Source organism: Marinomonas sp. THO17, from assembly GCF_040436405.1.
In the GTDB taxonomy this organism is placed as follows: Bacteria; Pseudomonadota; Gammaproteobacteria; order Pseudomonadales; family Marinomonadaceae; genus Marinomonas.
The window spans coordinates 2,775,172-2,830,919 of record NZ_AP031575.1; the positions used below are offsets into that span (position 1 = coordinate 2,775,172).

The 55,748-nt window shown below is 44.2% G+C and carries 63 protein-coding genes (2 of these 63 only partly in view); 37 read left to right on the forward strand and 26 right to left on the reverse strand.

Going from position 1 to position 55,748, the window contains the following annotated elements; all coding sequences use genetic code 11:
• The 3 genes in view from ABXS85_RS13160 to ABXS85_RS13170 are tightly spaced (at most 29 nt apart) and all read left to right on the forward strand, a layout consistent with a single transcriptional unit that may run on beyond the window.
• Positions 1-90 carry the end of an SDR family oxidoreductase gene (locus ABXS85_RS13160; RefSeq protein ID WP_353666976.1) on the forward strand. It extends 681 nt beyond the left edge of the window, so only the last 90 of its 771 coding nucleotides appear in the window; the start codon falls outside the window, past its left edge; the stop codon is at positions 88-90.
• Positions 87-1,832 carry an L-arabinonate dehydratase gene (araD, locus tag ABXS85_RS13165; protein ID WP_353666977.1) on the forward strand — a complete coding sequence of 582 codons (1,746 nt, stop codon included), beginning with the start codon at positions 87-89 and terminating at the stop codon, positions 1,830-1,832. Before ABXS85_RS13160 ends, araD begins: the two co-directional genes overlap by 4 nt.
• Positions 1,833-1,861: 29 nt before the next feature.
• On the forward strand, positions 1,862-3,373 hold the full coding sequence (locus tag ABXS85_RS13170) for an aldehyde dehydrogenase (NADP(+)) (protein WP_353666978.1): 1,512 nt from the start codon (positions 1,862-1,864) through the stop codon (positions 3,371-3,373).
• On the opposite strand, the gene ABXS85_RS13175 is transcribed toward ABXS85_RS13170, so the two are convergent.
• Entirely contained in the window at positions 3,370-4,308 is a 939-nt protein-coding gene (locus tag ABXS85_RS13175) for a LysR family transcriptional regulator (RefSeq protein WP_353666979.1), read from the reverse strand. The genes ABXS85_RS13170 and ABXS85_RS13175 overlap by 4 nt on opposite strands.
• A 135-nt stretch (positions 4,309-4,443) precedes the next feature.
• Between ABXS85_RS13175 and ABXS85_RS13180 the strand changes: the two genes are divergently transcribed.
• The 14 genes from ABXS85_RS13180 (at position 4,444) to ABXS85_RS13245 (ending at position 12,806) form a co-directional block, all read left to right on the forward strand.
• A complete protein-coding gene (locus ABXS85_RS13180; protein WP_353666980.1) occupies positions 4,444-5,682 on the forward strand; it encodes a multidrug effflux MFS transporter in 1,239 nt (412 codons plus the stop codon).
• 295 nt (positions 5,683-5,977) lie between these two features.
• Entirely contained in the window at positions 5,978-7,336 is a 1,359-nt protein-coding gene (locus ABXS85_RS13185; RefSeq protein WP_353666981.1) for an amidohydrolase family protein, read from the forward strand.
• Between the two features lie 119 nt (positions 7,337-7,455).
• Complete coding sequence (locus tag ABXS85_RS13190) at positions 7,456-8,802, forward strand: MATE family efflux transporter (RefSeq protein WP_353666982.1); 1,347 nt, start codon at positions 7,456-7,458, stop codon at positions 8,800-8,802.
• A gap of 360 nt (positions 8,803-9,162) precedes the next feature.
• Entirely contained in the window at positions 9,163-9,369 is a 207-nt protein-coding gene (locus tag ABXS85_RS13195) for a hypothetical protein (RefSeq protein WP_353666983.1), read from the forward strand.
• 237 nt (positions 9,370-9,606) lie between these two features.
• Positions 9,607-9,867 (forward strand): RebB family R body protein, encoded by a 261-nt coding sequence (locus tag ABXS85_RS13200; RefSeq protein ID WP_063333638.1) that lies wholly within the window; start codon positions 9,607-9,609, stop codon positions 9,865-9,867.
• Positions 9,868-9,914: 47 nt separating this feature from the next.
• Complete coding sequence (locus tag ABXS85_RS13205; protein WP_353666984.1) at positions 9,915-10,175, forward strand: RebB family R body protein; 261 nt, start codon at positions 9,915-9,917, stop codon at positions 10,173-10,175.
• Positions 10,176-10,212: 37 nt separating this feature from the next.
• Positions 10,213-10,473, forward strand: coding sequence for a RebB family R body protein (locus tag ABXS85_RS13210; protein WP_353666985.1), 261 nt, complete (start codon positions 10,213-10,215; stop codon positions 10,471-10,473).
• A gap of 82 nt (positions 10,474-10,555) precedes the next feature.
• Positions 10,556-10,840: a RebB family R body protein gene (locus ABXS85_RS13215; protein WP_353666986.1), complete on the forward strand. Its 285-nt coding sequence runs from the start codon at positions 10,556-10,558 to the stop codon at positions 10,838-10,840.
• Positions 10,841-10,921: 81 nt separating this feature from the next.
• Positions 10,922-11,215: a hypothetical protein gene (locus tag ABXS85_RS13220; RefSeq protein WP_353666987.1), complete on the forward strand. Its 294-nt coding sequence runs from the start codon at positions 10,922-10,924 to the stop codon at positions 11,213-11,215.
• A gap of 87 nt (positions 11,216-11,302) precedes the next feature.
• A complete protein-coding gene (locus ABXS85_RS13225) occupies positions 11,303-11,740 on the forward strand; it encodes a RebB family R body protein (RefSeq protein WP_353666988.1) in 438 nt (145 codons plus the stop codon).
• A complete protein-coding gene (locus ABXS85_RS13230) occupies positions 11,712-11,975 on the forward strand; it encodes a hypothetical protein (protein WP_353666989.1) in 264 nt (87 codons plus the stop codon). The genes ABXS85_RS13225 and ABXS85_RS13230 overlap by 29 nt, the downstream gene beginning before the upstream one ends.
• An 8-nt stretch (positions 11,976-11,983) precedes the next feature.
• Positions 11,984-12,253: a RebB family R body protein gene (locus ABXS85_RS13235; RefSeq protein WP_353666990.1), complete on the forward strand. Its 270-nt coding sequence runs from the start codon at positions 11,984-11,986 to the stop codon at positions 12,251-12,253.
• Positions 12,254-12,334: 81 nt separating this feature from the next.
• Entirely contained in the window at positions 12,335-12,523 is a 189-nt protein-coding gene (locus ABXS85_RS13240) for a RebB family R body protein (protein ID WP_353666991.1), read from the forward strand.
• 13 nt (positions 12,524-12,536) lie between these two features.
• Positions 12,537-12,806, forward strand: a complete 270-nt coding sequence (locus tag ABXS85_RS13245; RefSeq protein ID WP_353666992.1) for a hypothetical protein — start codon at positions 12,537-12,539, stop codon at positions 12,804-12,806.
• A gap of 77 nt (positions 12,807-12,883) precedes the next feature.
• On the opposite strand, the gene ABXS85_RS13250 is transcribed toward ABXS85_RS13245, so the two are convergent.
• The 6 genes from ABXS85_RS13250 to ABXS85_RS13275 form a co-directional block, all read right to left on the reverse strand.
• Complete coding sequence (locus ABXS85_RS13250; RefSeq protein WP_353666993.1) at positions 12,884-13,423, reverse strand: isochorismatase family protein; 540 nt, start codon at positions 13,421-13,423, stop codon at positions 12,884-12,886.
• Between the two features lie 265 nt (positions 13,424-13,688).
• Entirely contained in the window at positions 13,689-14,282 is a 594-nt protein-coding gene (locus ABXS85_RS13255; RefSeq protein WP_353666994.1) for a hypothetical protein, read from the reverse strand.
• A 90-nt stretch (positions 14,283-14,372) separates the two neighbouring features.
• Positions 14,373-15,092 (reverse strand): hypothetical protein, encoded by a 720-nt coding sequence (locus ABXS85_RS13260; protein WP_353666995.1) that lies wholly within the window; start codon positions 15,090-15,092, stop codon positions 14,373-14,375.
• 98 nt (positions 15,093-15,190) lie between these two features.
• Positions 15,191-15,835, reverse strand: coding sequence for a hypothetical protein (locus ABXS85_RS13265; protein ID WP_353666996.1), 645 nt, complete (start codon positions 15,833-15,835; stop codon positions 15,191-15,193).
• A gap of 65 nt (positions 15,836-15,900) precedes the next feature.
• Complete coding sequence (locus ABXS85_RS13270) at positions 15,901-16,200, reverse strand: hypothetical protein (protein WP_353666997.1); 300 nt, start codon at positions 16,198-16,200, stop codon at positions 15,901-15,903.
• Positions 16,201-16,221: 21 nt separating this feature from the next.
• A complete protein-coding gene (locus ABXS85_RS13275; protein ID WP_353666998.1) occupies positions 16,222-16,647 on the reverse strand; it encodes a hypothetical protein in 426 nt (141 codons plus the stop codon).
• A gap of 134 nt (positions 16,648-16,781) precedes the next feature.
• Between ABXS85_RS13275 and ABXS85_RS13280 the strand changes: the two genes are divergently transcribed.
• The gene (locus ABXS85_RS13280; protein WP_353666999.1) at positions 16,782-17,033 is read left to right on the forward strand and encodes a hypothetical protein; all 252 of its coding nucleotides are present in this window, start codon (positions 16,782-16,784) and stop codon (positions 17,031-17,033) included.
• Here the strand turns inward: ABXS85_RS13280 and ABXS85_RS13285 are convergent.
• The 3 genes from ABXS85_RS13285 to ABXS85_RS13295 all read right to left on the reverse strand — a co-directional run bounded on the left by ABXS85_RS13285 (position 17,011) and on the right by ABXS85_RS13295 (position 19,701).
• Positions 17,011-17,958 carry a hypothetical protein gene (locus ABXS85_RS13285; protein WP_353667000.1) on the reverse strand — a complete coding sequence of 316 codons (948 nt, stop codon included), beginning with the start codon at positions 17,956-17,958 and terminating at the stop codon, positions 17,011-17,013. The two genes, ABXS85_RS13280 and ABXS85_RS13285, sit on opposite strands and share 23 nt — an antisense overlap.
• Before the next feature lie 14 nt (positions 17,959-17,972).
• Complete coding sequence (locus tag ABXS85_RS13290) at positions 17,973-18,749, reverse strand: lamin tail domain-containing protein (protein ID WP_353667001.1); 777 nt, start codon at positions 18,747-18,749, stop codon at positions 17,973-17,975.
• Positions 18,750-18,810: 61 nt separating this feature from the next.
• Positions 18,811-19,701: an N-acetylmuramidase family protein gene (locus ABXS85_RS13295; protein ID WP_353667002.1), complete on the reverse strand. Its 891-nt coding sequence runs from the start codon at positions 19,699-19,701 to the stop codon at positions 18,811-18,813.
• 314 nt (positions 19,702-20,015) lie between these two features.
• Between ABXS85_RS13295 and ABXS85_RS13300 the strand changes: the two genes are divergently transcribed.
• The 5 genes from ABXS85_RS13300 to ABXS85_RS13320 all read left to right on the forward strand — a co-directional run bounded on the left by ABXS85_RS13300 (position 20,016) and on the right by ABXS85_RS13320 (position 22,790).
• Positions 20,016-20,237: a hypothetical protein gene (locus ABXS85_RS13300; RefSeq protein ID WP_353667003.1), complete on the forward strand. Its 222-nt coding sequence runs from the start codon at positions 20,016-20,018 to the stop codon at positions 20,235-20,237.
• A 97-nt stretch (positions 20,238-20,334) separates the two neighbouring features.
• A complete protein-coding gene (locus ABXS85_RS13305; protein WP_353667004.1) occupies positions 20,335-21,012 on the forward strand; it encodes a MotA/TolQ/ExbB proton channel family protein in 678 nt (225 codons plus the stop codon).
• Positions 21,002-21,433 (forward strand): biopolymer transporter ExbD, encoded by a 432-nt coding sequence (locus ABXS85_RS13310; RefSeq protein WP_353667005.1) that lies wholly within the window; start codon positions 21,002-21,004, stop codon positions 21,431-21,433. Before ABXS85_RS13305 ends, ABXS85_RS13310 begins: the two co-directional genes overlap by 11 nt.
• Positions 21,430-21,861, forward strand: a complete 432-nt coding sequence (locus ABXS85_RS13315; RefSeq protein ID WP_353667006.1) for a biopolymer transporter ExbD — start codon at positions 21,430-21,432, stop codon at positions 21,859-21,861. Before ABXS85_RS13310 ends, ABXS85_RS13315 begins: the two co-directional genes overlap by 4 nt.
• Complete coding sequence (locus tag ABXS85_RS13320; protein ID WP_353667007.1) at positions 21,858-22,790, forward strand: energy transducer TonB; 933 nt, start codon at positions 21,858-21,860, stop codon at positions 22,788-22,790. Before ABXS85_RS13315 ends, ABXS85_RS13320 begins: the two co-directional genes overlap by 4 nt.
• Before the next feature lie 87 nt (positions 22,791-22,877).
• Here ABXS85_RS13320 and mltA read toward each other — a convergent pair whose 3' ends face one another.
• Together mltA and ABXS85_RS13330 are read right to left on the reverse strand one after the other, a co-directional pair.
• Positions 22,878-24,020, reverse strand: coding sequence for a murein transglycosylase A (gene mltA, locus ABXS85_RS13325; RefSeq protein WP_353667008.1), 1,143 nt, complete (start codon positions 24,018-24,020; stop codon positions 22,878-22,880).
• A 122-nt stretch (positions 24,021-24,142) separates the two neighbouring features.
• Positions 24,143-24,733: a DNA-J related domain-containing protein gene (locus tag ABXS85_RS13330; RefSeq protein ID WP_353667009.1), complete on the reverse strand. Its 591-nt coding sequence runs from the start codon at positions 24,731-24,733 to the stop codon at positions 24,143-24,145.
• A 105-nt stretch (positions 24,734-24,838) separates the two neighbouring features.
• Here ABXS85_RS13330 and ABXS85_RS13335 point away from each other — a divergent pair, with 105 nt between their 5' ends.
• The 3 genes from ABXS85_RS13335 (at position 24,839) to ABXS85_RS13345 (ending at position 30,230) form a co-directional block, all read left to right on the forward strand.
• The gene (locus ABXS85_RS13335; RefSeq protein ID WP_353667010.1) at positions 24,839-25,516 is read left to right on the forward strand and encodes a zinc metallopeptidase; all 678 of its coding nucleotides are present in this window, start codon (positions 24,839-24,841) and stop codon (positions 25,514-25,516) included.
• A 197-nt stretch (positions 25,517-25,713) separates the two neighbouring features.
• Complete coding sequence (locus ABXS85_RS13340; RefSeq protein ID WP_353667011.1) at positions 25,714-27,648, forward strand: bifunctional 2',3'-cyclic-nucleotide 2'-phosphodiesterase/3'-nucleotidase; 1,935 nt, start codon at positions 25,714-25,716, stop codon at positions 27,646-27,648.
• 335 nt (positions 27,649-27,983) lie between these two features.
• Positions 27,984-30,230: a methyl-accepting chemotaxis protein gene (locus ABXS85_RS13345; protein ID WP_353667012.1), complete on the forward strand. Its 2,247-nt coding sequence runs from the start codon at positions 27,984-27,986 to the stop codon at positions 30,228-30,230.
• 59 nt (positions 30,231-30,289) lie between these two features.
• On the opposite strand, the gene betA is transcribed toward ABXS85_RS13345, so the two are convergent.
• The 8 genes from betA to ABXS85_RS13385 form a co-directional block, all read right to left on the reverse strand.
• The gene (gene betA, locus ABXS85_RS13350) at positions 30,290-31,957 is read right to left on the reverse strand and encodes a choline dehydrogenase (RefSeq protein ID WP_353667013.1); all 1,668 of its coding nucleotides are present in this window, start codon (positions 31,955-31,957) and stop codon (positions 30,290-30,292) included.
• A 26-nt stretch (positions 31,958-31,983) separates the two neighbouring features.
• Positions 31,984-33,441 (reverse strand): betaine-aldehyde dehydrogenase, encoded by a 1,458-nt coding sequence (gene betB / locus ABXS85_RS13355; protein ID WP_353667014.1) that lies wholly within the window; start codon positions 33,439-33,441, stop codon positions 31,984-31,986.
• Positions 33,442-33,728: 287 nt separating this feature from the next.
• Positions 33,729-34,034 (reverse strand): isoamylase early set domain-containing protein, encoded by a 306-nt coding sequence (locus ABXS85_RS13360; RefSeq protein ID WP_353667015.1) that lies wholly within the window; start codon positions 34,032-34,034, stop codon positions 33,729-33,731.
• A 532-nt stretch (positions 34,035-34,566) separates the two neighbouring features.
• A complete protein-coding gene (locus ABXS85_RS13365) occupies positions 34,567-36,279 on the reverse strand; it encodes a GNAT family N-acyltransferase (protein WP_353667016.1) in 1,713 nt (570 codons plus the stop codon).
• Between the two features lie 219 nt (positions 36,280-36,498).
• On the reverse strand, positions 36,499-36,699 hold the full coding sequence (locus ABXS85_RS13370) for a hypothetical protein (protein WP_353667017.1): 201 nt from the start codon (positions 36,697-36,699) through the stop codon (positions 36,499-36,501).
• A 158-nt stretch (positions 36,700-36,857) separates the two neighbouring features.
• Positions 36,858-37,040 (reverse strand): hypothetical protein, encoded by a 183-nt coding sequence (locus ABXS85_RS13375; protein WP_353667018.1) that lies wholly within the window; start codon positions 37,038-37,040, stop codon positions 36,858-36,860.
• A gap of 184 nt (positions 37,041-37,224) precedes the next feature.
• Entirely contained in the window at positions 37,225-37,917 is a 693-nt protein-coding gene (locus ABXS85_RS13380) for a ChrR family anti-sigma-E factor (protein WP_353667019.1), read from the reverse strand.
• Positions 37,918-37,923: 6 nt separating this feature from the next.
• A complete protein-coding gene (locus tag ABXS85_RS13385) occupies positions 37,924-38,499 on the reverse strand; it encodes a sigma-70 family RNA polymerase sigma factor (RefSeq protein ID WP_353667020.1) in 576 nt (191 codons plus the stop codon).
• A 210-nt stretch (positions 38,500-38,709) separates the two neighbouring features.
• Between ABXS85_RS13385 and ABXS85_RS13390 the strand changes: the two genes are divergently transcribed.
• From ABXS85_RS13390 to ABXS85_RS13430, 9 genes are all read left to right on the forward strand, one after another.
• Complete coding sequence (locus ABXS85_RS13390) at positions 38,710-39,150, forward strand: nuclear transport factor 2 family protein (RefSeq protein ID WP_353667021.1); 441 nt, start codon at positions 38,710-38,712, stop codon at positions 39,148-39,150.
• 19 nt (positions 39,151-39,169) lie between these two features.
• Positions 39,170-39,928, forward strand: coding sequence for an SDR family NAD(P)-dependent oxidoreductase (locus ABXS85_RS13395; RefSeq protein WP_353667022.1), 759 nt, complete (start codon positions 39,170-39,172; stop codon positions 39,926-39,928).
• Positions 39,929-39,991: 63 nt separating this feature from the next.
• Positions 39,992-41,242 carry an FAD-dependent oxidoreductase gene (locus ABXS85_RS13400; RefSeq protein ID WP_353667023.1) on the forward strand — a complete coding sequence of 417 codons (1,251 nt, stop codon included), beginning with the start codon at positions 39,992-39,994 and terminating at the stop codon, positions 41,240-41,242.
• Entirely contained in the window at positions 41,242-42,021 is a 780-nt protein-coding gene (locus tag ABXS85_RS13405) for a DUF1365 domain-containing protein (RefSeq protein WP_353667024.1), read from the forward strand. Before ABXS85_RS13400 ends, ABXS85_RS13405 begins: the two co-directional genes overlap by 1 nt.
• Before the next feature lie 31 nt (positions 42,022-42,052).
• Positions 42,053-43,324, forward strand: coding sequence for a cyclopropane-fatty-acyl-phospholipid synthase family protein (locus ABXS85_RS13410; RefSeq protein ID WP_353667025.1), 1,272 nt, complete (start codon positions 42,053-42,055; stop codon positions 43,322-43,324).
• Between the two features lie 4 nt (positions 43,325-43,328).
• On the forward strand, positions 43,329-43,850 hold the full coding sequence (locus tag ABXS85_RS13415; protein WP_353667026.1) for a DUF2878 domain-containing protein: 522 nt from the start codon (positions 43,329-43,331) through the stop codon (positions 43,848-43,850).
• 1 nt (position 43,851) lies between these two features.
• Positions 43,852-44,571, forward strand: coding sequence for a hypothetical protein (locus tag ABXS85_RS13420; RefSeq protein WP_353667027.1), 720 nt, complete (start codon positions 43,852-43,854; stop codon positions 44,569-44,571).
• A gap of 18 nt (positions 44,572-44,589) precedes the next feature.
• A complete protein-coding gene (locus tag ABXS85_RS13425) occupies positions 44,590-45,129 on the forward strand; it encodes a DUF3833 domain-containing protein (RefSeq protein ID WP_353667028.1) in 540 nt (179 codons plus the stop codon).
• 198 nt (positions 45,130-45,327) lie between these two features.
• A complete protein-coding gene (locus ABXS85_RS13430) occupies positions 45,328-47,298 on the forward strand; it encodes a methyl-accepting chemotaxis protein (RefSeq protein WP_353667029.1) in 1,971 nt (656 codons plus the stop codon).
• A 98-nt stretch (positions 47,299-47,396) separates the two neighbouring features.
• Here the strand turns inward: ABXS85_RS13430 and ABXS85_RS13435 are convergent, their stop codons facing one another.
• From ABXS85_RS13435 to ABXS85_RS13455, 5 genes are all read right to left on the reverse strand, one after another.
• The gene (locus ABXS85_RS13435; RefSeq protein ID WP_353667030.1) at positions 47,397-49,133 is read right to left on the reverse strand and encodes a PAS domain S-box protein; all 1,737 of its coding nucleotides are present in this window, start codon (positions 49,131-49,133) and stop codon (positions 47,397-47,399) included.
• Between the two features lie 516 nt (positions 49,134-49,649).
• Positions 49,650-50,921, reverse strand: coding sequence for a glycosyltransferase (locus ABXS85_RS13440; RefSeq protein ID WP_353667031.1), 1,272 nt, complete (start codon positions 50,919-50,921; stop codon positions 49,650-49,652).
• A 129-nt stretch (positions 50,922-51,050) separates the two neighbouring features.
• Positions 51,051-51,587, reverse strand: coding sequence for a DUF924 family protein (locus ABXS85_RS13445; protein ID WP_353667032.1), 537 nt, complete (start codon positions 51,585-51,587; stop codon positions 51,051-51,053).
• A 25-nt stretch (positions 51,588-51,612) separates the two neighbouring features.
• Positions 51,613-52,938 carry an aminotransferase class III-fold pyridoxal phosphate-dependent enzyme gene (locus ABXS85_RS13450; RefSeq protein ID WP_353667033.1) on the reverse strand — a complete coding sequence of 442 codons (1,326 nt, stop codon included), beginning with the start codon at positions 52,936-52,938 and terminating at the stop codon, positions 51,613-51,615.
• On the reverse strand, positions 52,935-53,957 hold the full coding sequence (locus ABXS85_RS13455) for a phosphotransferase (protein WP_353667034.1): 1,023 nt from the start codon (positions 53,955-53,957) through the stop codon (positions 52,935-52,937). Before ABXS85_RS13455 ends, ABXS85_RS13450 begins: the two co-directional genes overlap by 4 nt.
• 154 nt (positions 53,958-54,111) lie before the next feature.
• Here ABXS85_RS13455 and fabG point away from each other — a divergent pair, with 154 nt between their 5' ends.
• Entirely contained in the window at positions 54,112-54,894 is a 783-nt protein-coding gene (gene fabG, locus ABXS85_RS13460) for a 3-oxoacyl-ACP reductase FabG (RefSeq protein ID WP_353667035.1), read from the forward strand.
• Positions 54,895-54,930: 36 nt separating this feature from the next.
• On the opposite strand, the gene ABXS85_RS13465 is transcribed toward fabG, so the two are convergent.
• A complete protein-coding gene (locus ABXS85_RS13465; RefSeq protein ID WP_353667036.1) occupies positions 54,931-55,302 on the reverse strand; it encodes a VOC family protein in 372 nt (123 codons plus the stop codon).
• Positions 55,303-55,602: 300 nt separating this feature from the next.
• Between ABXS85_RS13465 and ABXS85_RS13470 the strand changes: the two genes are divergently transcribed.
• On the forward strand, positions 55,603-55,748 hold the 5' portion of the coding sequence (locus tag ABXS85_RS13470) for a hypothetical protein (RefSeq protein WP_353667037.1). It continues 439 nt past the right edge of the window; the window shows 146 of its 585 coding nt (coding positions 1-146); its start codon is at positions 55,603-55,605; its stop codon lies off the right edge, out of view.

Here is a 55,748-nt window from a genome sequence, read left to right on the forward strand (position 1 = left end):
CACATAGCCAATATGGCATTGTTTTTGGCTTCTGACAGCGCCGTGATGTGTTCAGCGCAAAACTTTATCGTCGATGGAGGTTGGGTATGAGTCAGTTTGTACCGAAAAAATGGCCTCGAAAATTACGTTCTACAGAATGGTTTGGCGGTACTTCTCGTGACCATATTTATCATCGTAGTTGGATGAAAAACCAAGGCTTACCTGCGGATTTATTCGACGGTCGTCCAGTCATTGGTATTTGCAATACTTGGTCACAACTCACCCCTTGTAATGCCCACCTCAGAGAATTAGCAGATCGAGTCAAACACGGTATTTATGAAGCAGGTGGATTGCCACTGGAGTTCCCTGTGTTTTCCGTGGGAGAAAGCTCGCTGAGGCCGACAGCCATGATGTACCGTAATATGGCGGCGATGGACGTGGAGGAAGCCCTGCGCGCCAATCCATTAGATGGGGTGGTCTTGTTGGCGGGTTGTGATAAAACGACGCCGGCCTTATTGATGGGCGCTTGCAGTGTTGATATTCCTGCCATAGTGGTATCGGGTGGGCCAATGTTGAATGGCTATTTTAGAGGTGAACGGGTTGGCTCAGGCACCGCATTATGGCAAATGTCGGAAGACATCAAAGCGGGCAATATGACTCAGCAAGATTTTTTAGATGCAGAACAATCCATGTCTCGTTCTGCGGGTACCTGTAATACCATGGGCACCGCCAGTAGTATGGCCTCCATGGTTGAAGCCTTGGGTATGGCTTTATCTGGAAATGCGGCCATTCCTGCGGTAGACAGCCGACGGCGTGTCATGGCGCATTTGACTGGGCGGCGCATCGTGGACATGGTGAAAGAGGATCTGAAACCATCCGATATTTTAACTCGTCAGGCATTTGAAAACGCCATTCGGGTGAATGGTGCGATTGGCGGCTCGACCAATGCTGTCATTCATTTATTGGCAATTGCGGGTCGTGTTGGCGTGAATCTCACCTTAGATGATTGGGACAAACTAGGGCAAGATATTCCAACCATTGTGAATTTGATGCCCTCAGGTAAATACCTAATGGAAGAGTTTTTTTATGCAGGTGGTTTGCCTGTGGTGATTAAACAATTGGCCGAGGCAGAACAATTACATAAAGACGCATTAACCGTATCAGGCGAAGCCCTATGGGAAGACGTCAAAGCGGTACAAAATTGGAATCCCGAGGTCATTTTGCCGTTTGAAAAAGCTTTAACCCAGCAAGGTGGCATTGTCGTTCTAAAAGGGAACTTAGCCCCACAGGGGGCAGTGCTTAAACCCTCAGCGGCATCACCACATTTGTTGCAGCATAAGGGACGTGCCGTGGTATTTGAAGACATTGATGATTACAAAGCTAAGATCAATGACGACACCTTAGATATAGATGAAAACTGCATTATGGTGCTGAAAAACTGTGGCCCAAAAGGTTATCCCGGTATGGCGGAGGTTGGCAATATGGGCTTGCCACCTAAAGTTTTACGCAAAGGCATTAAAGACATGGTACGCATTTCAGATGCCAGAATGTCGGGTACTGCCTATGGCACTGTGGTCTTGCATACTACGCCAGAAGCCGCAGCAGGTGGGCCTTTAGCCATAGTACAAGATGGCGACATAATTGACTTAGATGTAAAGAATCGTCGTTTGAATTTGATGCTATCAGAGCAGGAAATAGAGACTCGGTTAGCACAATGGCAGAGTCATTTAGTGCCCCCAGAAAGTGGCTACAGCAAACTTTTCCATGACCATGTTCAAGGGGCGGATACAGGCGCGGATTTTGACTTTTTACAAGGATGCAGAGGCGCCCCTGTACCAAAAGACAGCCATTAGCATGGGTTATTATGATGAAAGGAGTAAATATGATCACGGGACAACATTTTATCGCAGGTCAATGGGTCTCAAGCACGACAAGCTTTTTATCATCGCCTGCGGAAGGCGACCCCCAGAAGTTTTATTGTGCTCAGACAGAAGATATGGAGGTCGCCGTAGCGGCAGCGGAGAAAGCTTTTGAAGTGTATGGGTATAGTAGTAGAAGCGCTAGGGCGAACTTTCTGAAGACCATCGCAGAGGAAATGGAAGCACGAATCAAAGACATAGTGGCCATAGGTACAAAAGAAACCGGACTTCCTGAAGCAAGATTACAGGGTGAGTGTGGCCGCACCACATCACAATTGCGTTTATTTGCTGAGCATATTTTAGAAGGCGATTATCTGGATCGTCGCATTGATGAGGCGTTGCCAGAGCGGCAGCCATTACCCAGACCAGAATTGCGCATGCTGCAACGGCCGCTCGGCCCAGTTGCAGTATTTGGTGCATCCAATTTCCCTTTGGCTTTTTCGACAGCGGGAGGGGATACCGCGGCGGCGTTGGCGGCGGGTTGTACTGTGGTGGTAAAAGGTCATCCTGCGCACCCGGCAACGGGAGAAATTGTCACCCAAGCGATTGCGGCAGCTGTTCGGCGCTGTGAGTTACCGGATGGGGTATTTTCCTTATTACAAGGAGATGAGGTTAAAGTAGGGCAAGCCCTTGTACAACATCCGCTTATCAGAGCAGTCGGATTTACCGGTGGTTTGGCAGGAGGAAGAGCCTTATTTGATTTGTGTGCTGCTCGTCCAGAACCCATTCCCTTTTTTGGTGAGTTGGGGTCAATAAATCCCGTGTTTATGATGCCTCAAGCACTAAAGCAGCGAGCACAATCCCTCGGCGAAGGGTGGGCCGCTTCCCTGACAATGGGGGTGGGACAGTTTTGTACCAATCCCGGTGTGGTGGTGATGCTGGATAATGACGACGCTCGTGTAATGATCCAAGCGGCACAAAATGCACTCACTAAGGTGCCTCAACAAACCATGCTCACGGCCAACATAGCGGCTACTTATCACAGTGGCACAAAGGCAGTCAGCGAGTTAGCGACACCCTATTTAGAAGCGCATCCGCTGGAAAGGCGTCAAGCATGGCCCGCTTTATTTTCCGTATCGGGACATATTTGGTTAACCACCCCTGAACTGCATGAAGAAGTGTTTGGTCCTCTTGGTATCTTGGTGTTGGTAGAGGATTTGGCACAAATGGAAGCGGTGGCACGTCAATTAAAGGGGCAACTAACCTGCACATTGCAAATGGATGAAGGTGATCATCGCCAGTGTCAAACACTCTTGTCTCTGTTGGAACGCAAAGCGGGTCGATTGTTAGTCAACGGTTTTCCAACGGGGGTGGAAGTGTGTGACAGCATGGTGCATGGCGGGCCTTATCCTGCGTCGACTAACTTCGGTGCAACCTCGGTTGGCACCTTATCTATTCGGCGTTTCTTACGACCTGTGTGTTATCAAAATGTGCCGCGTCATTTGCTTCCTATAGATTGCCAGCAAGAAGCCTAATTCGGTTTATGTTCCAACTCGGCGATGACCAAACGTTTAAGCTGATTGGCTAAGGGGGAAAGTTGGCGATCATGGATTTGTAATAAGTAATATGGGCTCATGACGATTTGGCGATCTAATTTAAGGGTTTGTAAGTCGGCTTGCACTTTTTGACCCACTAATAAATCGCTGACTTCACTGGCCATAGGAGCGATGGCATTGGATGACACCAAAATGGCGATCAAGGCCAATAAAGAAGTGCTGTTGGTAATACTACTTGGTAACTCGGCTTGTTCTTCCATAAACATGGCTTCTACGGCCTCGCGAATAGGAGCACGATGAGACTGCATGACCCATTCAAAGTGAGTTAGGTCTCGAACTCCAACTTTTTCTACATTGGCGAGGGGGTGTTGTTTGCGAACGACCAATTGTACGGTTTCAGTTCTGGCTGGATAAATGTTGAACATCTTGGCTTCATACTGCTGTGGAATGCGGGCCAGTACAAAGTCATTGTGTCCAGCAATAAGGTCCCGTACCAGACTGTCACTGGTGTCAACATTAATGTCTATTTCGGCTCTTGGTGCAATGGCTCTTAGTTGTTGAATCGCTGGGATTACAAAACCCACGGCAGCGCCAGTAACAGAGCCTATCGCCGTAGTGCCTCCGCCGCCGTCTTTTAACTCATCCACTTCTCTTGCGAGATCACGCAGTTCGACCAAGAGATTGTGTGCTCGTCGCGCGATGGCTTGGCCAATTAAAGTGGGTTCCATGCCTTTAGCGTGGCGGGTGAAGAGACGAGTGCCTATAATTTGTTCAATGTCATGTAGCATGCGAGATGCTGCGGGTTGAGTGATGGCCAATTCATCGGCGGCAATACCCAGTTGGCCGTATTCGCAAATGACCGAAATCAAACGTAGCTGGTTCAGCTTTAAGTGTTTGGCCAGACCGATATCCATAATGACCTCTTTTGTTATTCTTGTATTTTTATCATAAAGCAAGTTTGTTGAAAGCGTTACTAATGGCATTGCAAGAAATGACTTAATTGCTTAGTGTTGGCCGCGAAATAAAATCAAGTATCGATAAGGACGCTTATGTCGAGTGATGGTTCTGCTAACAAGCAACCAATAATTAAACGCCTTCCAGAACGAGAATTCATTATCTTGTTTGCCCTCATGATGTCGTTAACGGCACTGACGACAGATGCGATGTTGCCCGCGTTTGCTTTCATTGCAAAAGATTTAGCCATTGAAAATTACCAACATACCCAGTGGATTATCTCGGCCATGATTTTGGGCATGGTGTTCGGTGAAATTACCTTTGGGCCATTGTCAGATGCAATTGGCCGGAAAAAGAGTATCGGCATAGGGATTGGCATTTATCTTATTGGTACCTTGGTGGCGTTGCTTTCATCTTCGTTGGAAGTTTTGTTGGTGGGGCGTTTAATACAAGGCTTTGGTGTATCGGCTCCGAAAATCGCCTCTCGAGCCATGATACGTGACCTGTATAAGGGGGCGGCCATGGCGCGCATCATGTCTTTTATTATGATGATTTTTTTATTGGTGCCATTGCTGGCTCCCGCAATTGGTCAGTTGGTCATGCAGTTGGGTAATTGGCGTTGGATTTTTGCCATGTTGTTGGTGCAATCTTTAATTGCGCTGACTTGGTTGTATTGGCGGCAACCAGAAACCTTATCGATAGAGGCCCGTATCCCTCTACATTGGCGTAATTTACTTAGAGATGCAGGTAACATAATGAGCCATACGGATGTCATGGCTTTTACCTTAATGCTAGGCTGTATCTTTGCGAGCTTGATGCTTTATATCAGTACGGCGCAGTCTATTTTTCAAGACATTTATGAAGTAGGAGCAGATTTCCCTTTGTACTTTGCCATGATGGCAATTGGCTCCAGTGTGATGAATTTCTTTAACGCCAAAATCGTGTTGCGTGTTGGCATGAAAGCCTGTGTATTTTTTGCCTTAACCTTAATGGTTTGTCTGTCTTTTGTGTTGACTCTGTTGGTTTTATCCTATGATGGCGTGCCACCTTTTGTGTATTTCATGGGCATTTGTATGGCAATGTTTTCTTGTTTTGGCATGGTGTTTGGTAATGTGAATGCCATGGCGATGGAACCCCTAGGACGAACAGCGGGTTTAGGAGCATCGATGATCTCGTCTATATCGAGCTTGGTCGCCATTTTGTTGTCTGTATCGATTGGACAGTTTTATCATAATACTCTCACGCCCTTTGCGACGGGCTTCTTTCTCTTATCGATGGCAAGTGCTGGCTTAATGTTTTTGGCGATACGTTTTTCAGCTTCGCAAAAACCATGACTTGTATCAGGGCTGGCTACAGAGGCGTGTACTGACCCTTGCTTAGCCCTAGATCTTAATGCGTGACGTTATGTTGTTTTAGCTTGATAGTAATACGTCCAAATGATGTCTTGGCACCTAAATGTTTTGGCACCTAAATAGTGCGATGAAAGAGCGACGAATTAGCTTTTGATTTGTTAGGAAAAAGAGTGATTATTCTTTTATTTTCAATGGATTAGAAACATGGTAAGCAAAAGAACAGAAGCGACTCATGCTTCATGGCCCAGACATTGCTCTTTCCCTTATGGAGGGATTTATGACGCAGTATTTTATTCACCAAGCAGAAGCCGTATTCGGTTTTGAGCGGCCGGTGTCCATTCGTCTTAGGGACGGCATCATTGCCGACCTTGGCGAAGACTTAGCAGCAACTGACCAAGACATGGTCATCGATGCCAGTCAATGTGTTGTCTACCCGGGCTTTGTAAACACTCATCATCATTTAGCGCAAGCCATTTTAAAAGGGATTCCTGCTGGACTCAATCAGGGTTTAGGAGAATGGCTGGTGAGTGTGCCTTATCAATTTTGGCCACATATTACCCCTGATCTTATGTATATTGCCGCGAAATTAGGCTTGTATGAGCAACTTCGGTCCGGTGTGACTAGCTGCGCCGACCATCATTATTTATATCATGCGGCGACCACCCCTGAGTTAGAAGAGGCGGTATGGCAGGCAGCACAAGATCTTGGTGTACGCTTTGTACTTTGTCGTGGTGGAGCAACGGCACAGGGCAGTCATAAAGGCATGAAAGGCAGCACCATTCAACCTGAGTCGTTATCACTGGCTTTGACCCGCATGGAAAAGTCCTATCAGCAACATCACGATGATAGTGCGTTGAGTATGAAGCGTTTGGTGGTGGCACCTACTAGCTTAGTACACACCTCGCCCGCGGAGGATTTGAAAGCCTTTGCGCAGTGGGCCAAAGTGCGTGGCTTAAAACGTCATTCGCATTTATTGGAAGTAGGCTTTGATGAGCAAATAGCCCAGCAAAAATTTGCCATGCGGGCGATTGATTACGCAGCACATTGTGATTGGTTAGGCGATGATGTGTGGTTTGCGCATCTGGTCAAAGCGGATGAATATGCCATTCAACGTTTGGCACAAACCGGCACTGGCATTGCACATTGTCCAACGTCAAATTGTCGGCTTGGCAGTGGCATTGCGCCAGCCATTGCCATGGAGCAAGCGGGGATGAAGATTACATTGGGAGTAGATGGTTCAGCATCCAGTGAAAATGCATCCATGTTGCAAGAACTGAACTTGGCTTGGTTGTTACATCGTTCTCAAGCTGGGCCTGAGGCCACTAAAATAGAGCAGGTGATTCGCTGGGGAAGTGAAAATGGTGCCGACTTACTTGGTTTAAAAACAGGTCAATTAGCGCAAGGATACGCTGCGGATCTGGTTATTTACTCATTAGATTCTTTGCGCTATGCCGGTGTTCATAGTCGATTACAAGGGCCAGTTTTGTGCGCAGAGCCTGCTAAGATTGCCTACAGTTTTATCAATGGCAAGCTGGTGGTTGAGCAGGGTAAGGTGCTTGGCGTTGATGAAGCCAAATTGCAGCAAGAAGTGAATGAGGCTTGTGATGACTTGATTAGCAGAGCCATGACTCACTAAGTGTATTGGCATAGGGTGGTGCTTGTGCAGCGGAATGATTCCTTGATTGGACAAAATAGCGGCGACAGTTCTGCCAAATTGTCACAGAAAAAGCGTTATAATATGGCGTTCATTATTGTTTGAGTGCCGTTTCTCTTATGTCTGTCTCTTCCACTTCTTCTCTTGGTCGTGAACTTTTTAAAATGACTTGGCCAATGCTGTTTGGTGTTTTGTCTTTGATGAGCTTTCAGTTGGTCGACAGTGCCTTTATTGGTCAATTGGGGGTCTTACCTTTGGCGGTACAGGGTTTTACCTTGCCGATTCAAATGTTGGTTATTGGTTTGCAAGTGGGGCTTGGTATTGCCACCACAGCGATTATTTCACGAGCTTTAGGGGCGCAAAAAACACAATACGCCAAGCAATTAGGTGGCTTGGTATTGATGATTGGCAGCTTAGGGATAGCTGTATTTGGTGTGCTGATTTGGTTGGTACGTGATGCTATTTTATTGCTGTTAAGTGCGCCTGATTCGGTTTATGCCATGATAGATGACTATTGGCCGCATTGGTTATTAAGTGCTTGGATTGGCGCCTTACTGTATTTCTTCTACAGCATTTGTCGAGCCAATGGCAATACTATTTTGCCGGGCATCATGATGATAGTGACCAGTGTGTTAAATGCCTTATTGGATCCGCTGTTTATTTTCACTTTAGACATGGGATTGAACGGGGCAGCCATTGCTACCAGTGTGTCTTTTGGTTTGGGAGTGCTAGTGGTTGCTCCTAACGTGGCCAGTAAAAGATGGTTTTCATTTGATTGGCAAAGCTTACAACTAAGCAAAAGTATGGCGGATATCGCTCATATCATGGGGCCTGCTATGGTAAGTCAACTGCTTCCGCCGGTCTCTTCCATGTTGGCGACTAAATTAATTGCCAGTTTTGGGACGGCTGCGGTGGCTTCTTGGGCATTGGGTTCACGCTTTGAGTTTTTTGCCATTGTCTCGGTATTGGCCTTGACCATGTCCATGCCACCTATGGTTGGACGTTTGCTTGGCGCATATCGGATAGAGGATATTCGCACTGTGGTATCGATTGCTTGTCGTTATATTCTACTGTTCCAGTTGTGTGTGGCAGGGGTGACTTTTTTACTGGCTAAGCCCCTAGCGGGTCTTATGACCAGTGAACAAGAAGTGACCAGTATTTTGACTTGGCATTTATTGATCGTGCCCGTCAGCTTGGGGGCTTTAGGTATCTGTATGCTGATGGTGTCTGTGTGTAATGCGCTCGGTAAATCCTATACGGCTCTGACTATTTCGGCCTTACGCTTGTTTGCTTTCTTCTTGCCTTGTTTGTGGATCGGCTCAGAGCTGGCTGGCATCAAGGGAATTTTTATCGGTGTCTTGGTTGGTAACCTTTTAGCTGGGTTGTGTGCGTGGCGCATGTATCAGAAAGCCTTGCGAGAAGTGGCTGCGGCACAGGCCGAAGCTTAAGCTTATGTGGCAAGAGAGTGTCACACTCTCTCCATACTTGTTTTAGAGAGTTCACTCTCATCATCTCAATCTTCCCTCTCTTTTATTTTCATATCTCTCTTTTATTTTCATATTTATTCCCACACTGGGTTTTTCAATGCTGCTGATTGATCGAAAACACCGCATGAAAAATGTCTTTTACGGGGAATAAAAGTGTTCCTCTTTTTAGTATCAAGCCTTCTCTAGTTAGCTTTTTTTAGCATTGAAAATTCCGGGAAATTACATGAGAAACAACGCATTGTCGGTGTATTCGCCCCAGTTTTTGAAAAATAGGCTAGCTAGACTGAATGAGTATTAGGTTTTGAAAAAGAGGACATCTCGATGCCAGTTGATATCGAAAAACTGTTAACCCAATGGTCACCTATTAGTTCACGTGACATGTATTTGAATATGGTGGCGGATTCATTAGCAAAAGCGTCACAAAATGCTGCCCATACCCAGCAACAAATACAAACCATAACAGTGACCAATACCGCATTGGGTTCTGGGTTGATTTATGCGATTGCAGCTCAAGGCTCGAAGTCATAATAGCCGAAAAGATGAGCGTCACTTTATGAAGGAGTCTTCTACCCAATAATGTGGCCCAAGGTGTCTATGCTGCTAGCGAACCGCTTTGATTATTGAGCGATTAATAAAGGTATGAGACATCAACTGACTCATGATGAGGGGTGCTGTGATTTAGGTATCAATCATCATATTGAGGAGAGCTAATCGCTAATTAGCTTGTAGTAATACTATTTAAACTAACGGAAAAGGAGTAATACCATGCCAGTAAATGAACAAGTCACAGATTCAGTCACTCAGGTCAACACCAAAGTGGTCGGTGAAACACCGGCTATGGCGATGGGTAACCTACTGATGTCTACCAGCCAAGCCTTGAGTAATGCGGCACATAATGCCACAGCGGCTCAACAACAAGCACAAATCACTATGCAAGCGGCCACAGTTCAAGGTGTGAATTCACTGATGGCGATCGGTTCTGCAGTGATTGGTCGTGGTGCTGAGGGCATTATCGAGAAAGGCTAAATCTCGCTAAGACTATAGAAGATTAGAAAGAAGAAAGGAGTGAAACCATGCCAGTAAATGAGCAAATAACCGACTCGGTCACTCAGGTGAATACCAAAGTAGTGGGTGAAACGCCAGCTATGGCAATGGGAAATTTATTGTTGTCTACCAGCCAAGCCTTAGGGACAGCAGCTCACAATGCAACAGCGGCTCAGCAACAAGCTCAGATCACTATGCAAGCGGCCACCGTCCAAGGAGTCAATTCGCTTACGGCCATTGGCTCAGCGGTATTGGGACGAGGTGCAGAAGGCATTATTGAAAAAGGCTAGTACTGAGATAACGTAATTCAATATAAGGAACAAAATCATGCCAGTAAATGAACAAGTCACGGACTCAGTTACACAGGTCAATACCAAAGTGGTCGGTGAAACACCGGCCATGGCGATGGGCAATATGTTGATGTCAACCAGTCAAGCGTTAGGGACATCGGCGCACAATAGTACGGGAGCACAACAACAGGCGCAAATTACTATGCAAGCGGCAACGGTGCAAGGCGTCAATTCTCTCATGTCGATAGGTTCATCGGTGATTGGCCGAAGTGCGGAAGGCATTATTGAACCCGGTTAACGGGTAAATCTGAAAGAGGATGTGACAGCGCATTTTCTTTCACCATTTGTAAGCAAGTAAACCTAAAAGAAGGAATAAAATTATGCCAGTAAATGAACAAATTACCGATTCAGTGACACAAGTAAATACCAAGGTAGTGGGTGAAACGCCGGCCATGGCGATGGGCAATATGTTGATGTCCACCAGTCAGGCATTAGGCACGGCAGCTCATAACGGCACCAGTGCACAACAACAGGCGCAAATCACCATGCAAGCGGCAACGGTACAAGGTGTGAACTCCTTGATGTCGATTGGTAGTTCCGTTATCGGCCGCAGTGCCGAAAGCATTATCGAGCCAGATGCTGCACCTGAAGCAGAAGCCTCCTAAGGTTTGTCTATATAACGCAACAAGACAACACCCTGGTCAGTGATTTACTGGACAGGGCGTTCTTTAATTAAGGAGAAGACGATGAAAAGTGTGAGTACCCCTCCAGATCCGGATACCTCCGCATTTCATGCGGCGACCCAATCGGTGGCTCAATCTACTGCCATGGCGTTGGCGGATGCGACGGATAACTTAAGGAACTTAAATACCTTGAGCACCACAGCCATTGGTACAGCATTAAGTCAGTTATTGGAAACCGGCGACAGCAAATACCTTGAGGTGATTGAACAGGCACAAAAGATCGTTGTGAATGGCACAGAAAACTTTGGCGCTGTGGGTGAAAAAATAGCGACGGTACTTTATGAAAGTTCGCCATAAGAGACCCTTTATCCCCAAGTAACAATAACAGCAAGATTAACCTTTTATCCATAAATACATAGTGGCTTAAATGGCTAAGGAGTGAAGATGGAACCTCAGGATATACGCTATGAAAATGAGTTTGAGCAAGAAGTTCCCGCAAAAGCGGTTCAGGAGTTCAACACATTACAGACTTTTTCCGTTCAGCCTACCAGTTTGTTGGAAACCACGCTAACAGATACATTGGGATTATCAATGCACAATGCGGTGACCAACCAGCAACAATCACAAATGACCACAGCGGCATCCATTACCAATGCGTGTGCACGCTTATTAAAGACGCATTCAGTGGTTGCTAAGCCAAAGCCAAAAGCAGAAGAGAAAGCATCAGCCAATGAAGATCATACTAAAGAGGCAAGTGCAGCAGCCCAGGATACTTCTCCCCCTGAGGATCCGCCAGCAAAGAAAAAAGCCTTGAATGTAAAAGGTTTTTTAAAGGCTAAGAAAGGAGCAGAAGATGAACAAACTCAGCCAAATGAACTTTGATTTGGATGCCCAGCTTAAACAAATTGATACCTTTACTAAGCAACAACATCTCGAAGTGGAGAATCTGATCTCCAGCACACAGGAAAAACTGTCTAAAGCCGAGTCAGAGAGCGCGGTAAACAAGGTGGAAAAAGAAGTCAGTCAAATACTCAGCACCATTGAGTCCAAACTGGATGAAGAAATGACTAATATCAATCAGCAGCTACAAACCTTGCTGCCAGCAGAGAAAAAATAGAGGTTATTATGGCCAAGAAAGTGAATGAACAAATTACCGATTCGTTGACGCAAACCAACACTCAAGTGTTAGCGTCGACTCCAGCAAGCGCCATGGGTAACCTATACACGGCAATGGGACTGGCTATGTCGAATCTGAGTAACAATGCTTCCAGTGCTCAGCAACAGGCGTCGATCGGCATGCAAGCGGCTACCGTACAAGGGGTGAACGCCATGACCGGCATTGGTGCTGCCGTACTGAGTCGTGCATCCGAAGGCGTTGTCGAAAAAGACAGTTGAGCTGTCTACATACAAAAAGTCCTTTAGAAACAAAGTAGGCTTTTTATGGATGCATAGCAGCCATCTAACAGGGGAAGAAGCATGAGTGACGCGAACTCACAAGATTTGCAGCAAGTGAATCAGGTCATTGGTCAACTTACTGAATCCGCCATGTCGGACACCATGGGATTGCAGATGCAAAATGCCGTGACCATTCAGCAAGGTATGCAAACCATTAGTAATGCAGCGACCTCTACCGCTTGTGCTCTTATTCTTAAAAAAGGCGGCTAATAAGTGACATATCATGGCCAACGACAGTGCAACGGACAAGGCCAAACAATCGGTGGCGCAATCTACGGCCATCGCAGTACAGGATGCTGCGGATAATCTGCGTAATTTAAATACCATCAGTACAACGGCCATTGGTGTGGCGTTATCTGAATTATTGGCCACGGGTGATCCGAAATACATTGATGTGATAGAGCAAGCGCAAAAAGTCATGTCCAAAGGGACAGAGAATTTTGCCGAGCTTGGGGCCAAAGCAGCGGAAGTGGCAAAGAAATTTAGTGAATGATTTTTACTATTCAGTAGCGCTTAACGCTTTAGGTTTGATTCTGTGCAATAAAGCCGATTGCTGATCGCATCTTTCTTTTACTTAGTTAATTTGAGAATGTCTTTAAATTCAGGTGCTGTACTGTCAGCGACTAATTCATACAAACACATCTCCAAACTGCTGGTGGACGCGCCGTTGGCGAGTAGCTTGGTAATGGCCAGTTCTTTATTAAATAAAGATCGAGAAGAAACACAGTCAACCACCACTTCCACCTTGTAACCTAATTCAAGTAGTTGCATGGCGGTTTGGTACACGCAAATGTGAGTCTCAATACCACATATTAGCCAATTTTCGACCCCTGTTTGTTCGAGAGCGGCCACAAATTCTGCCGCACCGACCGCACTAAAGGTGTGTTTTTTAATGGGGATTTGAGATGCCATTAAATTGGCAATTTGGGCTTGGGTAGAGCCGATTTTATCGGGAGTTTGTTCTAACCACAGAATGGGTAAATTCAACAGCTGAGCACCTTGAATTAACTTGGCAGTTTGATCCATGAGAGCATCACTGTCATAGACAATGTCTGCCAGCTTGCCTTGGATATCAACAAGGATTAACCCTGTGTTTTTTCTGCAGAGCATCTTCTTTCCTACTTATTATTCTGATGATGATTTATCAAGTATGCGATCATAAGTGCTTAGGTCAATCATTATCTTTTGAGGGGCGGAGATTAAGGTTTTACAACTTATGTTGTATTTATTGGCTGAAAGCCAAGCTTTTGCAAAAGAAAATTCAGTCTTATCTCTTTGCTTTTAGGTTAGTGCCCCACCATTCATGTAGGGCATAAAACCGTTTTGCTGATATTTTTACAGGGTCTGTTTTTGATTGATACATATGGCATGGGTATTAAAAAGCGGCCAATAAAAACCTTTCAGTTCCACCTTTTTTCATCTGACACAGACGTGATATTTGACCGCTACCAGTTAGGCCGCTGTCCAGTACGTAAGCGCATTGGTGATGGTTGTCCAAGGGTTGGAAATGTTGCATGTCTTCGCCACTAAAGCGTCCCCATAAACCAATGAAAAGCAAGATGTTGTCGTTAGGTAAAACGGAACGTAATGCCTTGATGCGCTTAACGTCTTCATAGAGTTTATTGCGTTCTTTCGTGCTCTCTAACTCCTCTTGGTGGAGGGTATGAAATTCAAACCAAGATGTTGTGTCAGAAGTGACGAGTTTTAAGTCGGCTTTCGATGCGGCTCTTTTTTCACAAGGAGCCACTTGTTGGCTCTTTAGGTTGTATTTGTAATACTCTTCTGCCTGCTGATAGGAGCAGGCGTATTGGCATTCCTGGCCGTTAAAAATGCGACTGAGTGGCAAACTCAGTTCGAGAGTCATCCAGTAACGGCTCAATGCTTTGCTTTGTGGTAAAGCCATGATTTGGTTAGCCTGATCAAAATTATACTGCGCCGCGATTTGGGCAAGTAAGCTGTGTTGTATCATTGCGTGTCTCCAGACTCATTACATTAGGCTAACAAACTAAGCTTTGACACGGCCGTGAGACCGCATCATTTTGTTGTGTCCTTGTTTTCATCATGATGGATCTGGCCCGGTCAACGCCAAGGTGTTGCTTGCAGTAGCGCTGCTTTGTTGAATGGTTTTGACAAACTGGTTAATGGCATTTTCAGCATGACTTTTGTCGACATTCTCTTGATTGATGTAGGGGTCGAGTTCGGTGCGAATGTGGCCACCGGTTAGGGCATCTTTTTCTCTTTGTACCACGATGGCATGGACCGCCTGACAAAAGGCGAAGGCATCGGTTTTACTGTAAATTCGATGTTGTTTTCCTGTATTGCCAGTATCTGGATAACGTGGCGCGGCATAAGATACTAGATAAGGCTGAGTTCTTGGGTCATTACCGACCATCTCTTCACATGAAAAAAGGACAAAATCGGTGGATTTGCATTTGTCCATGATGTTATTGCAGATGGGAGAGTTCGCTTCTATGCCCAGATTATAATCACAGAAGAACACATCAACACCCTTAATGAGAGAGGACATCATGGTATCGAAGGAAGATTGTACTTCAGCGGGCAAGTCATGGCTCTCGGCCAGTTTGTTAAACTCTGAAGATTTCACGATAAAAGAGTTACGCCAGCTTGCCAGTAATTCAGTGCCATTAGAATTATCACGGTTTTTGTAGGCAACTTTATAGCCACTGTCGAATACATCTTCGACATTTGGTTGATCTGAAAGGCAGGCAAAAATCCGCCCGTCGGACGCTTCGCATAATCGAAAAATGAGTTGACTCATGGTGATCTCCTGTTGAGTGGTGATATTTCATTGAGAGTTGAAGAATAAGTGGTTTTGTATTGATAGACTCGGTGGAACCTTTTAATCTCGCGGTGAGATTAATGCTTTGATGCCAGCATACATGAGGGAATATTGGATAAGTTTTGTAGGCTAGGACTCATGACCTGAGAAGATTCAGAAATGAGGGGAGAGGGGATTGTGCTAGGATCTTTTGGTAACCATTCCTCGTCGCTTAGCGAGTGTATTTCTTCTGAAATGGATTGCGTGGCGCTTTCGTCGTCATTATCATCATCTTCCGCATTATTGCCATCTTCTGCCTTGTCTTGCTCTTGCTGATCATCAGTTTGTTCATCTGCATCAGAAGATGGGCAATCTGCCGACGGTTGTTTTAGGGAGCTGCTTGCCGAGTCGATATGGCTCTGTACTCTCGTGTCGATAGGACTCCTAGTAAAAGCATCCTGTGGTAAGTCTGGGAGTTGCATGCATAAGTTATTGATAAATTGTTGATAAGGATTGCAGCTAAGATCGAAATGCGCCAAAGGTGTCGTGGTATTTGCTGTTTCCTTGTTTGTAGTGGGTTCTGGTGTTTCAATGTTTTGAGAAGGCGATGTGTTTGGCTGTAAACACGTCTGAGTCGACTTGGTTGGTTGGGCTTTTTTTACTCGCTTTTTGAGGGTATTTGGACGCCGAATGAATCGAAAACCATAGCGAATTCGGACCAGACGACGTTTTGCTTGTTTCATGTGAGTTTCCTTCGTAGAGGGAGACAAGTTGAGCACTTGTCTCATTGGCTTATTCGTACCTTCCTTTAAAGCAGACCTTTACTTAGAGATTGAATGGCATCGTTTACCAGCTTTTGAACTTCCGCTTTGGCGGTAATTTGTTTGGTCAGCATCTCAGCTTCCAATATGTCTTTCTCTCTTTCTAGCTCCATGTCCAGTTCTTGTTGGGAAATAATGCCTTCTTGTTTGGCTTGTAATAAGGCGCTTAGCGTGTCCTGTTGTTTTGTTAAACTACTGGCCAACGCTTCACAGAGCGTGTTTTTTAATGGCGAGTCTTCTACTTGATCCAGGGTTTGTTTAACAATTTGGTTAAAAATTTGATTCATGTTCAGGTCTCCTATTGGCGGTTATTGTTTGGCCATTTCCCCTTCAATCAGGGTACTCATTAGTCGTCGGTATTGATCCATTCTGCGTTGAATAATGAAGTCTGAGATGGCGTTGTTTTTCTTATGTGCGGCAATGTCCTGTTGCCAGAGGGAGGTGAGTGTTTTGCTTTGGGTTAAGGTTTCGTCATTTTTTTCACGGAGTGCCTGACGTCTTTCTAGGCTACGAATTTGTACTTCAATGTCGATATATCGAGCTGAGACGTTGGCGTAAGTTCGTTCCGACTCTGGTAGGGACTGTAAAATCAAATAAAAACGATCAATGTCTTTATCAATATTTTCCATTTGTTCTAGGCTTCTTGAGTCAAAGGGGGAGACGAGTTGGATAGAACAACTGATTAATAATATGGTGCTGAGTAGTAAGCAGGAGAGAGTGAGTCGCTTTTTCATGAGAGTCCCTTATGTTGATCAATAATGCTGATATTGTGATCTCATTGAGCGGGAAATACTCAGGCGTTTAGATGCATTTGTTTGCCCAAGATATCCTCTTTCTAAATGACATAGTGGAGGTTTTGGGAGGCCCTATGAGTGACTTGATAAAAGGGTTAAAAGCGGTGGAAAGCGCGTTAAAAGCAAAACCAAAAGGTCAAGCTCCCAAGTTAACACCAGAACAATTTCAACAGCTAAGTAAAGTGAAAATAACCTTGCAGTTGGTGTTGCTAGGGGTTAAGACGCCGATGGATTTACAACAAGAGACGGCTAAGATGCTAGCAAAACTGGCCAAGACCTTTATTGAAGAAGCCAGTCAAAAAGCTAACGTGAAGCCGGAGGAGTAACCGATGGAGCGCCAGGAGTTGGAATATTGGTCTGCTTACGCAGATTATCGATGAGCTTATCCAGCAGCGAAAATAATACTTCGATACTGTATCCGGATAGAAAGGCCAAAGCCATGGGTGAGAGCGCCATCTCGCCCACTTCGGGTTTAAGGAACCAGCCAGTAATCATGCCGGCAAGACAACCCAAAGTTAAACGTAAGCGATAGCCGATTTCCCGACTGGCCGTGTAAGTCAGGCTTCTTACTTGTTGTAACAGAGTACGTAAGACAAAAATCAAAGCGCCTAACAGTCCATAGATTAAAGGCAGTAAGTAGCTTTGTAGCATTTGAATAAAAGACTGGGCGGCAATCATATTGGCGGAAAACTTGATGCCTAAATGTTGCTTTTCTAATGGCACATCCAGATGGATTTCCTGACCGAACATCCATAAAAGATTCCACTTTTTCAGCAATTGGTAGTTGGCTTCAATATCGTCAGGTAGCGGGTTGGTGATAGGTTGCGGAAAGGTTTTTAAATCTTCAAGCAGGGTATAACCAAACAGATAAAACATTTGTGCCATGAGTAAGAAGAGCAAGGTAAAAACCGTGTAATAGCGATATAAGGTGATGGTTTTTGATGCGGTTGGTTTGGATGGTTTGCCATTTCTAATGATGGGCACTACCGCTTTGATACTTTCAATAGTAACAGGGTAGATCTGACGCGCGAGGCGGTCATAACATTGGATTAAGTAGATTTCATCGCCTACCGACCAATTATTGTTTTCTATTTTGGTACTGACGGCGGTGATGCCCTTGGCAATTTCTGGGCTGATAGTGAGATTGCCGTGACGGGCGACGTAATGCAAAAGACAACGACCATCTTCAGCGAGTCTAATCAGTTCTTTTTGCGAACTGGAAGAGGCTTTTATTGTCTCGTCGTTCGTCACAGGCCATGGCTCCTTTAGTAAAGATACTCTGAAACAATTTCGCGCTGATAATCCAGCAACTTGCAGCCACCGCCAGAATTGTTCCAAATAGCTTGAGGGCTATCAAAACTGAATTCGTTGGCTTTTAAGTCGATTTTATTGGTATAGACTTTAAGCGAAGTGAAAGCATCAAGCTTGGTGTGTTTGGGAAACTGGAATACATGGTTGTTGGTGATGGCTTCTAATCGCCAATCATCCAGCATGACATCACTGTCTGATAGATTGCTGATTTCAACAAATTCGTCACCTTCACTGCGGTGTTCTTGGCCATCATAATGCATATGACTAATGACGATTTTATCATGGGCACTTTTGCCATAAGCCAGACTACACAGGGCATTGTTTTGATCATCGTATAGGGTGCCTAAATCGCCCTGATTGTTCCATATTGGGCGTTTATATCGAAAACTGTAATTGTGGTCACCCGATGTCATGAGTCTGAGTTCATCATAGGGAAATAACAGGCTATTTTCAGGGAAGGTGAACACTTGTTTAGGTGAACCCGCTTGCAAGCGCCAGCCTGACAAGTTGATCTGAAGCCCTCCGCGGTTGCGAATGGTGACATACTCGTCTAACGGATCGGATGGGTTGTCGTATTCTATCTTGTCGATCACCACCTGACTAAAGGCTTGAAGCTTGTTTAACTTGTCCCAAAGCGCATCCGCTTCCAGACGACTTATTGGTGGACAATCAGCAATGTTTTTCAGCATCTCGGTGATGGCATTTTGCAAGCGGTTATTAAAATAGGACATATTGGGTTCCTTTTTGAGAAAGCGTCGTAAGGCGAGGGCAAGAAGTCGCCCTCGGTGGTTGTTAATCTGTATTGTGTTTGTCGTAAGCGGCTTGCAGCTTTTCGTCGTAACGGTTTTCAGCGTAGCCTGGACCGTTGTAATAACGAGCAAAGGTAGGCCAATCAAGGCTTTGAATGGCTTCAAGTAAGCGACTGTTAGATTTAATGAAGTGTACGAACGCAATAAGGTGATAACTTTCGGCAAAAAACATATCGCGTACAAAGCTCTCCACGTCATCATAGCCAGCGGCTTCATGGTTAAAGCCCATAATCTGATAGCGTCCATATGAAGCCGACTTAAGGGCGGCAATACGATCCAATTGCATGGCTTTGTATAAGCGTTGGTATTCTTTTTCTCCGCCGACATAAAGGGATCTGTCCCATTTGGGTGAAGAAATATCAGGGTCGGATTCATCGAAGCGATGATCACTGTATTTGGAAAATTGATGGGCTTCGAACAGAATGCAGGGGGCATCGTTTTCGAAATAACCACTGCCTGACGATTCCACTTCAGACACGGCTTTGATGGCAGCAACATCACAGCTTAATAATTGTGAGGCTTGTTCAAAATCTTCTTCTTTCAAACCCTTTTCAGGAGTGATCTTTGGTAAAAAGAAACTGAGTGTGGGAGCGGATTCAACTAAAGCTTTTTTTAACGCTTTATGTGTCATCCCATTGCAACTGATTAAGCCGTCTGGGTTTTTAAAGCCAGCAATTTTTCGTTGCATTAAAATGATGGCGAGACAGGTGCTGGACTCACTTTCGTCTGAGTCAATGTGACCGTCTTCTGCTAACGGTGCATCCAGCCCAATTTTATTTTGCAGGGTGTTTAAGGCTTTTTGTACCGCCAGCACATCATCCGTTTGGTTTTCCCCACCAATACCAACAGAGGATGCTAAATTCAGTTCAGACATGATTTTTCTCCCTATATGAGATGCTTATCGAGGCTAAAATGGTAAGCAAGCTGATGGTGATTTTATTGGTGTGAGTGATTTATTCTTCGGGCAAATGGATGACATTGCTTCTTGAGGCAACACATTTCGCGGAGCTTGGGTGAATTCAATGTGCGCAAAGCTATTCAAGGCTTGTTGACCATACAGATGGCTAAATAATCATCTTACAGATGTCTGTATTCGTGTCTGTATGATGAATTTTCTGTTTGTCTGTCACTTTTTCGATGCCAAGGTTGCTCTTATTATTTAAGTATTAGATTTGTCGGGGGGTTGATATGATTATTATTGCGATACTTCAGCATGTATCTGTTTGTTTTCAGCGTTATTATTCTCGTAAAAAATTAGCTTCTTTACCTCAAGAGTTACGAAAAGACATGGGAATTATGCAAGATAGTTTTGATGTGGAAGTAGGTAAAGGAAGGATTGGTTACCTGCTTAAAGAGCTAGTGCACCCTCTTTGGCTTCAAGTGACAAAAAAGCCACCTAATAGTCGTTAAATGTAGAGAATCTCTGACTTCCACAATTTTGCTATTGAAAATATGGGTGAGAATGAATACCATTTAGTCTCATGTTTTTACTCACCTGGAGAGTATTGTGGAAGATTCAATTCAGCAAAAGATCATTGATTTCTTATTGGTCGGTGGACCGGTAGTATGGATTTTGATGGGCTTTTCTGTAGTGGCCTTGACGATTGTCTTGTTGAAATTGTGGCAATTTTCATCTTTGCGTGCTGAAAGTTTGAAAACGACGAATCTAGCGTTAGCACAATGGCGTCAAAATAATCTGGATGCGGCATTTGAAGTGCTTCAGCCAAAACGTCCGATCGATGCCTTAGTGGCTTACACAATGCATTCCTTGGTGGCTGGGAAAGTGACGGCTGAACTGATTCGTGAAGAAGTTGAGCGTCGTGCCATGAGCCAACTTAATCAATTACGCTCCTTCCTAAGACCCCTAGAAATCATTGCTACCTTGAGCCCATTGCTGGGTTTGTTAGGAACCGTATTAGGCATGATCACGGCTTTCCAACAAATGGAAGGCGCGGGCAATCAGGTGGATCCTTCCGTATTGTCTGGCGGGATTTGGCAAGCTTTATTGACCACTGCGGTGGGCTTGGCGGTGGCCATTCCTGTAGTGACATTACAAAGTTGGTTAGAGCGTAAGGTCGAGCGTATTGCTCACAATATGAATGATGCAGTGACGCAAATTTTTACCAGTGATAAAGCCAAAGAGCTTGTAGAAGAGGCTGAGAAAGAGATTTTACATGCCGCTTAAGCTGACCCAGCCGCGACGAAAAAATGCCATCAGTTTAACACCTCTCATCGACGTGGTATTTATTCTTTTATTGTTCTTCATGCTGACGTCCAGTTTTGTCCCTTGGCGTACAGTGGATACACCTTTGTCCGTTGCATCCGACTCGCCTAAGCCTGAGGGCGAAGTAGATAACCTGATTCTAACCTTGAAGCTCAATGACAATCAGGTGTGGATTGGTGATCAAGCAATCAGTTTGACTGACAGTTTTGCTTTCCAGAATTTGGTCACCGAACACAACCAAGGAATGTTTATTATCAAAGCCGATCAAGGGGTTAGACTGCAGACCTTGATGCGACTTGCTGACCAGCTGAAAGCCAATGGTGCTGATAAGGTCTCCATCGCGAATGCATTTGCTATGCCTGATGAGTCGAAAGCGCCATGAAAATAGGTCAAAAGTATGCAGCACGTAAAGCGGCCAACGAAGACAATATGGTGCCGCTGATCAACGTGGTATTCCTCATGTTGGTGTTTTTTATGGTGGCAGGCCAAATTCAAAAAGCCGATCCTATTGCTGTTATGCCTCCCGAGTCCATCAATGATCATAGGGCTGAGACAGACCCAAGTGTTGCGATTTTTGTCGGTATGAATGGCGAGCTGTATGTGGAAGATCAGCCATATCAAGTTAACGATGTGAAAGCCTATTTAGAAAAGCAGTTTGCTGCTGCAGCAGACAAACAGGCTTTTTGGGTGCAAATCAAAGCCGACGGTGCCATTCCTCTAGAAGAACTTCGGCCTATTTTTGAGCAAATACGACAAGCAGGTCTTACCAAAGTGAGTTTAGCGACCCAGCTTGAGCGAGGACAGCCATGATAAGCACTCGCCATTGGATTATCGCAGGTGGTTTGGCGGTTTCCTTTCACGCTGGGGCTTTCTATTTGGCTTTTTCTGGTGATCAGTCTGAAGGCAGCCAAATGGAGGGCCTTAATGGCATTGAGTTTGACCTTGGTATGATGGGGGATTTGGGTGTTGCGACGCAAACAACTCTGGCTCAGGAAGAAGTCCAAGAGGTAGAGGAAGAGATTGAAGAACCTGTTGAAGAGGTGATTAAAGAAACACCACCCGAACCTGTCGTTGAACCAGAGCCTGTCGTCGAACCAGAGCCTGTTGTTGAGCCAGAGCCAGTCGTCGAACCAGAGCCTGTCGTCGAACCAGAACCCATTGTCGAGCCTGAGCCAGTCGTCGAACCAGAGCCGGTTGAAGTGAAGCAAGAATCGCCTATTGAAGTTGAAAAAGTGGCGCCTAAACCAGAGCCTAAGCCAGAGCCTAAGCCAGAACCTAAACCAGAACCTAAACCAGAGCCTAAGCCTGAGCCCAAACCAGAACCTAAGCCAGAAGCTGTGGTAAAAAAAGCCGCTCCGCAAAAAGTGGCGCCACCTTCCATGGCAAACATGAAAGCGACCACGGGTACTGGCAATGCTGCTACTACGGGTGGAAATACCGGGGCAAAAGCAACTTATTTTACTAAGCTTAAGGCGGTATTGGCGAAGCACAAACGTTACCCTCGTCAATCTCGACGTCGCAACGAAGAAGGTGTGGTGTCCTTGTCTTTTATTGCTTATGCCGACGGCTCGGTATCAGACATAAAAATTACCAAAAGCTCGGGCTACAAACGCTTAGATAAGGCGGTATTAAAAATGATTAAGACAGCAACGCCTTTGCCCAAATTTGGTGATGATATGGCAGAAACTCAGCTCAAAATTAACATTCCTGTTTCTTTTAAGCTAAGTGACTATCGCTAACCAAGTCTGAGATCATAAACGGCATAATAATGAGCAAACGCCGCAATTCAGTTGCATTGTATTGCGGTTTTTTCGTTGTCAGTCAGACTAGTGTTTGGCTGGCAGTAAAAGCCAGACTTTACCAAAGTGTTTGAGTTGCCCTGCATGAAAGTGTGCTTCTTCCCCAATGCCCTGATACCAGTCAATATGACCCGGACCCTTAATAGCCCCACCTTTGTCTTGCGCCAATAATAAGCGAAATTCGTGTCCAATCAACTCACCTGCTTGATCCAACTTAGGCACTTGGGCCAATAAAATGGAACCCAAGGGAATGACGCTAGGATCCACTGCTGCTGAGTATAATGGCGTAAGGGGGACGTTAGCTGCCCCGACGGGTTTTTCTAACCCTTCACTAAAAAACAAATAGCTAGGATTAGTGGAAAGAATCTCACGCATTCTTTGAGGGTGTTCATCTAACCATTCACGAATGCTCTGCGCAGAGATGTCGGCTTTGTCGATTTCTCCGCGCTCGATCAATTCTTTGCCAATACTGCGATAAGGATGACCATTCACGCCGCCCCAAGATAACAGCTTCTGCTCGCCATCTTCATATTCGATCACACCCGAGCCTTGCACATGCAAAAAGAAATTGTCGACTAGGTCAGCGGTATAAGCAATCTCTAAACCTTGGCCAGCGAGAGCGCTTTCAAAGTCGATTTCTTCGCGGGAAGGATAACGACCTTCGGCATTGGTTTGTGTTGGTTTGCGGTACAAGGGGTAGCGAAACTCTTCGTCTGGCAAATGTCGAACGGGCATCACAGGCACGTAATAGCCCGTGATCTGCACATTGCCACGCTTATCCTGCCCAGCCAGTTGATGAGCCACAAGATGAGGCGTGTATTTAGGATTGTCCAACCATAACGAAATTTCGTAGGCCACATGCTTGAGATCAGCCAAATCCACTTGTGTGTCTTCTAGTTGGAATTGTCGCTCGGATAAGCGGTTTAAATAAGCTTGTTGTTGTGTCAATCCATCACGGAAGCTGTCGTCAGGATAGGGTAAACCGGGTGGTAAACTCTCCTTTAAATATAACTGATCTCGTTTGAGTGCAGTGGTATCTCGACCATTGTTTTCAAAGTCATTAGAGCGATCGATTTCGTTAAAGCTACAGGCGGCGATAAGGGTGATACTGGCAAGACAAAAAGGACGTATTACTAGACGAGAGCCCTGTAAAAAATGCGATATAGGCATAAAATTCAACTTATTGTTCTATGTTAGATGTAGGTCATTCAAAACATGGCGCGAATGACAGCGTTGCTTCATCTTGAATTTTTATGCCTACAAAAGCAATGTTTTAGGCTGCTTTTTACATTTTATGACTGTGCTTGTAGCATCAATTGTTCATAGGCTTCTCGAAGACTAATGAAGGTTTCTTGATCACCTCCTCGGTCTGGATGGTATTGTTGAGCCAGTTTACGGTATTGTTGCTTAATGCTGTTCTTACTGGGATTGTCTTCTGCTAGCTTCAGGGTTTTAAGTGCCGTGCGACGATCGCCGGGGTGACAAATGCCCTTATAAAAGCTTTTGAGCAAACGTGCGACATCTGTTTCGTCGGTTTTTTCGTATTCATTCCAGTCTAGGTAATAAGCGGCAAGTTTGGCCTCGGCGCTATTGTTGAGATTGGTATTATCAGAAGTAGTTGTATGTTGGGTAGTGAGAAGACGAATGTGTGTTGCTTCTATACTGAGCATCAGGTTGTCTTCTTGCCATAGTCGGCTTTGTAACTGATACAAAGCATTCATGATTAAGAAATGCTGACGAAACAATTGTAGATTTGTATCATCGGCTAATTGGCTGAATTCAGGGAATTGAGCCTGCAAAGATTTGAGAATATCAAACTCTTTTAGGCCATGAGGTCGCGCCTTCAGCATGCTAAGAATGGGGGCAATTAGCGGGTTTTTCATAATGGTCTCGCGTGTTGCTCATTATTGGAAGTGTATGCTACGTGAGACAAAAGCGCCAAACCATTTGTGACAAGGTGACAATTTGCAGAGCAAAAAGGCATAAGTATGTTGTGGGTTTTATTGGTTATATTCGCATTAATCTTGATCTTTGGCCCTAACCTTTGGGTCAAGTATACCTTGAAGCGTTACGCACAAGAGCGCAGTGACATTCCTGGCACGGGCGGGCAGCTTGCTGAGCATCTTGTAAAGCGTTTTGAGTTGGATCAGGTTGCTGTTGAAACCACCCAAGAAGGCAGTGACCATTTTGACTTTAAGCAACATGCGGTTCGTCTAAGCCCTAGTGTGCACAATGGCCGTTCATTAACCGCGGTAGCGGTGGCGGCTCATGAAGTGGGTCACGCCATTGCCCATGAAAAGAAACAGCCTATTTCCCATTTGAGCTCCCGTTACCTGCCGTTGGCGCACGGTCTAAATCGTATTGCCGGTGCTTTGTTATTGGGTTGGCCGGTGATTTCCGTTTTGTTGCATTTACCTTATGCCGTGCCTTTGCATGCCGCTGTGGTTGGCTTTTCTGGTTTATTAGCCGTGTTTGTGCATTTGGCCATCTTACCAGAAGAGTGGGATGCCAGTTTCAAAAAAGCCTTACCCATCTTGGCGGAAGGGGGTTATGTGCATACTGAAGACTTACCCAAAATCAAACGTATTCTCACCGCTTGTGCCATGACGTATGTTGCGGCTGCTTTAATGCGCATACTTTTTATATGGCGTTGGTTTAGACGTTAATCTTAAGTGGTTACTGCTTGTAATACTATTTGATATGGAGATCACCCTTGCTGCTAAGGACAACTAGGAGCACCACTAATTTGATGTATTTTTCTCTTGTCATAAAAAACTCATGAATTCATTATCTTTTCGTTTTATGATCAAAAAACTGACTATTTGGTAAGTATTGATTCTTTAAAATCTTAATGGAGATTAACATGGCGCTTGACCTATCTAAGAAGGCGGCTTTTCTGGCTTCTTCCCTAGCCTTTGCTTCCTTAGCACAGGCTTCTACGATTGATTTACGAGTAATGGAAACCACTGATATTCACATGAACTTGGTGGATTACGATTACTATAGCGACAAGCAAAGTGATGCGGTTGGTTTATCCCGTGTGGCTACTCTAATCAAAGCGGCCCGTGCTGAAGTGACGAATTCGGTTTTGGTGGACAATGGTGATTTGCTTCAGGGCACGCCATTGGGGGATTACGTTGCTAAAGGTCGTGTGCTGCGTTTTGGTGAAACACACCCAGCTTTTAAAGCCATGAACCTGATGGATTACGATGTGGGTAACATAGGTAACCATGAGTTCAATTACGGTTTGGATTTTTTAATGAAGAGCTTGAGTGGCGCTAACTTTCCATACATTAGTGCCAACGTATACGCAGATGATGGTGATGATGACGCGAGCAATGATCAGCCTTATTTTCAGCCTTATGTGATCAAGCAAAAAACCTTCATTGATTCGGATGGTAAATCGCAAACAGTGAACATGGGTTACATAGGATTTGTGCCGCCACAGATCATGACGTGGGACAAAGACAATCTTACCAACAAGGTCATTGCCAAAGACATAGTTGAGACAGCGAAAAAGTACGTACCAGAAATGAAAGCGCAAGGTGCGGATGTCATTATTGCCATTCCGCACAGTGGCATGATGAATTCACCTTATATGAAAGGGGAAGAACATGCGTCTTATCATTTAGCGAAAGTGGATGGCATTGATGCCATCTTGTTTGGTCATTCCCATCGGGTGTTCCCAGGAGATAAAACCATTGCTCAATTTGAGGGAGTGGACAATGAAAAAGGCACAGTTTATGGCAAGCCTGCGACCATGCCGGGCTTCTGGGGATCGCACTTAGGTGTGGTGGATTTAGTCTTAGAACCCGCTGGTGACGGTTGGAAAGTGGCCGATGGTAAAGCCGAAGTGCGCGCTATTTCTCGTCGTGAAGGTCGTAAGACCATTCCATTGGTGGAAGCCGATGTGACCATTAATGATGCAGTAGAAACGGAACATGAAGGAACCTTGGCTTACATGCGCCGTAAAGTGGGAGAGTCCACCTCAGACATCAACAGCTTCTTTGCCTTAGTACAAGACGATCCCTCTATTCAAATCGTGAATAACGCACAGCTTTGGTACGTAGAAAATATCGTTCGCGGTACCTCTTATGAAGGCTTGCCTATCTTATCAGCAGCGGCACCATTTAAAGCAGGTGGCCGTGGCGGTCCAGAATATTACACAGACGTTCCAAAAGGCGACATTGCGTTGAAAAACGTCAGCGACTTGTACATCTATCCAAACGATTTGAAAGTGGTCAAATTAACCGGAGCACAGGTAGTGGAATGGCTTGAGCGTGCGGCTGGTCAGTTCAATCAAATTGATCCGCAATCTAATAAGGCGCAAGACTTAGTAAACCAGTCTTTCCCGACCTATAACTTCGACGTTATTGACGGCATTTCTTATCGAATTGATGTTACCCAACCGACACGTTATGACTCGGAAGGTAAGCTTGCCAATCAAAATGCACGCCGTATCGTGGAAGTGATGTTCCAAGGTAAACCCATGGACATGACGGCCAACTTCCTTGTGGCAACCAATAACTATCGAGCCGGTGGCGGCGGCAGTTTCCCTAACTTGTCCGGAGACACTATCGTGATTGATGCACCCGATAAAAATCGTGATGTGGTAGCGAACTATTTGTTAAGTCAGAAAACCATTAACCCAGCAGCGGATCAGAATTGGTCATTTTCGGATTTCGGTCAGGCAAAAGTCTTGTTCACTACCGCATCTAAAGCCAAAGAGGCGGCAGGCAAGAATATGATTTATCAATCTACGAACCAGGATGGTTTTGCAGTATTTGAATTGAAGTAAGTTATTTCTTGCAGTGTAAAAGACATATCCATCGAACCAAAAAAAAGCTTGCTAATTGATTTAGCAGGCTTTTTTTATGCAGTCATACTAGGAAGTCGTCACTAATATAAATCATGTATTAATTTACCCGTTCTAATCAGAAAATTACAAATTCAACACAGAGTTTCGTCGGCTTTCAGCATTTAATGAGAGTGTGTTTAATCACTGACTATGGCATAAGCAGGTTAAATAAGGTGTGGATACCTTGAAAGCCAGTTGTCGTAGTCCGCGAATGAATGGTTTATTTATCGACAAGCTGGCCATTCGCAACTCGTGTAGATGTAGAGGGCTAAAAAATGACGTTCAAACGGAAAATAATAATTATATTGATTTTAGTTGGGGTAATACCTGCTTTGCTTATGTCGGCGGTATCTTTATACATTTCGTCTGGCGCTTTGAAGGAGGCAGCTTATAACAAGCTATCCTCTTTGCGTGAAGTAAAGAAAGATGCGGTAGAATCTTATTTAACGAAATTAGAAGATGAAGTCTATTTGCTGTCCATCAGCCCTTTTATTAAAAGGGAAATGCCCTTTATCACAGCAGCCTATCAACAAGCTTTAGATTCCGCGCCAGAAACCATTCCTAGTGTTGATGTGATGCGAAATGAGCTCATCAGTTACTATCAAAAGAATTTTGAGCCTGCCTTGGTGGAAGGAAGTAAAAACAGGTCTTTACCGACAATGGCCTCTTTGATCGGTGACATGTCTGATACTGCGGTGTTTTTGCAATACATTTATATCTTAAAAAATCCTCATCCTGTAGGGGAAAAAGATGTTTTGATCAATTCCCAGAATGGATTGAAGTACGACAAAGAACACCAAGTGGTGCATGAGTATTTGGCGGAGATCCAGAAAACATCCGGTTATTACGATTTGTTTTTGATCGATACTAAAGGTGACATTGTTTACAGTGTATTCAAAGAAGTGGATTTCGGTACCTCCCTTGAAAATGGCCCCTACAAAGATTCCGGTATTGCCAGGGCTTATCGAGAAGCCATGCAAGCAAAGGAAGGCGCTTATATTTTTAGTGATTTTTCTTTGTATACCCCATCTTTTAATGCGCCAGCGGCTTTCATTGCTTCCCCTGTTTTTGGCGACAATGGGAAGCATTTGGGGGTGGTTGTCGCGCAATTTCCAATTGATAAGCTCAATGCCATCATGGGCCAGAGAGTTGGCTTAGGAGAAACCGGTGAAACCTATTTGGTAGGTGATGATTTATTGATGCGTTCTGATTCCTACTTAAGTCCGGTCGATTTCTCTGTTCTTGGCTCCTTTCAAGCGTTAGGTGATGAAGGTAAAGTAGATACAGATGCGGTACGACGAGCTTTTAATGGCGAAACGGCGACAGACATCATTATAGATTACAATGGCAATCCTGTTCTCTCGGCCTTTACAAAATTAACGGTAAAGGGGTTGAATTGGGTCTTACTGGCTGAAGTAGATGAAGCAGAAGCCTTAGCCAGTTATAAGATGCTCATTAATGTAAGTGGTATTTTAATTGCGTCTGTTTTCATCATTGTTTTGTTTATTGCATTGTTTGTTGCTCGCTTGGTGTTGAAACCATTGGGTGCCGAGCCTGAGCTAATGCAAGACATTGCTCGACGTATCGCAAAAGGAGATTTGAGCCTATTTACTGAGTCAGTAGCAGATAAGAAGAGTGTGTATGGTGCAATGGCAACCATGTCACAGAATTTACGTCAATTGATTCATCAGATTCACGCTATAGTGTCTTCCCAGGTAACCACTTCAGAAGAACTGGCCGAAGTGTCTCGAGCCACCAATGGTAACATTCAAACTCAGCACCAGAATACCGCTCAGGTTGCAACCGCAATGCAAGAAATGTCGGTTTCTATTACTCAAGTAGTAGGCAATACTCAATCTGTGTCTCAGCTAACGTCAGAGGCCAAAGAGCTTGTGGATTCCAGTGTTACCTCGGTGTCAATGGCGGCTCAAGATATTAATACTGTGGCGCAGCAACTAAAAGAGTCTCAGAAAACAATGGATGTGTTAAATCAACGTACCGCAGAGATATCAGCTGTGGTGGAAACTATTCAAGGGATTTCGGATCAAACCAATTTGTTGGCTTTGAATGCAGCGATCGAAGCGGCGCGAGCTGGTGAGTCGGGCAGAGGCTTTGCGGTGGTTGCCGATGAAGTACGAACCTTGGCACAAAATACTCAGAATGAAACACAGCAAATAGCATCTATTGTTGAGGGACTGCAACAGGGAGCAAAAGATGCGCAAAATACCTTGGAAAATAACGTTCATGAAGCAGAACGAGTATCGGATCAAGCGCAAAATACGGTGCAAAAACTACAAGAGGCCGTTGATTATGTCGATCGTTTGGATCAAATGACCGTTCAAATTGCCAGTGGCGCGGAACAACAAGGTCAAGTGGTGAATGAGATCAGTCAGAGTATTGATGAGGTTAGCGATCTGTCTCAAGAAAATGAGAAGGCGATGAAAAATGTGTCTGGCTCAAGTGACTTGATTGCCGATCAGTCGGTCAAGTTAAATGGCTTGATAGAGAATTTCAAGTTATAGGTTTGATATTACATCCTATAAAAAGCCTAAGACAATCAGTGTCTTAGGCTTTTTTATGACTAACGCTGTTTGGTCTCGTATTCAGGGTGTATCCAAACAGGTGCGTCCAAGCTTGGTAATGGTGTTTTGCCGAGAATGATGTCCGCTGCTTTTTCCGCCACCATAATGGTGGGTGCGTTTAAATTACCATTGGTGATGGTTGGGAAAATGGACGAATCCACCACGCGCAAACTCTTCACACCACGTACTCGACAAGCTTCATCCAGTACCGCCATAGGGTCATTATCTGCCCCCATTTTACAAGTACAGGAAGGATGATAAGCACTTTCGACGTTTTCCTTGACCCATTTATCAATGTCTTCGTCACTTTGCACATCAAGTCCCGGCTGAATTTCTTCGCCACGGAATTCGTCCAAAGCCGACTGTTGCAGAATTTCACGGCTTAGGCGAATAGTGTCGCGCCAATCTTGTTTATCCTGTTCTGTGGAAAGGTAATTGAACAAAATACGTGGCTTAGCCGCTGGGTCAGCCGACTCTATCCATAACTTACCACGACTTTCTGGCTTATTCGGGCCAACGTGAACCTGATAGCCATGACCATCAAAAGCAGAGCGACCATCGTAGCGCATCGCTGCTGGCAAGAAGTGATATTGGATATTCGGCCATTTCAAACCTGCGCGAGAGCGGATGAAACCACAAGATTCAAAATGGTTGGTCGCCCCCAAACCATCTTTAAATAAAATCCAGCGAGTACCGATTAAACCTTTACTGATTAAGTCCAATTTACCATTCAGAGTAACTGGCTTATTGCAACGGTATTGGAAGTAGACTTCCAAGTGATCTTGCAAGTTTTCCCCAACCCCCGGTAGTTCCTGTACTACTGGCACACCTGCTTTTTCAAGCACGTCTTTTGGACCCACGCCAGACAATTGCAATAATTGCGGAGAACCAACAGAGCCTGCTGACAGAATGACTTCGTTATTGGCGTTTACTTGATATACCGTCCCTTTTTTACTGAACTCAATACCCACAGCGCGTTTGCCGTCAAACAGGACTTTGTGGCTCAATACACCGGTTTTCAAGGTTAAGTTAGAGCGTTTCATTGCGCGACGCAGATACACATTAGAGGTAGAAGCGCGTACGCCATTTTTTACCGTCATGTGCATTGGCCCAAAGCCTTCCTGTCGGAAGCCATTGTAATCGTCAGTTTTGCCGTATCCCGCTTGGTCACCTGCTTCAATAAAAGCTTGGTACAAGGGGTTATAGCTCATGTCGTTACCATTGTTGGTGGCTAAGGGACCTTCACCACCACGGTATAAATCCGCTCCGCCTTTCCAAGACTCGGCCTTTTTAAAGTAAGGTAGACAAGACTGATAATTCCAGCCTTTTGCGCCATGTTCTTCCCACTCATCAAAATCACATGCGTGGCCACGTACGTACACCATACCATTGATGGAAGAGGAACCTCCTAATACTTTTCCGCGAGGGCAGTGCATTTCACGACCGTCTAAACCGGGCTCTTTGTCAGTGTGAAATTGCCAAGCGTATTTTTCTGTGTTCATCGGGTAGGACAAAGCCGTTGGCATTTGGATAAAGATGCTTTTATCTGTGCCGCCCATTTCCAATAGCAAGACCTTATGTTCACCGCTCTGCGTCAAACGGTCTGCCAGTACGCAGCCTGCAGAGCCAGCACCGACAATAACGTAATCGTAAGTTTCGTTTGCCATACTTTTTCTCTCTTACTCAGTCTTGCTTAATAAGGATTCTGAATGTCATTCAAATCGACAAAAATGCTCTTGTTTTGCGTGTAGTGGTATAAAGTATCTATACCATTTTCACGACCAATGCCTGATTCTTTGTAGCCGCCAACTGGCATTTCCGCAGGGGATGCGCCCCAAGCGTTAATCCAACAAATACCCGCTTGCAATTGGTTGATCACACGATGAGCGCGGGCGAAGTCTTTGGTGAAGACGCCTGCTGCTAAGCCCAACTTGGTATCGTTAGCACGAGCAATAGCATCGTCTTCGTCTTTAAAACTCAATACCGACATTACTGGGCCAAAGATCTCATCTTTTACCTGCGGCATATCATCGGTACAGTTGGTGAAGACAGTAGGCGCTACAAACGCACCCTTGTCTAAACCGTTTTCTGTCACTTGGTAGCCACCACATAGCAAAGTCGCCCCTGCGTCTTTTGCCGCTTGAATATAGCCTAAGACTTTTTGCATGTGGTTTTTCGAAATCAAAGCGCCCACTTGTGTCGCCATGTCCATTGGGTCACCGACAATCATGGCTTCGGTGCGTTGTTTCAGTTCTTTGGTAAAGGCTTCTAACATGTCTTCATGGACAAATACGCGTGTGCCATTGGTGCAAACTTCACCTTGTGTATAGAAGTTGGCCAACATGGCGGCAGAAACCGCTTGATCGATTGGCATGTCAGGGAAGATGATCATAGGAGACTTACCGCCCAATTCCATGGTCACTTCTTTGAGAGACTGAGCTGACGCCGCCATGACTTTTTTACCTGTGCCCACTTCCCCCGTGAAGGATACTTTATCGATATCAGGGTGATTGGTGATCATTTGACCGGTACGACCATCACCTTGTACCACATTGAACACACCGTCTGGTAAACCCGCTTCGGTAAAAATTTCCGCCAGTTTGAGGGCGGTTAATGGGGTTTCTTCTGATGGCTTGAAAATCATCGCATTGCCAGCCGCCAGTGCTGGGCCTGATTTCCACATGGCGATTTGAATAGGGTAGTTCCATGCGCCAATGCCAGCGCAAATGCCTAACGGTTCACGGCGAGTATAGAAAAAGTTTCCGTTTCCTAAGTCTTGGTATTCGCCTTGGATTTTGTCGGTCAGTCCTGCGTAATATTCGATCACATCGGCACCGGTTTCAATGTCAACGCAAATGGCTTCTTGTAAGGGTTTACCTGTGTCTAACACTTCCAGTTTGGCCAACTCTTCATTACGTTCACGCAGCATGTCTGCGGCTTTTTTAAGAATGCGACCACGCTCTACTGGGCTCATTGCCGCCCAGACTTTTTGACCTTGTTTGGCAGATTCAACTGCAGCATCAAGCTCCGCTTGTCCAGCATGTTCAACCGTTGCGATGACTTCCCCTGTGGCTGGGTTGATGGTTTCAAAATGTTCTCCGCTGGTGGATGCATGGTAGCGGCCGTGAATGTATTGCTGCTTGTGTGCCATCTTGTTTGCCTCTCTTCATTGGGTTCAATACCCTGTTTTTAGTAGCATCAAGGTATGAATTTTTTATTAAACGCGCATTTAATAAAAACATTGTAACATTTTTACTCATGAATATCAGCCTGCCGACTAAGGGCGACGCAAAGAGTTCGATGGGCGTCGTTTCAAATGAGTTTAGCGACCTTTTATGACAAGATGGGTAGAAAAAGGTGTATGTATGGCTAAGAAAAAACGGCACCTCAATTCAGTGATGATGAGGTGCCGTACAATAGACAAGGTGGTAGGCAGCATCAGAGATTTAATACACCATTGCTGTCATGGCTAACTGGGCTTGGCACATAGGCATCGGCCATATCGTCATTCAGCCAATAAACATTGTCTGCGACATAACGAAATTGATAAGTGTTATCCACTTCCAAGTTTAACGTTGATGCGTACAAGCCAGTTTTTTGTTTCCTGAGCGGATTGGCTTCCGCATCCCAGTTATTAAAATCCCCCACGACAGACACTTTACTGGCATCACCAATGGCTTCTGCAGGTAAGGAAAACTTTACTTTGCATTCTGGCTTAGTCTTTAGGTAGGTTTTCTCAATCATTTCCAGCTCCATATGATCTAACAAAGAAACATCATTAAAAAGGCTACTGCAAAAGCCTGAGGACAAACGAGATACAAGATTAATCCAAGCTGAAGCAAGGCTTGAGCCAGATTTGGTAACTCATTAACATCAAAAGAAAAGCCTGTTTAACGTTTGATAAACAAAGGATTTTCTAATTGCTTAAGACCGATTTTTGCCCCAAATTGGCGCTTAAGGAAAGTACAGATAAGTTTTCCTTTAGTCTTAGTTGGAAGGTCAAGCGAGCGCTCTGTGTTAACCGTGATCACACAATTCGCCGTTTTTCTGTTCCTTTTTTATTATAGGATGTAAATTCACATTCTACTTGACTGAATTAAGCTAGACTGAAAAGACACTAATAAAAAGTATAAGAGGTGTGTAATGGATATTGAATTGATAGTCCTTATGATTTTGAGTCTTCTGTTGGTGGTAAAGATCGTCTACTTAGTGATGATGAAAAAAACACTAGAAGAGCACAACGACTCTTCTCATCATGACCATCATGGATCTTGAATTATTGACCTCGGTAGCGCTTGTTTTTCGCTTCTTTGACTGTGTTGAGATCGACCAAAACCAATCCGTCTACACAGTAGCCAAAGTCAGCATCTACGCCAAAGTCTAAGAAGCGAACGCCGCCAGGTTCACACAATTCACTGTATTGTTTGAATAAGGTAGGAACGCTGGCACCGAAATGCCCTAGTTGTTCTTTTAGTACTTTAAAGTCTTCTTCGTAATTGTCACCCGCAAACATATTCTGGATGATGTCCTTGTGCTCAGGGTTCACCTGATAAGGTGTAAAAGAGCGAGCCAGATGTTCTTTGTCCGCAAAATACAGCTGATAAAAAGAGACAATAAAATCTTTTGCCACTTGCGGATAACTGTTGCTGAGGCTGACAGGACCAAACATATAGCGAATCTCAGGGTGGCGATTTAAATAAGCGCCAATGCCATACCATAAATAATCCAAGCTGCGTTTGCCCCAGTATTTGGGTTGTACAAAACTGCGCCCCAGTTCGATACCTTGCTCAAAATAAGGCTCCATATCGCAGGAATAGCGGAACAGTTCGGCACTGTAGATGCGATTTGGGGATTCTTCCTTCATATAGCGAGCGACTTCGCCAATGCGATAAGCGCCGACGATTTCCAGTTCTTCTTCGTCCCAAAGAATTAGGTGACGATAATATTGGTCGAATTTATCCAAGTCTGAACGCTCACCTGTGCCTTCGCCCACTTTGCGAAACGCCACTTCTCGCAAGCGACCGATTTCTTTCATGGTGACAGAAGTCGCATCATAGTCGAACAAATAAATTTGTTTGTTGTCTTTGGTGCTGCCCAAATGTTGTGATTGCTTTAGCTCGTGCTTGATGAGCTGACGATTCTGTGGGTGATCTATCGTTTTTTCCGTTTTCAACAAGGGCTTCTTGCCTTTGGCGATGCGGTACAAATGACGTTTCACCAGTTTGTTTTTTTCTTTGTCGCTTAATGGCAATTGCGCCACTTCCTGAATCGGAATAGCTTGACCCACTTGCATAGGAATCTTGCGATTGCGCTGACGAAACATTTCGTTAGCCAACTGAAGGGTGGACAAGGGGCGATACACCAAAGAGCTGGTGTAAAAGAGCATGGAATTACGGCCACCAATGTGTACCGGCAATAAGGGGCTGTTGGTTTTTTGCGCTAACTTAAGATAGTTTTGATTCCATTTTTGATCTTTTACGCCACTGGGTGACATGCGTGATACTTCACCAGCGGGGAAAATAATGATGGCTTCTTCATTGTGCAGACAGTTCATGATGGCCTTGAGCTGCATTCTGCCCGTTTTGCCGGCCAGATTATCCACTGGCAATACTAGGTTTTTGAGACCATCAAAGCCCATTAACATATCGTTAGCTATGATTTTGACATCGGGACGAATCTCGCCAACTAAACGTAACAATGCGAGTCCGTCTAATGCGCCTAATGGATGGTTGGCGATGATCATAACGCGACCCACCGCAGGAATATTACGCCTATCCATTTGGCTGACTTGGTAACCAAAATTGAAATGATCTAAAACACGATCAATGAATTCAAACCCAGCGCAACCATCGTTCTTTTCAAGGAACTCGTTCACTTCATTTTCATGAAACAAGCGCTTTAAAAGACTTAAGGTAGGACGAGTAATTAAAGGGCTTTTGTCGAAAAACTGAGGTGATTTACTGGCAATCATTTGCTCGACTTGTATCACGATGGTGCTCCGCTCTGAATAAACTCTTGATGATTTATTACTCAGATTAGAGAGGCATTGTGACAAGCGGGTGACGCTAAGGTGTCGAATCGATGACCGATTTTTAACAGAAATAAGTCAATCTGTTTTACTTTTTATTTCATCGATTCTTTTTTCATCACTTCTATTAGGACAATATGATGAGAAAAATATGATGAGAAAGTGATGTGATAAAATTCGTCATGACTCTTCATCAGTAGGTTCTTCTTCAAAGCGATAAAAGAAGTTCCATACACAATAAATGGTCAGTAAAATGGCGAGACCAGCCCATAGAGGTTCATCGTAAAGCCATTCGATGGCGGCCCAAACACCACAGATTAAGGTTGCGACCACACGGCGCCAGAAAGGTTGAAAAAATTGGCGATCGGTTTCATTCAGCATGCTGTACCTACGGAAATTAAATTTATTATTATGCGAATAATGAAAGCACTATTGCGTTGATGCAATATGTTTCTTGTCTTATTGATGCTTACCGTTAAAAGGGTAGGAAGGTGAAAACGGGGCAGGCCCACGTGAAAAAACACATGAGCCTGTAGACTTTATTGCGCTTTCGTTTTGCTGTTGCCCAACGAAATATGACGTGATCCTGTCATTTGAGATTGGCCACTGACACCTGAGTCTATTTTATTAATTTGTCCACCGCGAGCGAAGAATTCTTGCATTTGTTTTTCAATGGATTCCGAGGTTTCCGTTGCCGCCGGCTGTTTCTTTTTTGTGGCCATGAGAAGAGTCCTTGTTGTGAATTTGAACAAGGACTATACCAGACTTTCACATTTTTTTCTTGTTTAGGTTAAAAAACATTCACTTAGCGAGTTACAGCCTGCTAGAAAGTCACGGCTGGATAGAAGCGAGGCTATCAAGACGAGAAAGTGATAAGAGACCTTAAGAGCCTCTTATCATTTAATTCTAAAGACTGGTGTGCGGGTGGTAACGACGCAATATAGGGTTAAGTAAGCGTGTGAACCAACCAGTGAATTCGATCGGAGCATCCAGTACGGTCAAACAAATGCATTCAGCATCTTTGGTGACAATTGGCTTGTGTTTATGGCGCGCATCACGACAAATAAAATCACCTTTACGGTATATTCCGGTTTCATCAGAAAATGCTCCTTCCAACACTAGGGTAATTTCATCACCTGTGTGCGTGTGTGTCGGCATGTGCGCTCCCGGTTTGACCCGTGTTAAGGCAACTTGCGCACCACCTTCTTCATTGAGCAAAGTGGCAATCTTAAAAGAAGGGGACAAATGCATCCAAGGTAGCTCGTCATAGTCATGATGAATGAACTGTCGCAAACTCTTTGGAATCAGGTAACCCTTGCTGTCTCTTTGTGGCAAAGCTGTATTGATAGCAGTGTCGCTGGGAACCGCTTCTTGTTGTGACAGTTTTGCAAAGAACTGGTCTTTCAAATATCTAACTGATTGAGTCGGCATAGTATTTTGCTCAAACAGTTCAGCCCCCAGTGCTTCGAGCTTCATTAGTTGCTTTTGGCACTCAGGACATTGTTCTAAATGGGTCGACACACACAGAGAATGTGCAAGGGGTAAGGCACCTGCCGCATAGTCGGTTAATGTTTCGATTGATGGATGGTAGTGAGTCATCAAATACTACCTCTTAACGTATATAGTCAATTTCTGGAGCGCCAAACGCACTCGAGATTTAATGGTTCCAAGGGGCAGAGATAATTCTTCTGCGGCTTCTTTGTGGGTTTTACCTTCTAGATAGACTTTAGAAAGTACCTGCTTCTGATCAATTGGCAGTTTATCAAGGCTTTGTTGAATCCTTTGCTGATCACGCTTTAGTTGAGCATCTTTAAAAGGATCGGCGCTTTCATCAACAATATTTTGCCAAAGATATTCAGGATCAATATCGGACTGATAGCGACTATTTTTACGTAAATAGTCTATCCGAGCGTTCCTTGCCAAGGTAAAAACCCATGTATTGAGTGACGCAGCTTCAGGTTTGTAAGTGTGCGCTTTGTTCCATATACGAATCATCACTTCTTGAGCAATGTCGTCTGCCATTAGGTTCGCACCTGGCTGAGCGGCAAGGCAAAAGCTGCGAATTTTAGGCACATAATGGTCAAACAAGCGAGACAATGCGGCCTGATCGCGTTGCTCAGCAACTGCAATCATGTCTTGCACTCTTTTTTTGTCTGGTTCTATTTTGTTTGCGCTTTCCATTTAGAGCTCCGAGTGATGGAGTATCGTCAAACTTTCTGACAGCGTTTTGTTCAATATAGGGGATACGCGGTTACTCAAATTTTGGATCACAGTGTGCTGCTTTACAAATAGAAAAATAATAAATTGATCCATTTTGCACCATCATGCGTTTAATAAAACGTTGATTTTTTCAATTCAAATGCAACTACCGAACCAGAAGTGATGTGTATTATGGATTCTAAACTCGCTCCCAATTTGCAACTGATAGAAAACTTTAAAGACTTCTATCGCGATGTTAAACATCCCAAGCTTGGTAAAATTGATCAAGTTTATGCGGACAACATCATTTTCAAAGATCCTATCCATGAGTTGCGAGGGGCGGAAGCTTTACACGCCTATTTGTCCGAGATGAGCGTTAATGTACAAAGTGGTCATTTCGAATATCTTGATCAGATTGTGTCTGACAACATGGCATACATTAAATGGAACATGCATTTCAAACACCCAAAACTGGGTAAGGACACCATTACGGTACGTGGTATGAGTCAAGTCCAGTTCCATGATTGCATCTATTTTCATGAAGACGTATACGATTTGGGTCAGCTTCTCTACGAAAATGTGCCCTTGTTAGGAAGTGTGGTCAAAGGCCTAAAAAGGCGTTTAGCCGTATAGCTTGAGGGAGCCTGCTATCATGAGTCAACAAAACAAGGTATGGATTACCGGTGCCAGTTCAGGTATCGGGTTAGCTTTGGTTAAGCACTATTTACAAGCAGATTGGCGAGTCATTGCCAGTGCAAGGTCTGAAGGTGATTTAAGCGAATTAATGGCAACAGACAGCCGTCTCACTTTTGTGCCATTCGACATAGTGGATAAAACAAAAATAGTGAGTGTGCGTGACGAGATTGCCAAGCAAGTGGATTGTCTTGATTGTGCTATTCTTAACGCTGGCACCTGTGAATACTTAGACATAGAAGGTGAACAAACGGATTGGTCTATGATGGAACGAATTATGTCCGTAAATTTCTTTGGCATGGTAAACAGTGTAGAAATGTGTTTGCCCTTGCTACAAAAATCTTCTCAACCGCATCTGGTGGGTATCAGTTCTCAGGCAGTTCAAGCTGCCTTTCCAAGAGCCGAGGCCTATGGTGCCAGCAAAGCAGCAATTCGTTATTTTTTATCTTCACTGCGCATGGACTTAAACCCCTTAGGTATCGATGTGACCTGTATTTTACCTGGTTTTGTGGATACTCCACTAACCCGAAAAAATACTTTTGATATGCCTTTTTTGATGTCCGCTGACGACGCGGCGCAAGGCATGTATCGAGCCATACAAAAACGTCCTTACGAGTATGCTTTCCCTAGACCTTTATCTGCAATGCTTTGGTTGGGACGCCATTTTCCGAAATGGTGGTTAAAAAAGTTAGCACCGAATAAAACAGACAATTCATAACGAAAATAATAACGACAGGAAGATGTGTTAAAAAAAGATCATCCTGTTACGAGGAGAAAGTGAGTGAAAATCGCCATTATTGGTTCAGGGATTTCCGGATTAACCAGTGCTTATTTATTGCAGAAAAAACATGATGTAACCCTATATGAATCAGCGGAACGCATTGGTGGTCATACGGCGACAGTTGAAGTTCAAGAAGCGGGGCGAATTCTTGCTATTGATACAGGCTTTATTGTTTTCAATGATTGGACTTACCCAAATTTCATTCGTTTGATGGATGAAATAGGTGTGCCATCTCGTCCAACTGAGATGAGTTTCAGTGTGAGTTGTCAGCGTACTGGCCTAGAGTACGGTGGTAACAATCTCAACACCCTATTTGCACAACGTCGTAACCTGCTTAATTTGCCCTATCTTGGTATGTTGAAAGACATTTTACGTTTTAACAAAGAAGCCATTCGGGATTTAGCTGCGGGTCAGCTAAAAGAAGATATCAAACTCGGCGAATATTTGGCGGAACGAGGCTATGGTAAGCGTTTTGCTGAACATTATTTGATTCCTATGGGCAGTGCCATTTGGTCGTCTACTTTGGAAGAAATGATGGACTTTCCACTCATCTTTTTTGTGCGCTTTTTCAAAAATCACGGTTTGCTCAGTGTCAATGATCGCCCTCAATGGCGTGTCATTGAGGGCGGTTCTTCTGCGTATTTACAGCCCTTGGTGGCAAGCTTCAAAGATAAGATTGTGCTGGGTGCTGACATCAAACAAGTGCAACGTTTAGACAATGGAGTGATGTTGGAATTTGCTGACGGTAACACAGAGATGTTTGATGAGGTGGTGTTTGCTTGCCATAGCGACCAAGCTTTGGCTTTGTTAGCGGATCCTAGTCGGCAAGAACGGGATATCTTATCAGCCATTCCGTATCGTAATAATGAAGTGGTGTTGCATACGGATACGCGCTTATTACCAAAAGCCAAACTGGCCTGGTCCAGTTGGAATTATCATTTGGGGGAAGAGCAAAATAAGCCTGCCACCTTAAGCTATAACATGAACATACTTCAGCATTTGGACAGCGATACCACTTATGTGGTGACCTTGAACCAAACGCAAATGATTGATCAAAATAAGATTTTAGGCCGTTTTAATTACGCTCATCCAACCTTCACCATTGAAGGTATTGATGCTCAGGGGCGCTGGTCAGAAATCAATGGTGTCAATCATACTTGGTTCTGTGGGGCCTATTGGCGCAATGGTTTTCATGAAGACGGATGTTGGAGCGGGGTGCGTGTCGCAGAGGGCTTGGGAGTAAATTGGTAATGTCGGCTTATCCTTCACAGTCTGCACAGACACAAAGTGCCATCTATTATGGCACGGTGCGTCATCGTCGTTTTGAGCCCCGTCATCATGCCTTTCAATATAAGGTCTTTATGATGTATTTCGATTTGGATGAATTGGATCATGTTTTGGCGATGAGCCCTTGGTGGTCAACTCAGTTTTGGTCATTGGCGCGCTTTGTTCGTAAAGACTATTTTGGTGATAACTGTCTTCCCATTAAGCAAGCTGTGCAGGGAGAAGTGTTTCGTCAACTTGGTATCAGTTTGAATGGGCCTGTGTGTATGCTCACTAACTGTCGCTACTTCGGCTTTATTATTAACCCTATCACCATTTATTACTGTTTTGACCACGAAAAGCAACTACAAGCTATGTTGCTGGAGGTAACGAATACCCCGTGGGGCGAAAAGGTGGCTTACGTACTGAGATGTGATCCACAACAAGATCGTCAGCGTATCCAGTTTGGTAAAGAAATGCACGTGTCTCCATTCCATCCGATGAATCATTACTATGATTGGCGGAGTAATCTGCCAGAAGACAAATTGACCGTGCATATGCAAAACAAAGTCTTAGAGTCCAACGAATGTGTTTTTGATGCCACTTTGGCTTTGTCTAAGTTGCCGATGAACAGTAAGAACCTGCGTAATGTCTTGCTTTTTTATCCTTTTATGACAGCAAAAGTTGCATTCGGAATTTATTGGCAAGCAATGAAACTGTGGCTGAAAAGAGTGCCTTTTTATAGCCATCCAAAAACATTAACTTAAGTAGATTAGTAAGATAAGAGGTTCCACTAGTATGAGTTTGGCCAGTGTAGAAAATCATAAGCAAGCTAAGAAATCCTCTTCCTCCCGAATTGATAGCATGGCACGTAAAATGGTGTTCGCCATGTTAAACCGTCTTTCCATAGGTCACCTTACTCTTGAGGAAGAGGGTATGGTGTATTCCTTTGGAGAACCTCTTACCAAGGCTAAATACGTAGCGCACATTCGTGTTGAAGACAAAACGGCTTATCGGGATGTTTTTTTCAACAGCAGCATAGGCTCTGGCGAAGCTTTTATGAAAGGTTATTGGTCGTCGCCTGACTTAGTCGGTGTGATTCGTCTGATGGTGGCCAACTTAAATTTGATTAATAAAATGGACCAGAAACGGCCGATTTGGTCACGTATTGGCAGCAAAATTCTGCATAAAATGAATGCCAATACCAAAAAAGGTTCACGGGAAAATATTTCTGCTCACTATGATTTGAGTAACGATTTTTTCTCGCTTTTTTTGGATCCTACCATGATGTATTCGGCGGCCTTTTATGCAGAAGAAGAAGCCACGTTGGAAGAAGCCGCTGTGTATAAACTGGATCGTATCTGTCAGAAATTGCAGTTGAAAGAAAGCGATCATTTATTGGAAATTGGTAGCGGATGGGGAGGCATGGCGATTTATGCCGCTAAACATTATGGCTGTCATGTTACTACTACCACCATTTCGCAACAACAATATGACTTTGCTAAAGAGCGGATACAGGCTGAAGGCTTACAAGACCAAATCACGCTTCTGCTCGACGATTATCGCGACCTACAAGGTCAATACGATAAGTTGGTGTCCATTGAAATGATCGAAGCTGTCGGTCATGAATATTACGATAGCTACTTCAGTAAATGCAGTGAGTTGTTGAAGCCAGAAGGTTTGATGGTGATTCAAGCCATTACCATTGCAGATCAGCGTTATGATTATGCCCGTCGTTCAGTCGACTTTATACAGCGTTATATATTTCCGGGTGGTTGCCTCCCTTCCAATCAGGTGATTGCAGACAAAATTGCTAAGAAAACTGATATGCAAATCATTGGTCTAGAAGACATCACAGAACACTATGCGAAAACCTTAGCAGACTGGCGAGCACGTTTTCATGGGGCTCGTCAGGAAATTTCAGCCATGGGCTTTGACGATGTGTTTTGTCGTATGTGGGATTTTTATTTGGCGTACTGTGAAGGGGGCTTTAAAGAGCGTGCCATCAGCACGGGTCAATTCATTTTTGCCAAACCTGAGTATCGTTTAACGCTTCCAACAGGACAATAAAGCCATGGCAAAGAAGGCCATTTTAAATGGAATATTATTTCAAACAGTATGGTTTATTTGTCTTTTAAGTGGCTCTCTTTGGGCGGTGCTTGCCACCGCCGTTTACCTTGTTTTGCACCAGCGGTTTTTCATTAAAAACACCAAAGAATGGCGCCTCATCTTGTTGTTTCTAGCACTTGGCTTATTGGTGGATGGTAGTTTGTTTCGTTGGTCTGTTTTTACCTCTGAGACGGACGTTTGGACAGTACAAGGTATTCCTCCATTATGGCTCTTATGTTTGTGGATAAGTGTGGCCACCTTATTTGCTCACAGTTTGGTTTTTCTCCAACAAAGGTATTGGTTGGCGGCGGTATTTGGTTTGGTTGGCCCAACCATGAGTTATTTTGCTGGTGCCAATATGGCTGGAGTGTCTTTAGCACAACCTGTTTGGCAAAGCTTGCTGCTGGTGGCATTTATATGGGCCATGATTTTGCCTCTTGGCGTTTGGTTAACGCATAAGTGGCAACTTACTGAAAAGCGGGAATAATATGTTTTATTCACTATCGAATGCTGTGTGTTTAGTCTTTATGAGTATGCTACTAAGCGGTGTGGTTGTGGCTGCCCAAGGGTCAACGCCGAGCTCGGCTTTTGGTCAGGCTTACAGTTTAGAAAGTGGGGAACTGCTTTACACAGAACGACATCAAGCCTTGCCTAATCGTCAGCACAGTGTGGTATACGCTGAGCCAGACGGTCAAGTCTTTGCGCGTAAACAAATCGATTTCTCTCAATCTTTGATACGTCCCAGTTTTCAACAGTTGAATCAGCGCAATGGTGAATACATTAAGGTGGCGCAACAAGGTGACAGTTTTTTAGTAAGTTACCGAGAAAGCACGGACACTGAAGAAGAAACTGAGAGGATCAGCGACCAAACCAATATGGTTATAGACGCAGGTTTTGATGCTTTTGTGCGCCAATATTGGCAAGCCTTGATGACAGGTAAAGCCATGGACATTGACTATTTGGTGCCTAGCAAACAGACCACTTTTTCATTTCGTTTTCAGCAGGCGTCCTGTTTAGCCGGCACGCCAGCGAATGCGGTTTGTTTTACTTTGTCACCCGTTTCTTGGCTGGTTAAATTGGCGGTTGATCCAATCGTTGTTGCTTATGACAAAGGGCAACAGCAGCTCTTACGCTTCACTGGTCGCGCCAACATTAGTAACGCTGAAGGCAAATATCAAAGTGTTGATATTCGCTACCAATATGATTAGTAACATTAGGGGATCACTATGAAACGCATATCATTGAAACACGGACTGATTATCCTATTTGCCAGCTTCTTCTTATCTGCTTGCTCCACTACAGAGGTCTCCATTTACGCCAACAACACGCCGAAATTTGATCTACAATCCTTTTTCTCTGGTGAGTTACGTGCGCATGGCATACTGAAAAATCGCAGCGGTAAGGTCATTCGTTATTTTAATGCTACATTGGATGGCCGTTGGGAAAAGGGTGTGGGTACCTTAGTAGAAGTCTTTGTGTTTGATGACGGTGAAATACAAAATCGTACTTGGACCATGACCCCCAATGCCTCAGGTCAATACATAGCGACAGCCAATGATGTGGTTGGCTCAGGTGAAATCAAAATGGCGGGAAATGCCTTATTTATGAAATACGTGCTGCAAGTGCCTTACGATGGTGACATTATTGAAGTCACGGTGGATGACCGCATGTACATGGTGAAAGAGGGTGTGGTAATCAATGAGTCTGTGATGACTAAATTTGGTTTTGAAGTAGGCTATTTGTCCATTGTGATCGAAAAGGTTTAAAAGTGTCTTTTGGTTACTCAAGCAGTCTCCTTCTATAACTCCTTTGATCTGATTCACAATTCATTACATTGATAACTTGCTGATAGCCGCAATGCCAACTAGGTTTTTAGTTGGTATCAGTAACAATCTTTATGGATGAGTTTCTCAATGCGGCCCATATCTTTACTGTCAAATAGGTTCAACCAATTAAGCTTGAAAATGAAGTTATTGTGCCTGGTTATTATTTTTATTGGCACATTGACCACTCTTATTCTGTATACCGTCATTTCATTAAATCAACAGTCCAATGATACCTTGGTGGTCAACATTGCTGGCCGTCAACGTATGCTGACGCAAAAAATTACCAAAGAATTCTTACTGGCATTAGAAGTCGCTAAGTTAACTCAGACCAAGCCAAATCTTGAAGCGGTACATAAATCGGAAAGATTGTTTGATCAATCTCTTGAGGCCTTAACCTATGGAGGGGAGACTTTTACGGATTTGGGCATGACACAAGCTGTTGAACTTCCGCCCCCACCTAATGAAGACATTAAAGCTCAATTGGAAAGGGTTGCTGTGTTGTGGAAGGCGCATGAGGAAAATATTGAACGCATTGCCGCAGAAGATTACGAAGTTGATGTGTTGCAAATGATCAGTGAAAACAGTGTCAATGTATTGGCCAATATGAACAAGGCTGTGGTGATGTTTAGTCAGGCATCGCAAGCCAAAATCAAGCAAATGGTGAGGAATCAAATTATCGCCGCTGGCCTGGTGTTTGTTTTAATGGCTATTTTTTATGGTTTGATTTTGCGCAGCATCATGCGTTCTATTAACTTTGCCATCGACACCACACGTCAAATTGCTGATGGTAATTTGCAAAATCAACATAAGGAGATTGCCAGCTATCCCAATAATGAGATGGGTGATTTGATGCGAAATGTCGAGCAGATGCGGGTTTCCTTACATGAAGTCATCGCTCTGGTTCAGAAACACGGTCGACAAATGTCTCATTCAGCGCATCAGGTGTCGGATATTTCTCATGAAATTTCGGCAACGGGGAAAACACAACAGAAAAGCTCGAATGAGCTACATTCAGCCATTTCATCTTTATTAGAGGCGTCTAATGAAGTCAGTGGTAATATTACCTTGGCCGCCAACAGCTCCAAAGATACCTTATCTATCTCGGCTGATGGTATTGAGTTGGTAAATAATAATATCCAACAATTTGATAGCGCTGTCGGGACGGTAAACCAAGCGGCAGAACAAATGGGAGCACTCAAAGACTTCTCGGTGCAAATCAATGACATTATCGATTCCATACATGATATTGCCGACCAAACCAATTTGCTGGCTTTGAATGCCGCCATAGAAGCCGCCAGAGCAGGTGAGCAGGGGCGCGGTTTTGCGGTTGTGGCCGATGAGGTTCGAAGCTTGGCAGCTCGTACTTCAAGCTCCAGTAAGGATATTTCCGAGTTGCTTGCTCAATTGATGGGGAAAGTCGACATCTCTGTGACCTCGATGAATCAAGTGGTTGAAATGGTGGATCAAGCGCAGGAAACGTCGAAGCAAACCATGACCTCCTTTACTGCTATGTCGGAAGGCATTGGTACTACCTCGGCGAATATGGAAACGATCGCGCAATTGAACCAAAAACAAATGGATCATTTCGAAGTGTTGAACAGAAAGCTAGAACACTTAGCGGATGCCTTAGATGAAAGTAACAGTAAAGCCAATACCACCTCTATGGTGGCGGACGATCTTTATCATATCTCTGAGAAGCTGGAAACGCATCTAGAAGGCTTTATTACCGAAACCCATGAGTTTGTGGCGAAAGCTGATCATGAAAAACGTAATGCTCCTCGATCGGAAAACAAAATGCGGTTGTATGTAGAGCAAGGTGATATGTCTGGAGAAGGCATGACCAATGATATCAGTAAGCAAGGCATTAAATTCCGCTCAAAACTGCAATTGGACCCACAATTGCTTGTTACGTTACAAATTGTGTTACCAGAAGAAATTAAAAGGCAAGGAAGCCAAGCTCTCTTGTCTTTAAAAGCGAATATTATTCGAGTGGAGCAGCATAGTGCATACTTTATTTATTCTCTCAAGTTTGATGACGTGTCGGCGCAACAAGAGCAAGTATTAAAAGCGTTATTTACCTTCTTCAAGGGCCCTCATTCGTTTAAGTAATGCACTGAATTAATGCTGGTAATCTGTACTAATCCAAACTCAACCCCTTGCCCTATCATCAAGGTTTTTCCTCTCCTTGATGATAGGGCATGGGTAAATTAATCGTCGCTGTTCATATAGGCAGACAATTGATCCACATGGCTTTTCGTTTCATCGATAAGAGAAGAAATCTCATGGGCCGATTCTGTCGTACTCTTGGCAAGGTTACGTACTTCGTCTGCTACCACTGCAAAACCTCGTCCCGCTTCCCCAGCGCGAGCGGATTCAATGGCAGCGTTGAGGGCCAGTAAATTCGTTTGATCAGAAATGCCGTTAATGGTTTGAATGATACTACCAATACGCTCTAAAACTTGAGACATAGCGCCGTGTGTTTTCTTGATCACGGCATTTCGTTCTGTGACGTCAGAACCATAAATCAATATTTTACTGAGATTACCTTCCGCATCGAATACCGGTGTTATGGCAACGGCCAGAATGAGTTCATTCATGGTCAATTCGGCATTGATGAATTCGCCATTTTGTACCTTACTCCACTGTTCGGAAGTGATGTAGGTGTTGAGGTTTTTGATATTGCTTTGCAAGGTAGCGAACTCGGAGATAGCAAAACTTTCCATTGCTTTAGGGTTGGCTAATTCCAGCTCTCCGTTAGGACTAAATTCCATTACGATATTACTTAAATTAATGGCCTCTAAACGAACATCATTTTCTAAGGCTCTTCGTTTGGTTTCGTCAATATTAGCTTGGATGGAGATGAACTTAATTAACTCACCATTTTCATCGAACACGGGATTAATTGCCAAACTGATCCAATAAGCATCACCATGTTTATCGTAATTGAGGATTTCATCGTAGAAGGCAACACGATTACGAAGGTTTTCAGATATCCTTTCCACTGTGGCTTTGGACGTGTGTTCTCCTTGAAGCATCGAACCGGGTTTTTTGCCTATCACCTCTTCTAAGGTGTAATGCGTCAGTTTGGTGAAGCCAGGATTGACGTATTCGATTAAGCCCTTCTCATCTGTAATAACAACGGAATTGGCTGTTTCGTTGGCCACCAATGAGAGTGTGGCGAATTGTTCTTGTTGTAATTTTTGTTCAGTAATGTCTTTTACAAAGGCGGTGTAAAGAATTTTGCCATTTGATTCAATTTTAGACAGTGACAAGTTTGCCCAAATCTTTCGGTCGTCAAGTGTTTCGATTTGAATGTCTCGAGAGGTGCCAACAATTTTATCGACGCCAGTGGTTCTGTTGGCATTGACCAGATTATCATGATTACCCTGAATGGCTCTGGGCACTAACATCTTAACGTTGTTACCTAATACTTGGTCTCTTGTGGTTCCCCAGAGCTTTTCTGCGGCCTTATTAAAAAAGATAACATTATTGTTTTCATCTATGGTGACCACCCCATCAATACACTGTTCTAAGGTTTGGTCAATTCTATCAATGGCTTCTTTTTGTGAGGAAATGTCTTTGATAAAAGCGGTATAGGTGATTTTTCCATTCATTTTAATCCGAGAAAGTGCGAGATTACACCATATATTGGTGCCGTCTTTTCGTGGCACCAATATATCTCTGGATTGGCCGACAATTTTATCAATTCCCGTTGTGCGGTTGGCGTTGACATAGTCATCGTGATTGGCTTGTATTGCTTTAGGCACCAACATTTTAACGTTATTACCTATCACTTCTGATCGCGTATAGCCCCACAAATTTTCAGCCGCTTTATTAAAAAATGTGACCTTATTGTTTTCATCAATACTAACGACCGCATCGATCGCTTGTTCTAACACTTGTAAGGTACTGTCGGAAGATCCTGGAAACAATCCGCTTAACATAATTTTTCCTCAAATGAGATAGGTCCGTTAGGAAAGAAAGCAATGGTTGTTTTCTTACTATTGAGATTAGAAGACCCCCGTTTTTTTTCAAGTTAGATAGTTGAGGGCTTTTGTTAAGGTTTGTATGAATGAAGGTGATTTAGGTGAGCGATGGAATATTGCTGGTCGGATAAGCGTATAGGAGGGCTAACGATAAAGAAAAGCCAACAGAGGTTTCGAAGGCATGCAAATTTTTTGTGTCATATTATGCTCATTGCGGAACCTTGTCTTTCTATCTTACTAGTATAGAAGTTGCGTTCATATTATCTGTTGATGGGATAATCAGTCTATTTAAAACATGGATTGAGTATTAGGAAAGACCTATTCGTATCTTTCTTAATTCACGGTCACCTAAGATTGGCGCAAATTGAAATCATGTCTGTCTCAGTTTAGGGGAAGTGGATACGCCCATGATCCACTTGGACGTCTGGATCATGGGCGCATGAGAGAACCGTTATTTTAGAAGAGGGGAGTTTGTTAATGAAGGTAGCCAAACTCTTTTAAAGCGAGTATCGCATTTTCTACGCCATTTTCAGCGCGAATCTTCTGACCTAATTGGGAAGCATTTTGTTGAATCGCTGCTGAATTGGCATCTTCAATGTAACGCACCAATTGTGTCACCGAAAAGTTTTTTTGGTCCAGAGAACCAGGAGACACTCCAAGTCGTTTTAGGCACCAGGCCCAAAAGGGTTGGTCTGCTAAAAAAGGCACGATAATAGAGGGAATACCAGCTCTTGCTGCCGCGGCTGTGGTACCTGCTCCGCCATGATGTATCGCCATGCTGACACGAGGAAAGAGCCAATCATGCGGGGCGTTGTCAATGAGACAGATTTGCTTCTCTAAGCCAGATATTTGTTCTGTCGATAAGCCACCCCATCCAGAAGCCAGTATGGCCCGCTGGCCACTTAAGCGAATGGCGGTAATGATTTTTTCTGTTAACTCAGCAGCATTTCCATTAAGCATACTACCAAATCCTACATAGATGGGTTTAGAACCGTTATTGAGGAAGTCTTCTAGGTATTTTGGAGGCTGCCAACTAGCAGCTTGGTCATAAAACCAGAATCCAGATACGGCAATATTGGCTTGCCAATCTTTTGGGCTTGGTAACAGATGTTGGCTGTATCCATAAAGGATTGGTTTGTGCTTTATTGCGGGTAAATAATAAGGGCTATGCAAAGGATAGGGCTTTAACCCTAATTGTTTACGTAGTTTGGTGTTAATCGCTGGACGTAAAATGTGCCAGCCGATAAAGCGAAAGACATGGTGACTGGCAAGGTTATACCATTCGCTTCCCTTGTCTTTTGGTAACGGTAATCCCATGGCCGGAATTTTTCGGGTCGGTGTCATGGGTTGCAGATGTGATATGGCAAAGGGGATGTCGAGTAATTCTGACAAAGAGGATACTATGGGGACAGACATGCCACTACCTATCAGTAAATCTGCTCCCTTAGCTGCATGGATACCTTGAGTTGCCCATTGATCAGCCATATTGAGTATGCCTCGGCGAGCAACCTTAAATATTGTTAAGATGCTTTTGCCCTTCTTAAGCTGCTCCGGGTTAGTTGCCATCAGCTCAAGAAAATCGGCATCAATAAGAGAGAAGTCTAATCCGGCGGATTCAACCAAAGGTTGAAATTTGATATTACAAACAAGGCAGACCTGATGACCTAATTTTTTAAGTCCAATGCCTAATGCAACTAAAGGTCTTACGTCCCCTTGAGTACCAATAGAAATAATGACTATTTTCATACTAACCTCCTGTATCGATGTAATAGAAACTGCGCTATCGTCTAATAGCCAAAGCTATTGTTAATTCCTGATCCTGGAATATTCCGATTAGGGCGGACTATAAATAGTGGAACTTAGAAAGGCAAGCTTTTAAAAGCTAGAATTGGGTTCCTGAAGAAATGTTTTTTCGGCCTCAGTAGACGGACGGCCCAAAATGGCATTGCGGTGGGGGTAACGACCAAATCTATCGATAATGGCTTTATGCTGAATCTCGAAGGCTAAATTGTTTTCATTACCCAGTGATGTAAAAAGGGATAAAGCTTCGACATGAATGAGTTTAGACTCACTGTGCATAAAGGGCATATAGAGGAAAGCACGTTGTTTTTCGGGTAACTCTGAATCAAAGCCTTGTGTTATTGCGAATTGAGCCAAAGCTAACGCCAATAGGTCTGAGGCAAAGGCAGCGGGTTTATCTCGATAAATATTGCGAGAGAACTGATCGAGAATGATGATTTCTGCCAAACTTCCGACGGCAGTATGACGCCATGAAAAGAGCTCTCCAGCGCTTGCTTGGTCGTGTAGTTTTCCAAAACGCTGCTGAATCATAAGATCAAAAGCATGGTCTTTTTGAAACCATTGCTTTGGATCCACTTCTGAAAACCAAAAGTCGATCACCTCTTGATACATGTGCCTGCTCCCTTGTTGTCTTGTTTCAGTCTAGGACAACTTGTCGAAAACCGTCGAGGAAGAATTCGGCTTCCGCTTGTGTTAAGCAAAGGGGGGGTCTTAATTTCAAGGTTGCGCCCTGTTTGCCTGCGGCACCTGCCAATATTTTTTGCTCTCGTAAGCGATCAATCACCTGAATAGTGCGTTCAGCATCAGGTACGCCCTGTGCTTGGATATCTATGCCGAAAAATAATCCTGAGCCACGTATTTCCCCTATCATGGAAGAGTGTTCAGCAATATCGAGAAGATGAGCTTTAATCTGATTCCCCAAAACGCGGGCATTTTCTTGTAGGCCTTCACTTGCTAAGGTGTTTAATACCGCGAGGCCCGCCGCTGCAGCCACAGGGTTGCCACCAAAGGTATTGAAATACCCCACATCCTCACAAAAGGCTTCTAATAAATAAGGTTTGGTGATCACCCCGGCCATGGGAAAACCGTTACCCATGGGTTTGCCCATAGTGACCATATCAGGTACCACTGCGTGGGCGGAAAAACCCCAGAAATGGGTGCCAGTACGTGCAAACCCCGGCTGTACTTCATCAGCAATATACACACCACCGGCACGACGAATGACTTCAACAGCAGAATGCAAAAAGCCGTTTGGGTGTGTGAATACACCATCGGAAGAAAAAATAGAATCTAATAATAGCCCTGCCACCTTGATACCGCGTTGGGAAAGTTCATCGATGGCAGCTTGTACCCGATTGGCAAAGCCCTGCTCTATATCCGCGCCATAGTTTTGTGTTGAAGGCGCTGGAATCGCTACCACATGGTTAGGTAAGGTGTCGTTTTTTAAGCTGGAAGGAGACACTTGTGTCACATAGGCGGTATTGCCGTGGTAGGCGCATTCTGTGACAATAAAGCCGCTTCCTCGAGTCGATTTACAAGCCAAGCGCATGGCCAGATCATTGGCTTCGCTGCCAGAGCAAGTCAGCACGACATTGGACAATGGCGCTGGGAAGGTGGCTTTGAGCTTTTCAATGTACTCATCCACTATGTTTACCAAATATCGTGTATTGGTGTTAAGTTTGGCCATTTGTTGAGCCACAGCTTCAATCACCGCAGGGTGACAGTGACCAATACAAGGCACATTGTTATAAAAGTCTAAATATTCACTCCCATCAGCCGCTGTCATCCAAGCGCCTTTTGCAAAGACCATTTCGATTGGCTGGCGATAAAACAGCACAGATGAGGCGCCGACATTATTTAATCTACGTTGTACTGCATGACTAACCTTGGACCTGGCTTGATCAAAGGCATTCATATCCAGGATTTGGGCAGGCTTGTCTGGCTTTGGATAAAGCTCCGTCATGCTTCTTGTCTCCGGTTATTTTCCTCAACTTTTGCCAGATTATCCAAATAGGCTTGCGCCAATTTGACGGTGCCTTGAGTGAATTTGCCCAGACCAACGTCTTGCGCGGTTTGCGTCTCTGAATGACTGGCAACCCAAGCGGTTAACAGCAAACGACGAAACAGAATAAAGGTGGGAATCATGGCCTCGTGCTGTGCGGATAATTCACGTATCGAACGATAGCCTTTTAACCAAGCTGCTTGCAAATCGGCAATATAGGCTTCCTCTTCATAGAAGGAGATGGCGGCAGCAAAGTCATACATAAACCAGCTAAAACCACAGTCATCAAAGTCAATCACAGATAAATTACCGTCATCGACCAACAGATTTGCCAGGCGTAAATCCGCATGAATCAAACCAAAACGATCCGCTTCTTGACCATAGTCTGCCAGCTTTTGCTTTAATACAGCACACAACTGATCCAGTAGGTTTTCTTGTTCTGGAGCTAAATCAATGGCCTGACGCCAGCTTCCCCATAATGGCGTGTCGCCCAAAGCGGTATCATAGGTCCAGCTTTTGCGCACAAAGTGTGCTGGTAAAGTCCAATGTAGCGCATGATTATGCAGTCTTGCTGATATGGCACCCAGGGTTTCGAAACCTGTGACCAGATCCTCATCTGCCTTAGGTTCATCTCCCGCTAAAAATTCAAAGGCCACCACATACCTTTGTTGGTCACCGTCCATAAAAGCGCTTATTAGTGAGCCATCGATGCGTTTTATTGGTGCTGGTGCTTTTACTGTGTCACTTTGCGTTAAGGCCTGTAGCCAGTCGAGTTCGGAGCGAATTTCCTCAAACCTGTGGTAATCGGGTCTGTGTACGCGAAGAATGATAGGAGCAGATTGCTGAGGATCCTGTACCAGAAAGGTGGCGTTTTCCGATAAAGTCAGTAGTTTAACCTCAGCCATGTCGCTGATCCCCCAAGAAGGAAGTAAAACTTGTAGACCTAGTTTAATGCGTTCAATGAAGCCTTCGTTATACACTCTCAGTTCCCCGTTTCAGCAGATTCATTTATCAAGCAAAGCGCATTTGCTGATGAATGTTATGAAATAACTCGCTTGGATCGTTTCTTGCAAAGTTAATTCCAAAATAGGAATCCAAGACAAATATTCATCAGATAAGCGAGGTTGTTTCACCATGTTTGCATCTCTTTCGGGAAAAGTGGCTATAGTGACGGGCGGATCAAAAGGCATAGGTAAGGGCATTGCCAAGGTGTTTGCGAGACAAGGTGTGAAAATCATGATTGCGGCACGTGGTGAGCAAGATGCAAAGGAAGCAGTGGACGACATCATCGCCGCAGGTGGGCAAGCGGATTATTGTTTATGTGATGTGTCGAATTGGCAAGATGTGCAAGCTTTATTATCAAAAACCCTTGAAACGTATGGAAAAATTGACATTCTGTGTGCCAACGCAGGGATTTTTCCACAACAAAAAATGATCGATATGTCTGCTGATGATTGGGACAAGGTTATGTCGACAAATTTGAAAAGTACGTTTTTGACGGTAAAAGCCTGCTTACCTCATTTTGCCAAAGCCGGGCAGGGCCGTGTCATCGTTACTTCCTCCATTACAGGCCCTGTAACTGGTTATCCGGGTTGGTCTCACTATGGTGCATCCAAATCCGGTCAGTTGGGCTTTATTAAAACCGCTGCAATGGAATTAGCGCCTTATAATACTACGATTAATGCGGTGATGCCGGGTAACATAATGACGGAAGGTTTGGCGGATCTGGGGGAAGAGTATTTGACGTCTATGGCGGCTTCTATTCCATTGAAACGACTTGGTTCGGTAGAGGACATTGGTAACGCGGCATTGTTTTTTGCGACCGATGAAGCCAGCTATATTACCGGTCAGCAAATGGTTGTGGATGGTGGTCAAATACTGCCAGAAAGCTTAGATGCCATAAATGAAATGACGTAAGCAAGAGTGAATCTGTTCGCGGTATCAGGAGAGGATTCAGTTTGCCAAGGGGGAGCTAATATCGATTAAACAACCACTTGGGTCTTTAACAAGGAATCTTCTTTGGCCATAGAATTCGTTACGTGGCGTTTGGAGGATGGGAACTTTCATGGTTAGCGCTTTGTTATAAATCCCTTCTATGTCTTCCACCACAAAAGTGACATACATGCCCGTGGGTATGGCTTGGTACTCTTTGGGAACCAATGCATGATTCCGTTGAATAATACCGTATTCCAAGTCGGAGTTCGTTGGTGAACACAGTTGGATATACCAATTGCTTTCGTAGTTCACCTTAAGACCAAGTAGTGATACGTAAAAGTCTCTGCTTTTAGGAAGATCATCAGAACAGATATTCGTCAGTATTCTCATTGTCTTTTCCTTTGGTTGGCAAGCTTGGTGTTAACATCATTCGATTTTGTTATTTTTCCAATTTTCCATTGTTATTCTGCTTAAATAATGTCGTTTTAACCGCCATTTTTATCATGAGTTTCTTAAATGGAACTTTAATAAAATGGGTATTTAGATCTTATACAGAAGATCATTACTAGTTAGTTACTTTTAACCTATTTTTCCCTGCATTTTGCCGATTATGTTCTATCCTCACTGTATAAAATACTTCGTTTCATACGCTGTTAATAGTGCCAATCAAAGGACTAAAGGAGGGATAGGGTGGCAAAAAAAGATGAAGTTATAGTGAAGGACAGATTTCGTAACTATGGCGAGTACTCAAATAGTCTGAGCTATTGCGTTAACTTAAAGCCCAGAATACGAAATTCGGCGGCCATTTTTCATGATGCTTGTGTCTCCCATGACGT

Coding starts and splice junctions, on each gene's coding strand:
- araD (WP_353666977.1), top strand. CDS start 87: ATGAGTCAGTTTGTACCGAAAAAATGGCCTCGAAAATTACGTTCTACA.
- ABXS85_RS13170 (WP_353666978.1), top strand. CDS start 1,862: ATGATCACGGGACAACATTTTATCGCAGGTCAATGGGTCTCAAGCACG.
- ABXS85_RS13175 (WP_353666979.1), bottom strand. CDS start 4,308: ATGGATATCGGTCTGGCCAAACACTTAAAGCTGAACCAGCTACGTTTG.
- ABXS85_RS13180 (WP_353666980.1), top strand. CDS start 4,444: ATGTCGAGTGATGGTTCTGCTAACAAGCAACCAATAATTAAACGCCTT.
- ABXS85_RS13185 (WP_353666981.1), top strand. CDS start 5,978: ATGACGCAGTATTTTATTCACCAAGCAGAAGCCGTATTCGGTTTTGAG.
- ABXS85_RS13195 (WP_353666983.1), top strand. CDS start 9,163: ATGCCAGTTGATATCGAAAAACTGTTAACCCAATGGTCACCTATTAGT.
- ABXS85_RS13200 (WP_063333638.1), top strand. CDS start 9,607: ATGCCAGTAAATGAACAAGTCACAGATTCAGTCACTCAGGTCAACACC.
- ABXS85_RS13205 (WP_353666984.1), top strand. CDS start 9,915: ATGCCAGTAAATGAGCAAATAACCGACTCGGTCACTCAGGTGAATACC.
- ABXS85_RS13210 (WP_353666985.1), top strand. CDS start 10,213: ATGCCAGTAAATGAACAAGTCACGGACTCAGTTACACAGGTCAATACC.
- ABXS85_RS13215 (WP_353666986.1), top strand. CDS start 10,556: ATGCCAGTAAATGAACAAATTACCGATTCAGTGACACAAGTAAATACC.
- ABXS85_RS13220 (WP_353666987.1), top strand. CDS start 10,922: ATGAAAAGTGTGAGTACCCCTCCAGATCCGGATACCTCCGCATTTCAT.
- ABXS85_RS13225 (WP_353666988.1), top strand. CDS start 11,303: ATGGAACCTCAGGATATACGCTATGAAAATGAGTTTGAGCAAGAAGTT.
- ABXS85_RS13230 (WP_353666989.1), top strand. CDS start 11,712: ATGAACAAACTCAGCCAAATGAACTTTGATTTGGATGCCCAGCTTAAA.
- ABXS85_RS13235 (WP_353666990.1), top strand. CDS start 11,984: ATGGCCAAGAAAGTGAATGAACAAATTACCGATTCGTTGACGCAAACC.
- ABXS85_RS13240 (WP_353666991.1), top strand. CDS start 12,335: ATGAGTGACGCGAACTCACAAGATTTGCAGCAAGTGAATCAGGTCATT.
- ABXS85_RS13245 (WP_353666992.1), top strand. CDS start 12,537: ATGGCCAACGACAGTGCAACGGACAAGGCCAAACAATCGGTGGCGCAA.
- ABXS85_RS13250 (WP_353666993.1), bottom strand. CDS start 13,423: ATGCTCTGCAGAAAAAACACAGGGTTAATCCTTGTTGATATCCAAGGC.
- ABXS85_RS13255 (WP_353666994.1), bottom strand. CDS start 14,282: ATGATACAACACAGCTTACTTGCCCAAATCGCGGCGCAGTATAATTTT.
- ABXS85_RS13260 (WP_353666995.1), bottom strand. CDS start 15,092: ATGAGTCAACTCATTTTTCGATTATGCGAAGCGTCCGACGGGCGGATT.
- ABXS85_RS13265 (WP_353666996.1), bottom strand. CDS start 15,835: ATGAAACAAGCAAAACGTCGTCTGGTCCGAATTCGCTATGGTTTTCGA.
- ABXS85_RS13270 (WP_353666997.1), bottom strand. CDS start 16,200: ATGAATCAAATTTTTAACCAAATTGTTAAACAAACCCTGGATCAAGTA.
- ABXS85_RS13275 (WP_353666998.1), bottom strand. CDS start 16,647: ATGAAAAAGCGACTCACTCTCTCCTGCTTACTACTCAGCACCATATTA.
- ABXS85_RS13280 (WP_353666999.1), top strand. CDS start 16,782: ATGAGTGACTTGATAAAAGGGTTAAAAGCGGTGGAAAGCGCGTTAAAA.
- ABXS85_RS13290 (WP_353667001.1), bottom strand. CDS start 18,749: ATGTCCTATTTTAATAACCGCTTGCAAAATGCCATCACCGAGATGCTG.
- ABXS85_RS13295 (WP_353667002.1), bottom strand. CDS start 19,701: ATGTCTGAACTGAATTTAGCATCCTCTGTTGGTATTGGTGGGGAAAAC.
- ABXS85_RS13300 (WP_353667003.1), top strand. CDS start 20,016: ATGATTATTATTGCGATACTTCAGCATGTATCTGTTTGTTTTCAGCGT.
- ABXS85_RS13310 (WP_353667005.1), top strand. CDS start 21,002: ATGCCGCTTAAGCTGACCCAGCCGCGACGAAAAAATGCCATCAGTTTA.
- ABXS85_RS13315 (WP_353667006.1), top strand. CDS start 21,430: ATGAAAATAGGTCAAAAGTATGCAGCACGTAAAGCGGCCAACGAAGAC.
- ABXS85_RS13320 (WP_353667007.1), top strand. CDS start 21,858: ATGATAAGCACTCGCCATTGGATTATCGCAGGTGGTTTGGCGGTTTCC.
- mltA (WP_353667008.1), bottom strand. CDS start 24,020: ATGCCTATATCGCATTTTTTACAGGGCTCTCGTCTAGTAATACGTCCT.
- ABXS85_RS13330 (WP_353667009.1), bottom strand. CDS start 24,733: ATGAAAAACCCGCTAATTGCCCCCATTCTTAGCATGCTGAAGGCGCGA.
- ABXS85_RS13335 (WP_353667010.1), top strand. CDS start 24,839: ATGTTGTGGGTTTTATTGGTTATATTCGCATTAATCTTGATCTTTGGC.
- ABXS85_RS13340 (WP_353667011.1), top strand. CDS start 25,714: ATGGCGCTTGACCTATCTAAGAAGGCGGCTTTTCTGGCTTCTTCCCTA.
- ABXS85_RS13345 (WP_353667012.1), top strand. CDS start 27,984: ATGACGTTCAAACGGAAAATAATAATTATATTGATTTTAGTTGGGGTA.
- betA (WP_353667013.1), bottom strand. CDS start 31,957: ATGGCAAACGAAACTTACGATTACGTTATTGTCGGTGCTGGCTCTGCA.
- betB (WP_353667014.1), bottom strand. CDS start 33,441: ATGGCACACAAGCAGCAATACATTCACGGCCGCTACCATGCATCCACC.
- ABXS85_RS13360 (WP_353667015.1), bottom strand. CDS start 34,034: ATGATTGAGAAAACCTACCTAAAGACTAAGCCAGAATGCAAAGTAAAG.
- ABXS85_RS13370 (WP_353667017.1), bottom strand. CDS start 36,699: ATGCTGAATGAAACCGATCGCCAATTTTTTCAACCTTTCTGGCGCCGT.
- ABXS85_RS13375 (WP_353667018.1), bottom strand. CDS start 37,040: ATGGCCACAAAAAAGAAACAGCCGGCGGCAACGGAAACCTCGGAATCC.
- ABXS85_RS13380 (WP_353667019.1), bottom strand. CDS start 37,917: ATGACTCACTACCATCCATCAATCGAAACATTAACCGACTATGCGGCA.
- ABXS85_RS13385 (WP_353667020.1), bottom strand. CDS start 38,499: ATGGAAAGCGCAAACAAAATAGAACCAGACAAAAAAAGAGTGCAAGAC.
- ABXS85_RS13390 (WP_353667021.1), top strand. CDS start 38,710: ATGGATTCTAAACTCGCTCCCAATTTGCAACTGATAGAAAACTTTAAA.
- ABXS85_RS13395 (WP_353667022.1), top strand. CDS start 39,170: ATGAGTCAACAAAACAAGGTATGGATTACCGGTGCCAGTTCAGGTATC.
- ABXS85_RS13405 (WP_353667024.1), top strand. CDS start 41,242: ATGTCGGCTTATCCTTCACAGTCTGCACAGACACAAAGTGCCATCTAT.
- ABXS85_RS13410 (WP_353667025.1), top strand. CDS start 42,053: ATGAGTTTGGCCAGTGTAGAAAATCATAAGCAAGCTAAGAAATCCTCT.
- ABXS85_RS13415 (WP_353667026.1), top strand. CDS start 43,329: ATGGCAAAGAAGGCCATTTTAAATGGAATATTATTTCAAACAGTATGG.
- ABXS85_RS13420 (WP_353667027.1), top strand. CDS start 43,852: ATGTTTTATTCACTATCGAATGCTGTGTGTTTAGTCTTTATGAGTATG.
- ABXS85_RS13425 (WP_353667028.1), top strand. CDS start 44,590: ATGAAACGCATATCATTGAAACACGGACTGATTATCCTATTTGCCAGC.
- ABXS85_RS13430 (WP_353667029.1), top strand. CDS start 45,328: ATGAAGTTATTGTGCCTGGTTATTATTTTTATTGGCACATTGACCACT.
- ABXS85_RS13435 (WP_353667030.1), bottom strand. CDS start 49,133: ATGTTAAGCGGATTGTTTCCAGGATCTTCCGACAGTACCTTACAAGTG.
- ABXS85_RS13440 (WP_353667031.1), bottom strand. CDS start 50,921: ATGAAAATAGTCATTATTTCTATTGGTACTCAAGGGGACGTAAGACCT.
- ABXS85_RS13445 (WP_353667032.1), bottom strand. CDS start 51,587: ATGTATCAAGAGGTGATCGACTTTTGGTTTTCAGAAGTGGATCCAAAG.
- ABXS85_RS13450 (WP_353667033.1), bottom strand. CDS start 52,938: ATGACGGAGCTTTATCCAAAGCCAGACAAGCCTGCCCAAATCCTGGAT.
- fabG (WP_353667035.1), top strand. CDS start 54,112: ATGTTTGCATCTCTTTCGGGAAAAGTGGCTATAGTGACGGGCGGATCA.
- ABXS85_RS13465 (WP_353667036.1), bottom strand. CDS start 55,302: ATGAGAATACTGACGAATATCTGTTCTGATGATCTTCCTAAAAGCAGA.